Origin of the sequence: Bartonella sp. TS25HLJMH (genome assembly GCF_042193505.1) — a bacterium.
Classification (GTDB): domain Bacteria; phylum Pseudomonadota; class Alphaproteobacteria; order Rhizobiales; family Rhizobiaceae; genus Bartonella; species Bartonella grahamii.
Map to the genome: position 1 here is coordinate 230,686 of NZ_JBHILV010000001.1, position 57,671 is coordinate 288,356.

Genomic DNA, 57,671 nt, shown 5'->3' on the forward strand with positions numbered 1-57,671 from the left:
TTTCTCCTGAAATATTAGCAAAAACGCTTGGAAAACAGTCCGATCTTTGGCCTATGTCCATTTCAGGAGACAATCCACTCTGTCTCCTTAGATTAAATAACGAGGGAAATATCTCTGTACTGCGTGAGCTCCTTAAAGCACACGAATATTGGCGTATGCGCGGACTCATCGTTGATTTGGTAATTCTCAATGAACAAGTATTTTCCTATATACAAAATACACAACGGGCTCTTGAATGGGTCTGTGAATCTTATCGACACCACGCACAAGAGGCAGATGAACGCCAACATATTTTCATGCTTCAGCGTGACAAAATAAATGAACAAAGTTTTAAAATGCTTCTTGCATCAGCGCGCATCGTTCTTGATGCCCAAAATGGCTCTTTATCTGAACAGCTTAAACGATTTGATGAGAGTGATTTTGATCTTACAGTTCATAAAAATTATCATGAATTGCATGATCAATTAGATTACCAAAAATATAACGAAGGAAGGCAAGTTACAACACAAACTGAACAAAATTTTTTTGCTTCCATTGGTCTTATTAGCCAACGAAAACCATCCTCTTTTCCCATAAATGGAGAAGATCTAAAATATTGGAATGGTTACGGTGGTTTTAACCAGTATAACCATTATGTAATACGTCTTCATGGACGTACAACCACACCGCACCCGTGGATTAACGTCATCGCTAATCACAAATTTGGTTTTCATGTCTCTGCTGAAGGTGCAATTTTTACTTGGGGTAACAATAGCCGCGATTATAAATTAACTCCTTGGGCAAATGATCCAACATCTAATCGGCCAGGAGAAGCACTTTATCTGGTTGATCGCCAGTCTTTAAAACGTTTTTCACCCGTTTCTGCTGTAGAATGTGATGAAAATATTATCTATGAGGCTTGTCATGGTTTTGGATTTTCAACTTTTAAATCGACACATTCAGAAATTGCATTAGAACTGACTCATACACTCGATCCGGAAAAACCAGTTCGCTTTTCACGTCTTACCCTCACGAATGAAGGGACAAAACCACGCAGTTTACGCCTTTATAATTATGTTGAATGGGTTTTGGGAAATACCCGTACAAAATATGCCCCCTTCATTATTTCCTCTTATGAGGACAAAAGGGGTGTACATTTTATTCAAAATCCTTATCACATTGAAAAATCTCAACAAGTCACATTCTTATCGGCATCTGAAATGCCAACCAGCACCACAACCAATCGTGCTGAATTTATTGGTGCAACGGGAACCGTAACGCATCCAACTGCGATCCGTAAAGCTGGTGCTCTTTCGAATACCATTGAAGCAGGATGTGATCCTTGTTCAGCATTTTCCTATGATATTGATCTTCAAGCAGGGCAAACAAAAGAAATCATCTTTTATCTTGGCAGTGCTGAAAATAGACAAGAAGCTGAAAAATTACTTAATCACGTACGTGCAAGTGATTTTGAAATTCTGCTCACAAAACAAAAACAGCAATGGAGCGATTTTGTTTCTCCTTTTCAAGTTAAAACACCGGATCCCTCTTTTGATATTATGGTCAATCATTGGCTCCCTTATCAGACCTATGCATGCCGCATCATGGCACGCGCAGGATTTTACCAAGCTAGTGGTGCATTTGGCTTCCGTGACCAGTTACAAGATAGCTTATCTTTATTATTGCTGGAACCACAACTGGCACGTGAACAATTGTTAAACGCCGCCGCGCACCAATTTCTTGAAGGGGATGTGCAACATTGGTGGTTACCCGATACAAATGCTGGTGTTCGTATGCGCATTTCTGATGATATCGTTTGGCTTGCATATGCAACAGCTCTTTATGTCAATACCACTGGCGATGATGCCTTTCTTGATACGCTCATTCCCTTTATTGAAGGCGATGTTCTCAAAAGTGGGCAACAGGATGCTTATTTTCAACCCACCCAATCCTCAAAGGTTGCAACAGTTTATGAACATTGTGTTTTAGCTTTAGAGCTTGCCATTAAACGTTGTGGACCCCATGGTATCCCTCTTATTTTAGGTGGGGATTGGAATGATGGCATGAATTTGGTAGGTGTGGAAGAAAAAGGTGAGAGCACTTGGTTAGGATGGTTTCTTGGTACTACATTAAAAGCATTTATTCCTTTGGCCAAAAAACGTGGTGATAACAGCCATATGCAAATATGGAGTACATACCTTGAACGCTTAACAAAATCCCTAGAGGAAAACGGTTGGGATGGTGCTTGGTATCGACGTGGTTATTTTGATGATGGAACACCTCTTGGTTCTAAAATCAATGATGAATGCCAAATTGATACCATTGCTCAATCTTGGGCTGTCATTTCTCAAATGGCGTCGCCTGAACATCAAAAGCAAGCAATGACATCAATGTTGGAACATCTCTATGATAAAAAAGGCGGACTTATTCGCCTTTTTTGGCCACCTTTTGACAAAAGCACACTTGAGCCTGGTTATATAAAAGGTTATCCTCCAGGAATCCGAGAAAATGGTGGTCAATACACGCATGGTGCCATTTGGAGTATTTTAGCATTGGCAAAAATGGGGCAAAACGATAAAGCTTATGCGTTATTTTCTATGATTAACCCGATTACCCATGGACAAGATCCTGAAACTTATCGTGTTGAACCTTATGTGATGGCCGCAGATATTTATTCTGTTGAACCACGATGTGGTCAAGGCGGTTGGACATGGTATACAGGCTCAGCCGGTTGGTTTTATCGCGCTGCAACACAAGCTATTCTTGGAATACAGCGTCAGGGAGACCTGTTGTTTTTACAGCCACATTTACCCTCTATTTGGCCAAAATATGAAGCAACAATGAAGTTTTATGATGCCGTTTATACCATTAAAGTAAAATGGGGACCTAAAAATATGCTCCATGTTAATGGCAAAAAATATACCGAAGTTCATGCGGGGATAAAGTTACACAAAACAGGTCAGCATGAAATTATACGTATTGTTAAATCTTAGAGATGAAAGATGAAAAAGAGAGCAGACTTTTTTATTCTTGCCCAAAACTGTAGAGTTGTTATATCGCACCGCCTATATTGTCCGTGTTGGTGCATAATATTTTAGATTTTATGAAACTGAAAGAAAAAGGTTATGAATCATCCGGATATTGCTAGACGTGTTTACAATCATACTTGGAAACTTGATCCCATTATTCGTTCACTTCTTGATACGGATTTTTATAAGCTTCTTATGGTACAGATGATTTGGGGGTTGTATCCTGATGTTAATGTTACTTTTTCCCTCATAAATCGCTCTAAAACAATACGTCTTGCCGATGATATTGACGAGAGTGAATTACGTGCTCAACTTGATCATGCTCTTAGTTTGCGCTTTACAAAAAAAGAAATGATCTGGCTTGCTGGTAATACATTTTATGGACGCAAACAAATTTTTGAACCGGATTTTCTTCAGTGGCTTGAGAATTTTCAACTCCCAGAATATGAACTAACCCGCAAAGATGGCCAATATATGCTTCATTTTTATGGTTCGTGGGCTCATAGCTCTATGTGGGAAATTCCAGCCCTTGCTATTATCAGTGAATTACGTTCACGTGCAGCTATCAAAAAACTAGATCGTTTTGCTCTTGATGTACTTTATGCGCGTGCTAAAGCAAAAATGTGGAGTAAAGTTGAACGTCTCAAAAAATTGCCTGATATTAAAATATCTGACTTTGGGACAAGGCGTCGCCATTCTTTTTTATGGCAGCGCTGGTGTGTGGAAGCATTAAAAGAAGGCATTGGTAATTCTTTTACTGGAACTTCTAATGTTCTTCTTGCCATGGATACGGATTTAGAAGCTCTTGGAACCAATGCACACGAATTGCCCATGGTTATTGCGGCTCTCAGCAACAACGATGATGAATTACGCAGAGCTCCATATCAAGTCTTGCAAGATTGGAACCGTTATTATGGTGGAAATCTTCTCATTGTTTTACCTGATACCTTTGGTACAGAAGCATTTTTACGCAATGCACCAGATTGGGTCGCTGATTGGACAGGTTTCAGACCCGATAGTGCACCCCCTATTGAAGGTGGCGAACGTATTATTCAATGGTGGAAAGAAAAAGGAAAAGATCCACGCGAAAAACTTTTAATTTTTTCTGATGCTCTTTATGTCAATACAATTGAAAAAACCTATCATCATTTCCATGGTAGAGTGCGCATGAGTTTTGGATGGGGCACGGATCTTACCAATGACTTTACAGGCTGTGCACCTCAGGAAATCGAAACTCTTGATGCTCTTTCCCTTGTTTGTAAGGTGACCTATGCCAATGGTCGACCAGCCGTAAAGCTTTCAGATAATCCTGAAAAAACGATCGGTGATTCAAAAGAAGTACAACGTTATCTCAATTTTTTTGGTAATAAAAAGCGAATTGCTAGACCTATAAAGACGTAGTTTCCGGTTCTTTAAATGAGTATACTGACTCATCATATTGTTTATAAGATTGATTTTTGTCCTGCCCTAAGGATGAGGGTTCTTAACCTTTGCTGGTCTGTAAATAGTTCGGTTGTTTTTTGAGCAGATTCTACTTGGGCTACCACGCATACGCTTCACTTACATAAGGATCGACAGATCAGACTTAAAAATATTCACTACGCATTAAAAAAATACTTAACTTGCTAGGGAAGTTTAGCCAAGGGGGCTTCCTTATATCATTGTCATAAATAACGGTGTTATACAGTACAATAAGATACTATCATTTTGCATGTTGAAAGAGCGTGTGCGAATATCATAAATTTTTCTCATTTCAACCCTGTTAAATCAAGCACACTCATCTCCTTGTATGTATGAAGGTTTTCAAGTTTTAAGGGTTATTGTTGTAGCTCGACAGTAGGTTTGTACTAAGTGGGAAGAGATCGGATTAAGTAGGAATACGTGGTAATTTGTTATTTTTATGTACAATTTTGACTATTAAATGCGCGTTTCCATAGTAAAAATGAGAAAAGACTTTGCCCTCCTTTGAGAACATCTTTAAAACTCTTTGAAAAAAAATAAATTGGTACAAAATCTAGTGTAAAAATATACAAAACCCAATGAAAAGCTACAGTTGTAACATTAGGAATTGCTAAGGTAACATTGGAGGATGACAAATAGCACGGTGACTATCGGTGTGCATTTTGTAAGGCAAGGATGATGATGTTTGCTTTGTATTATATCCTCATTAAGAGATATGAAAACAAACGAAACGTCTTTTTAGAAAGAAAAGGCTATCATATCAATGACTTTTCAATGACGTATATATAGAGATTCATACAAACATGTCTTATAAAAATAATGACTCTCTTCCATGAATGTGGTTTATCCAAGTGAGAACATTTTGAGTGTGCGTAAACAGTCTTCTTTGTTCATAAAAATCATTTCACAAATATATTATTAATTAATTGCTTTCAAAAAGCTTACTACGTCATATGCATTTTGGATATGGAGAGCTTATATTCAAAACTTAAAGGTCCTCATAGTTTTTACAAATAAGTCGAAGCTAAAAAGAATATCTCATAAAGCCTTTTCTATCATTATGAAGATGGACGTGTTACAATATAAATGGCAATCAGCAGTAATATAACCGCAACAAGTAAGGAAATCCATAAAGGAGGGTGTACCATTACGAAAAAGGATAAAAATCCTCCTGTCATACTCATTATTGCAAAAACTTTAATGAATGGAGAGATTGCTTTTTTTTCTTCCCATCGCTTAATAGGGGGACCAAAAATACGATGATTATTCAACCATTGATGAAAACGTGGAGAAGAACGCGTAAAACACCATGAGGCAACTAACAAAAAAGGCACAGTTGGCATAATAGGTAATACTACACCGATAATACCTAATATAACCATTGTCCACCCTGCTATATAATAGCAGATACGCAAAGGGTGAGATATCTTCAAATCTTTTTTCATTTTCTTGTATTTTTTTCCTCTACGCAAAATCCTCTAAAAAAACATTATATCTGTTTTTTTCTGTTTACATGTCTGAGTGCACAATTACGTTCTACCCCTTCATGCGTAAGCGTCTTTGTTGTTATAAGTTCCTTGAAAATACCGAATAGCTTACGCAATATGATAATCATTTTAAGTGATTTCAAGAAAAGAGAAGAGATTTTAGAAAATCAAAAAAATAAAAAGGCTGCAGAATAAATCAATGCAGCCTCTTAATTAAGAATGCAGCGTTGGGGGGAGAAAATGTACCGCATTCACTTGCTAGACATTAGGAGGAAAAATAACCTAGCACCCTGAACATTAATTAAAATAGAAATGAGAAACAATATATAAAAATGCATGGCTGATATGCATGAATTTTAACACTTTTAAGTTTCTTGAACTGTGTTTCGACCAAAGAAAATCATCATGAAAATAGCCATAAAAATCAACGTCAAGATCAACACAATTGTGGAAGCAGAATCAGAGCCGATAAATAAGCTGAGATAAATCCCTAAAAAACCAGAAAAAGCTGCAACAAGTATAGCGATCATTAACATAAAAGAAAACCGCTTTGTAACAAGATAGGCAATTGCTCCTGGTGCTATCAGTAAAGAAATAACGAGCACGATACCTACAGCTTTCAAAGCCGCAACAATTGTAAGAGAAATCATCGTTAGAAGGGTATAGTGGAGTAGAGATATTGGTAACCCCATTGCATGTCCTTGAACTGTATCAAAAATATACAACATAAAGTCGCGCCATTTTGCTGCTAAAATGAAAGTGACAACAACAGAAATGATCGCCGTTTGTGTTATATCAAGCCAGTTAACACCCAAAAGATTACCAAATAGAATATGATTCAAATCTAAGCTACTATAAATAGACGTGGCTAAAACAAGCCCCAAACCAAACATTGAAGAAAAGACCACTCCCATCACCGTGTCCTGTTTGATACGGCTATTGCTCCCTAAAAAACCCGTTAATAGTGCACACACCATCCCTGCAACAAAAGCACCGCAAGTAATCAGAGTCATTGTAATGTTCTCTGGACGCATATGCTGAAACCAAGCAAATGGCAAAGAAGTTAAAAATGCGATTACCCATGGTGTTGTCATATAACCAACAACAACACCTGGAAAAACTGCATGAGAAATGGCATCGCCTAACAGCGCCCATCCTTTCAAAATAAGAAAACAGGAAAGCATCGCCATGGGAATAGAAAGAATCATGACAATAAGCATACCCTTAAGCATAAAAGAAAACTGAAACGGAAGCAGTAATTGATCAATCATGATAATATTACACCCTTTTTTGCCGCATTTATGCGTAAGCGCGCAGCAATATACCCATGTTTAGGAGCAAAAATAAAAGCCAAAACAAATAAAGATGCTTGAAAAAGCACAACAACCCCCCCCGTTTGTGCATTTAAAAAATAACTCACATAAACACCCAAGACACTTGTAAATGTTCCAATTACAACTGCAATAACCAAGATATTCACGAAACGATCACTTAAAAGATAGGCTGTTGCCCCAGGTGTCACAACAAGACAAATGACTAAGAATGCTCCAACGGTTTGCATAGCAGCAACAGTACAAGCGGCAAGTAATGTGAAAAAGAGAATCTTTAAAAACTTTACATTTAATCCAATGGCATGCGCATGCGTTTCATCAAATAACGAAACAAGAAGATCTTTCCATTTCAAAAGCAATATAAGCAACGAAAAAAAGCCGATAAAAGCCAATTGTAGAATATCTGATGAACTAACGGCTAAAATATTTCCCAAAACAATCGTATCAATATTAACAGCCATTGGTTTTAATGATTTGAGAAACAACCCAAAGGCAAAAAAGGAAGAAAAAATGAGCCCAATAATGGTATCTTCTTTAAGTTTTGTTCGGTGGTTAAAAAAGAGCATTGCTGCTGCTGCAAGACCACCAGAAAAAAAAGCGCCGAGTGAAAAAGGTAATCCTAAAAGATAAGCTCCTGCTACACCAGGAACAATCGAATGGGAAAGAGCATCACCAATCAATGACCAACCTTTTAACATCAAAAAAGCTGAAAGAAAGGCACAAACACACCCAACTAACCCAGAAACCCACATTGCATTCACCATATATTGATAGCTCAGTGGCTCAAGCAACCAAGAAATCATGCAACGTGCTCCACTCTTTCAATATCTTCACAAACTGCAGACTGCTTTCTTCCTATGAAAACATCATTTTTTTTTGTGCTTTGAAGATCAAAAATATGGTGGTGCAAAGACCCTCCAAAAGTTTTCTCCAGATTTTCCTTTGTAAAGATTTTTTCTGTTAACCCAGAAGCTAAAACGGTTCCTTTTATTAAAACTGTATGATCACAAAATTCGCGAACAGAACCCAAATTGTGCGTTGAAACCAAGATCACTGCTCCTTCTTTACGAAGATCTTGTAACAAAGCAATGATTTTATCTTCTGTTGTAACGTCAACCCCTGTAAACGGCTCATCTAATAAAATAGCTTTTGCTTTCTGTGCAAGAGCGCGCGCTAGGAAAACACGCTTTTTCTGTCCACCAGAAAGTTCTCCAATCTGGCGCTTGGCAAAAGCCAACATATCAACGCGTTCTAAGGCAATACGAACGGCTTCATAATCTTGTGTACGGGCATAGCGAAAGAAATTCATATGACCGTACCGTCCCATCATTACAACATCTTCGACTAAGACAGGAAAATTCCAATCAACATCTTCACTTTGAGGAACATAAGCAATAAGGTTTTTTTTCAAAGCTATATCAACGGGCAAATCAAACATGCGAATTTTTCCCTTTGAGGGGCGTACAAACCCCATAATCGCTTTAAATAACGTTGACTTACCGGATCCATTAACACCAACTAATGCCGTAACAGACCCCTTTGGACTTTCAAAGTTCACTTCGCGTAAAGCTGTATGTCCATTACGATAAGTTACCGTTACTCCTTGGGCAAATATTCCAGATTTCGTCATTGGCTTTTTACTCCCTCTAATAAAGCATTGCTAATACGCCCACTCGTGACACGTAATAAATCAATATAAGTGGGTACCTCACCATTTTTCTCACTTAAAGAATCAACATAAAGAACACCACCGTATTTAGCCCCTGTTTCTCTGGCAACCTGCTTAGCAGGCGCAGGGGAAATAGTGCTTTCAGAAAAAACTGCATGAATATTGTATTTGCGAACCATATCAATAACATGCTTGACCTGCTTTGGTGTTCCTTGCTGGTCAGCATTGATGGGCCATAAATAAAGTTCTTTTAGATTAAAATCACGCGCCAAATAGCTAAATGCTCCCTCACTGGTCACAAGCCAACGCTTATCTTGCGGTACGGCTTCTAATTCAGCCTTAATTGGATCAATCGTTGCACGAATTTTTTGTTTATAAATTTCAGCATTCTCTTTATAAATAGCAGCATGTTCAGGATCATATTTTACAAAAGCATCGCGAATATTATCAACGTAAATCAAAGCAGAGGTTGGTGACATCCACGCATGAGGATTGGGTTTACCGCTAAAGGGGCCCTCACCAATTTTAATGGGTACAATACCTTTTGAAACAACAACACTTGGAACATCCTTGATATTTTGAAAAAACTTTTCAAACCAAAGCTCTAACTCTAATCCATTCCACAATACAAGGTTAGCTCCCTGAGCACGCATAAGATCGCGTGGGGTGGGTTGATATTCATGAATTTCCGCACCTGGTTTTGTAATGGATTCAACCTCAGCAGCATCACCTGCTACATTGCGTGCCATATCAGCAATGATGGTGAATGTCGTAACAGCTTTAAATTTACCAGCACACAAAGCAAAATTGGGTGTAAAAAAAATAACACTTCCAAAAACTATGGTGAAAAACGTTCTTACGTTCATTGATTCTCTCTTTCCTTTATATGCCTTCTTTTATTGCAAATAATTTGCATTATCATTTAGCAATAGCAGTTATCTTTTACATTTGCAATGAAGGATTAAGAGAAAAAATAACTTTTCAAGATGTTTAAAAACAGCTTTTTTCATATTGAAAAAATTGATGATTTAAGCAGCTTATTTTAGTAAGGAGATCTGCTTTCAAGAAGCCCTATAGCTCTTGAATGCCAAAGAAAAAGGGAGCACTCAAAAATGCTCCCACTTCATGTAAAATATCTCATAAAAAATGAGAATACTCAGTAGCGCAAATATGCACCTGTCATTTTGGTAACATTATCCACGATCTTTAAGGCAAGCTTTTCTAAATCTTCATCTGTTAGAGTCCGTTCTATGGGCTGAATAGTTACTTCAATCGCAACAGATTTTTTATCTTCGCCAAAGCTTAAATCTTCAAAAATATCAAAAACCTGCACTGAATTAATAAGTTTTTTATCGGCTCCACTTGCTGCACGAATAATAAGAGAAGAGGCAACAGTTTTATCCGCTATAAAGGCAAAATCACGCCGCACCATTTGAAAAGGTGAGAGTTTCAAAGGAGGACGGTTTTTGGTCGTTTTTCTCTTTGATTCTGGAATTCTGTCTAGAAAAATTTCAAAGCCGCATAAAGGGCCACTGACATCTAACTTTTCTAATGTAGCAGGATGAAAAACACCAAAAAAACCAAGAATAATCTTTGATCCAAGTTTTATGACACCTGAACGACCAGGATGATACCAATCTGGCGCTCCAACTTCAATCTGCACTTTCCCAACATCCATATCGCATGCTTCTAAAATAGCTAAAGCATCTGCTTTGGCATCAAAAACATCAACGACGGTTGCATTTCCATTCCAAAAACGACCAGCTCCTTTAAATTGCTCTGTTCCGCGACGAATCCCACTAACAACACGGTGTTGTTGATCAGGGGTATCGCCTTCATAAATATTGGAAACTTCAAACAAAGCAAGATCGGAAAAACCACGATCAGCATTTCTCTGTGCCGCCATAATCAAGCCAGGTAAAAGGGAAGGACGCATCATTGACATATCAGCAGCAATAGGATTAACCAATTTAAGCTCTTCTTGACCTCCTCCAAAAGCGAGAGCTTGATTTTCAGAAATAAAAGACCATGTTACCGCTTCTTTCATACCACGTTGCACTAAAGCCAAACGTGTAGCACGTGAACGAATTTGTGCGCATGTTAAAATTTGATCTTTTCCTTCTGCGAAGTTTTCCAAAGGAATAGGTTTAATTTTATCTAGCCCATAAATCCTCATGACTTCTTCCACCAAATCGGCTTTCCCCATAATATCAGGGCGCCATGATGGTACTTTTACTGTAACGACATCTCCTTTTCCTTCAATGAAAAATCCAAGTTTTGTTAAAATAGAGATGACTTTTTCAGGATCTATTTCCAAATTTGTTAAACGTTTAATTTCAGAAAAAGGAAAAGCGATCTGTTTGATTTCTTGTTGCTGATAGCCGACGATTCTCTTCTTAGATACTTCACCACCACAAAGACGTAAGACCAATTCTGTTGCAATCTCAAGTCCTGTTTCTATAAAAGCCGGATCAACACCTCGTTCAAATCGATAACGTGCATCACTGATAAGACCTAATGCTCTTCCTGTTTGTGCAATACTTTGTGCATCCCAAAGCGCTGATTCAATAATAACGCGATGTGTTGTTTCATCACAACTCGTTCTTTCACCGCCCATGATACCGGCAATCGAAACAATCCCCTCTTCATCTGCAATGACACAATTCTTAGCGCCCAAATGATAGATTTTTCCGTTCAGTGCTTGAAGCTGTTCTCCCTCACGAGCACAACGTACACACAAATTACCTTTAATTTTATCTGCATCAAAAACATGAAGTGGACGACCAAGGTCAAAACTTATGTAATTGGTCATATCAACAAGCGCATTAATCGGTCTCAAACCAATTGCATTCAAACGCTGTTGCATCCACTGAGGTGATGCACCATTTTGAACATTGCGCACTTCACGCCAAGCAAAACCTAAACATAATGATGAATCTTGCGAAAAATCTAATGAAACATCGAGAGGTGTTTCAAAGGAAGGCTCAAATTTTGACAAAGATAATTCTTTTAATTTTCCCATTCCAGCGGCAGCAAGATCACGGGCAATACCACGAACACCTGTACAATCAGAGCGATTGGGGGTCAAGCCAATATCAATGATCGGATCATCTAAACCAGCATAAGTTGCAAATGAATCTCCAATAGGTGCATCTTCTGGAAGTTCGATAATCCCGTCATGTTCATTTGATAATTCAAGCTCCGCTTGCGAACACATCATCCCAAAACTTTCAACACCGCGGATTTTTCCTACAGATAATGTCACATCGAGTCCTGAAATATAAGTGCCTGGTAATGCAAGAACACCAACAAGACCTGCACGCGCATTTGGTGCCCCACAGACAACTTGAACAGGTGTAGAAGTCCCTGTATCGACGGACAGAATCTGGAGTTTATCTGCATCAGGATGCTTTATTGCTGTTAAAACTTTTGCAATCACAAAACCTTTTAAAAAAGACCGATCATCAACGTAATCAACCTCAAGACCTATAGCTGTTAGCTTCTCACAAATTTCATCCAAAGATGCACCTGTCTCTAAGTGATCTTTTAACCACGACAACGTAAATTTCATTTTAAAACCTCACATGAAAGCGATGACTAAGATCACACATTTCTATTAGGAAAAAAAGCAGGCATATCAAAGCAACGAAAGCCATAATGGTCTAACCAACGCAGATCAGCATCAAAAAAAGCTCGTAAATCAGGCATACCGTATTTCAACATGGCAATACGATCAATGCCCATTCCCCATGCGAAACCTTGATATTCATCGGGATCTAAACCAACATTTTTCAACACATGAGGATGCACCATTCCACATCCTAAAATTTCCAACCAATCCTGTCCTTCTCCGAACTTTACTTCTGAACCAGAACGATCACATTGAATATCCACTTCCATAGATGGTTCGGTAAAAGGGAAAAAAGAGGGACGAAAACGCATTTTTACAGAGTGAACTTCAAAAAATTCTTTACAAAAGGTTTCATGTAGCCACATCATATGGGCAATGGTGGAGGTTTTATCAATGACAAGACCTTCTACCTGATGGAACATGGGCGAATGCGTCGCATCCGAATCCATGCGGTAAGTTTTTCCAGGAATAATGATCCGTATCGGTGCTTTTTGTTTTTCTAGTGTGCGAATTTGTACGGGTGATGTATGGGTCCGCAATAATTTTCGTTCTCCCATTTTATCGACATCAAAAAAGAAGGTATCATGCATTTCGCGTGCTGGATGCCCTTCAGGAAAATTCAATGCCGTAAAATTATAATAATCTGTTTCAATATCAGGTCCCTCTGCAAGAGAAAAACCCAACTTCGTATAAATGGCAATAATTTCCTCAATCACCTGTGAAATAGGATGAATGCGTCCCCGTTCTATAGGTGAAGAGCGAACAGGCAAGGTAACATCAACCGTTTCACGAGAAAGACGGGCATCTATTGCCTGTCTTTTCAGAAGATCACGTTTTTGCGCCCATAATTCTAAAATACGATTTTTTAATCCATTAAGAACTGGTCCAACTTTATGGCGCTCGCTAGCATCCATCTTCCCTAATGCTTTTAATTTTTCAGAGATGCTACCTTTTTTACCCAATGCTGCAATACGCACTGCTTCAAGTGCCTGTTCATCACCCGCTGCCTCTAAGGCTAAACAAATTTCTTGTTCCAGACGCTCAATATCGTTCATATTTTTGCCTATTTCTTTAATAAAAAAAAACCCGCACTCGCAACAGCCAGCACGGGACCTCGAATAAATAAATGCTTTAAGAGAACACGACTGGCTTACTTGACAGCGCCTTCAAAAGCATTAGGCGTCGTATCTTTTAAATATTCCAAAGCCTTTTTTGCCGAAGCTACTAAAGCAGAAAATGCTTCTGCTTCGTGGATTGCTATATCTGAAAGAACCTTACGATCAACCTCAATACCGGCTTTTGATAAGCCATCAATAAAACGTCCATAAGTTAAACCTTCTGCGCGAACAGCCGCATTAATTCTCTGAATCCACAAAGCACGGAAAGTACGTTTCCTATTTTTGCGATCACGATAAGCGTATTGCTTTGAACGATCAACTGCTGCTTTAGCTGCACGAATGGTATTTTTACGACGACCGTAAAAACCTTCAGCCTGTTTAAGAACTTTTTTGTGCTTAGCGTGTGCTGTCACACCTCTTTTCACACGTGCCATATTATAATCTCCTCAAAATCAAAAGCGTAAGGTTTAAACACCATTCGGCAAATAATGCTGAACGACTTTTTTAGCATCTTGTTCACACAAAACCATTGTTCCACGTGCATCGCGAATAAATTTATTCGAACGCTTAATCATACCGTGGCGCTTACCGGCAGCTGCTACTTTAATTTTTCCTGACGCAGTGATTTTAAACCGCTTTTTAGCGGATGATTTGGTCTTCATCTTGGGCATTTTGCTACTCCGTACATTAATTTATTCAATAAAATATTTTATTCACTCAAGCGGACCAACGCTTGAACAAGCATTTAAACAGCCACGGCATGCCCTGCCGGGCAGTTCTAATAGTGTTTCCATAAGCCACTACACACAAAATAGCAAGACCGTATTACAAAAAAATCGGAGCTCCATTGCCTTGAAGCTCAACTAAAGGTGCCGGAATAGCATTTGTTTTGATAGCTGCTTTACATAGATCAGCAATAATGCATTGCCTACATTGTGCTTTACGTGCTTGGCAAACATAGCGTCCGTGTAAAATCAGCCAATGATGCGCATGACGAAGATAATGGATTGGTATAATCTTTAATAATTTTTTCTCAACAATCTCTGGTGTTTTGCCAGGCGCTAAACCAAGACGATTGCTTAAGCGAAAAATATGTGTATCTACTGCCAATGTAGGCTGACCAAAAGCAACATTCAAAACAACATTAGCTGTTTTGCGCCCCACTCCAGGAAGGGACATAAGTGCTTCACGCGTATCAGGTACTTGACCACCATAACAATCAATTAAACAGTTACAAAGTGCATAAACATTGCGTGCTTTTGCTCGCCAAAGACCAATTGAACGGATATGATGTGCTATTTCTTCTTCTCCTAATGCAACCATTTTTTCCGGTTGATCAGCAAGGTGAAATAATTCTTTTGTCGCTTTATTAACGCTTACATCTGTCGCTTGAGCCGAAAGCACAACGGCAACCAAAAGCGTAAAAATATTTGTATAGATAAGATCACTCTTAGGCGCTGGACGTTGCACAGAAAAACGGCGAAATATTTCTGCAATTTCATTTTCATTATATGATATACTAGATAAATTTCGCACTTTTGACAATTTTATGGTACTTTGAGGCATTGAACTCTCTTAAATCTTTTCTCTTGAAGTTATCATTCACGCTCGCCATATGAGAGGAATGCAGCGAGCACTTTTATAGAGTTTGGTCAAGTAAAGCCATTTTAAAGAGGATACTCATGAATGACACATGTGACACCTTTCTCCAATCCCTTTCTTTTAGGGTTTGAAACCGTAGAAAAAATATTGCAACGTATCGGTAAAGTTGATGAGGCTTACCCAGCCTATAACATTGAACGTTTGCATAAAAATGATGATGCAAATCATATCCGGATAACTTTAGCTGTTGCTGGATTTAAGATTAACCATCTTAATATTTTGCTCGATGATAATCAATTGGTTATTCATGGTAAACAAACAGACAACCAAAATCATCAATATTTATATCGCGGTATAGCTGCGCGACAATTCCAGCGAACCTTTGTTCTCGCGGAAGGGATGCATGTTACAAATGCAGAGTTGAAAAATGGTCTTTTATCAATTAATCTGTATCAACCAAAGTTAAAAAAAGAAATAAAACAGATTCCAATTAAAATCAGTAGTGGTGAGTCATAAAAGTTAAGGCGTAAAGGAACAGTGAAATGGGAGAACATAAACAAAACTTGTCGTTTCAGAACACATCCTACTCTGATGCGGGACAGATTGCCTATTTAAAAAAAGTTTGTACAGATGATCTGGCTAAAAATTTTCCAGATCTTCCACCAATGACCCCAGGAATTACGATATGGGCTCTTTTTGGTGAAACAGGTTATCCTATCATTTTATCCGATGAGCGTTCTATCGCCCTTGCTGGAGCCAATGAGCATGAACTACAAATTGTAACTTTGCACTAGATTACCTTACGAGAAAACGCTGTACTCTTTATACATTCTATCTGTTTTTTCGTAAAGGGTTTAATGTGAGTTATAATGAGATAAGTATTGGTTTATATTCATAATTAATTTTTTACAACTGGAATGAGAGTCCCGAATATCATAAGGTTCTCTCATTTTAGATCCTCTTGTATTAAAACAATTAAATTCACTTGCTTGTATGTCACACGCAGGGAGAGCCGTGTGGATAAAAACGCTTGAAGAAAGTAATAAAAATATCTCTTGTTAATTGTCTTAATTACCAAGGATGTTCGCAATATTGGGGATGAGAAAAATGTATGATGATGTCAGTTTGCTTCTTCATAAGTGTGAAGATGTTCTCTATAGATTTATATTATTCACGGGGATTTTTATACCATTCATAGGCGCTATCGTGAAATAGGTTCGAGTGTGCATTGAAAGATGTTTCTTTAAAATGAGTACATAAAGGCTATACAAGTATATTTTGTTTGAGGTGTTCTGTTCTTCCCGAGGGGAGTAACTCCATTGAAGAGTGTAAAAACAAAAGCATGAGATAATGCGTCATCATTATTTAAAATATATTGCTATGAATGCTTTTGAAAGGTGTAAAGCTGAATTGTAAGGAGATGATAGATTTTTACCATGATGCCTTTATATTCTTTCCAAATTAGGCTGTCTTCTTGTTCCAGAAATTACGCAAACAGATAGATGCAATATACTTACCAAATCTGGCATACAAAAATCTGGAACAGTTCGTGTTACACTAAAGCGTTTTGATATTTGTCTCAAACGTGGAATTGCACAGGGATTAGATGTTGATTAACAGGTAATAAGAAAAACAAAGGCTTTACGAAAAAGTTTATGCAGAGCTTTTAATTTTGTGCTTCAACTGCCTCAGTACAAGGTATTTTTCTCTTTTGAATATTAAAGCTCTTGTTTTTATAATGAAGTTACAGCACAACAAGCAAAATGAAATTATTTGAGGGGAAAAATAATGCCTTCTTACCGTTCAAGAATATCAACCCACGGGCGTAATATGGCAGGAGCTCGTGGACTTTGGCGTGCAACAGGGATGAAAGATACTGATTTTGGTAAACCCATTATTGCGATTGCGAATTCTTTTACACAATTTGTACCAGGGCATGTCCATTTAAAAGATCTTGGGCAATTAGTCGCACAACAGATAGCAGTTGCCGGTGGTGTTGCGAAGGAATTTAATACCATTGCTGTAGATGATGGAATTGCGATGGGGCACGATGGAATGCTCTATTCTTTGCCCTCACGTGAAATCATTGCTGATTCTGTAGAGTACATGATTAATGCACATTGTGCGGATGCACTTGTCTGTATTTCTAATTGTGACAAAATTACGCCTGGTATGTTAATGGCTGCTTTACGGTTGAATATTCCGACAATCTTTGTTTCAGGCGGTCCTATGGAAGCAGGTAAGATTAAATGGAAGGATCAAGATCTAAGGGTTGATTTGGTCGATGCCATGGTTGCAGCAGCTTCAGAACAGAATTCAGAAGAAGAAGTTGCTGAAATGGAGCGTGCTGCCTGTCCTACATGTGGTTCTTGTTCCGGAATGTTTACGGCTAACTCCATGAATTGCTTAACGGAAGCATTGGGGCTTTCGCTTCCCGGAAATGGATCAATGTTAGCAACACATGCAGATCGACGGATGCTTTTTGAAGAAGCTGGAAAACAGATTGTTGCATTGGTTAAACGTTATTATGAAAAAGATGATGAAACAGTTTTGCCGCGCTCTATTGCTTCACGCAAGGCTTTTGAAAATGCAATGACCGTTGATATTGCCATGGGGGGATCAACCAATACAGTACTGCATCTTTTAGCCGCGGCGCAAGAAGGTGAGGTGGATTTTACCATGACGGATATTGATCATCTTTCACGTCGTGTTCCTGTTTTATGTAAGGTTGCTCCTGCTGTTGCAAATGTACATATGGAAGATGTTCATCGCGCTGGTGGTATTATGGGGCTTTTAGGCGAACTGGATGCGGCGGGACTCATTGATACGTCAACTTATACGGTTCACGCAAAAACGATGAAAGAAGCTCTTTACCGTTGGGATGTGAAACAAACTAATGAACCAACAGTTCGTACATTTTATCGTGCTGCTCCTGGTGGTATTCCAACACAGACAGCTTTTAGCCAATCTTGTCGCTATGAGACCCTTGATCTTGATCGTGAAAAAGGTGTGATTCGCGATAGGGAACATGCATATTCACAAGATGGAGGATTGGCAGTTCTTTATGGAAATCTTGCAAAAGATGGCTGCATTGTAAAAACAGCAGGCGTTGATCAATCAATTTTAACTTTTAAAGGTCCGGCAAGAATTTTTGAAAGCCAAGATTCAGCTGTTTCAGCTATATTAACTGATAAGATTAAAATAGGTGAAATTGTTTTAATCCGTTATGAAGGTCCACGTGGTGGACCAGGAATGCAAGAAATGCTTTATCCAACAAGTTATCTAAAATCTAAAGGATTGGGCAAGGTTTGTGCACTTGTTACGGATGGACGTTTTTCAGGAGGAAGTTCAGGGCTCTCGATAGGGCATATTTCACCAGAAGCTGCTGAAGGAGGAGAAATTGCGTTGGTGGAGGAGGGGGATATCATAGAAATTGATATTCCAAATCGTAGAATTCATATGTTGGTGGATGACGTTGAGATGAAGCAGCGCCGTGCTAAGATGGAAGCAAAAGGAAAAGGTGCTTGGCAACCGATTGAGAAGCGTCAACGTAAAGTTTCAAAGGCTCTCAAAGCTTATGCAGCGATGACCACATCTGCTGCAAAGGGTGCAGTACGTAATATTTGATGAGTTTATGAACTTATCAGAATATTTCGAGTCATGATAAGTATGATTAAAAAGCTATCAATATAACTAAAAGCTGCTGCGGATTTTTTATTTTAGCAGCTATGTAAGACAGATAAAGATAGATATGGTATGATTACGTTTCATATCATATTTCAATTTTATACGAAATTACGATTTCCTGTTCTTATATTTATGAAAGTATTGTACTGGTGGCATTATCTTGTTGTACCGTAAAAACACTGTCACTTAGGGCTGTGATATATGACATCCTCCTTAATATATTAAGTGTTTTTTAGTGTGGGGTGAATATTCTTAGACTTGTTTATCAAGCTTTTAGTTTAAGTGAATCACATGACTAGGAAGTCAAGGTAAATCCCTTAGAATCTGGACTGTTTGCAGACTTGATTCGAATGAAAATCTTTATCCTTTGAGGTGCGGGAAGGAGTTTAAGGATATTTAGGAAAATAAAATGCTGCTGTGATATATCTGATTATATAGTTCATATGAAAACAGTAAAAGAGCTCTTTATAACTTAAAATGTGAAGAAAATGCGAGAACCCATTATCTGTGAATTTATTATGCAAAATGGGGTGGCATCCCAACACCGACAGCTTTAAACTAAAACTGTTGCTATGATAACAATAATATTGATTGTGAAAAAGCATAATTCATTAAATATTGCGTATTTGCAAGGTGGAGGAGATTTCATGATAATCTTTACAAAAAACGACTATCTTGTAAAATAGTCCGTATTGACCAATTTTTTGTATACGGGTCAATATTGACCTAAGGAAATATGAAATATAATGCATAGGATTTTGCCTCTATATGCATTACACTTATCAAAATATATCGTGTAGAAAAGAGATGGGAATACTGTAAACAACAGTTTGTGCTGTTGCGTATCAAAAAGGGATACTTTATCTCCTATTAAGAAGACTTTTTAATAAAAAATAACATCCGTTTTCTATAAAGAGTTACTCTTTTCAAGCTGTTTGAGGTGGTAAATTGCTTCTAAAGCTTGTTTAGGAGAGAGTTCATCGGGATGGATATTTTTTAAAGCTTCGTGAAGTACACAATGTTTATTTCTTGCTTCATTGACGGGAGATGTTGCTTTAAGAGAAAAGAGTGGTAAATCATCAATGAGTTTATGTCCTTTTCCAGCCATTTCACCTTGTTCTAATTGATGGAGTACATCTGTTGCTCGTGTAATAACGGCTGGGGGAAGTCCAGCAAGCTTTGCGACTTGTACACCATAGGAACGGTCAGCAGCTCCTGGTGTGACCTCATGAAGAAAAACTACATTACCATCCCAATTTTTGACTTTCATGGTTACATTATGCAATCTGTCAAGTTTTTCGGTAAGTGCAGTCATTTCATGAAAATGGGTAGCGAGAATAGCACGACAATGGTTAAATTCATGGAGATACTCAACGGCAGCCCAAGCAATAGAAAGTCCATCAAAAGTTGATGTCCCACGCCCTATTTCATCAAGAATAACAAGGGAATGGTGGCTAGCATGATTGAGAATCGTTGCTGTTTCAACCATTTCCATCATAAAGGTTGAGCGCCCCCGTGCAAGATCATCGGAAGCCCCGACACGACTAAACAGGCGGTCAACGACACCAATATGTGCTGAAGTCGCTGGAACGAAGGATCCCATTTGCGCCATAATAGCAATAAGAGCATTTTGCCGCAAAAAAGTTGATTTTCCTCCCATATTAGGCCCTGTCAACAGCCAGATTGCTGCATATTGCTGATTTTCTTGCACAGAGAGATCACAATTATTGGCAATAAAAGGTTCTGCTGCTTGTTTGCGGAGTGCTTGCTCGACGACAGGATGGCGTCCTGCTGTGATATGAAAGGTAAGTGAAAGATCAATTTTAGGTCGGCAATAGCCTTGTTCTTCAGCAAGATATGCTAAAGCGACAGAGACATCTAAAATAGCAAGTGCTTCAGAGGCTTTACGAATAAAATCAACTTGTTCGGTAATTTCCTGAACGAGAATATCAAAAATCTCTAGTTCAAGTGTCAATGCGTGATTGGCAGCATGGGCAATACGGCTTTCAAGGTCCGCAAGCTCTGTTGTCGTAAAACGCATAGCGTTTGCCATTGTTTGCCGATGAATAAAACGTGCTTTAGCTTGTGGATTATTTGTAAGAGCAGATGCTTGTGTACTGGTTACTTCAATGAAATAACCTAGAATATTATTATGCTTTATTTTAAGCGTCTTAATATCTGTTTCTTGGGCATATTGCGCTTGAAGTTCAGCAATGACACGGCGTGATTCATCACGTAAAGCACGCATTTCATCGAGCTCTTTATGATAATTTGAACGAATAAAACCACCATCACGTTTAAGGAGTGGGAGATCATTAGCTAATGCTTGTTCTAAATGAAAGTATAACGTTGTGGGTAAGTTTGAGAAAACCTGTTGTACATCACTTATTTCTTGAGGCAGAAGCTCATTATTAAGAAGTTGATGCAATTCACGAATGATTTCAAAGCCGCGCTGGATTGTCGCCATATCACGGGGACCTCCTCGTCCAAGAGCCAAACGTGAAGCGGCGCGGGGCATATCTGGTCCTCCTTTTAAAGTAAGCTTTATCGCTTCTGCAAGAGAAGGATTACGTAGAAAAAAATCGATAGAATCCAAACGTGTATCAATAGCTGAAGGAGTGGTGAGGGGAGCAATGAGGCGATCGATGAGAAGGCGTGATCCTCCTCCTGTTACAGTGCGATCAATAGCTTTTAATAAACTTCCATCCCGTTGACCTGATGTCGTACGAATAAGTTCAAGGCTTAATCTGGTTGCGGCATCAATAAAAAGAGTCGCACTTTCATTTTGGCGCTCAGGCTGCATGAGGGGAGGACGATGCGTGATTTGTGTTTTTTCGATATAACGAATAGCAGCTACAATTGCAGAGAGTTCGGAACGTGAATAATCGGCAACGCCTTCAAGAGTTGAGAGTTTAAAATAATTGCAAATATCGCGTTCAGCAGTTAGTACCTCAAAGAGGCAAGCAGGTTGAGGTGAAATGATACGATCAAGAACATTAAAAAGCGATTTGTGAGATTTATCATAAAAGAATGAATCAGCAACAATGATTTCTTGTGGATCCACACGCATAATATCTGCTAAAAGTTTTTCTTGCCGGCTTTCTGTTACACGAAATATGCCTGTTGAGATATCAATCCAAGAAAGAGCAAATTCCTCTCCATCGCTAGTTTTTATACGGGAAAGTGTCATCAAATAATTTGCGCGTGTTGGATCAAGGAGTTTTTCTTCAGTTATCGTTCCAGGTGTTACAAGGCGAACAACATCACGCCGAACAACAGATTTTGAGCCACGTTTTTTTGCTTCAGCAGGATCTTCTATTTGTTCACAAACAGCAACTCGGTAACCACAAGCAATCAGTTTTTGTAAATAATCATCAGCGGCATGAACGGGAACACCGCACATAGGAATATCTTGTCCTAAATGTTTTCCGCGTGCTGTGAGTGTGATTCCTAAAGCCTGAGCAGCTTCAATTGCATCATTAAAAAATAATTCATAAAAATCCCCCATTCGGTAAAAGAGAAGGGAATCATGATGGACGGCTTTGATTTCTATGTACTGCTCCATCATAGGTGTCAGACGTTCTTGAGAGGAAGCAGATGAGGAGGCAGGCTGTGGAATTAAATTATTTTTATGGTTATTTTTTTTATCCATTTGTACGAGGCCTGTTCCTTTTAAGTGAAGTTTTTACTCTTTTTTGTTTACTTCAATAGCTATTTATCTCTAAATTGCAATGCATCATCATATTTGCTAAGGCAAGAATAGCGATTTCTAATATATGAATCAAATTTAATGACTATACGCATTATCAAGCAAAATTTACACTGTTTTTGGAGAAAATAAAGTGAGATGAAAGAGAGCGAGCAGGATCAGAAAATGTCTCAAACTGTTTACAGTGTGAGCGAACGAGAAGCTCTAGATTTTCATAGTCGTGATCGACCAGGAAAGCTTGAGATTGTTGCAACAAAGTCTATGGCCACACAGCATGACTTAGCACTTGCTTATTCACCAGGTGTTGCAGTTCCAGTTAAGGCAATTGCTCAAAATCCAGCGCTAGCTTATGATTATACAGCAAAAGGAAATCTTGTTGCTGTTATTTCAAATGGTACAGCTATTTTAGGGTTAGGCAATTTAGGAGCCCTTGCCTCTAAGCCGGTCATGGAAGGCAAAGCAGTGCTGTTTAAGCGTTTTGCGGATATTGATTCCATTGATTTAGAAATTGATATAAACGATACAGAAAGTTTTATCAATTTGGTGCGTCATTTAGAACCTTCTTTTGGTGGAATTAATCTTGAAGATATTAAGGCGCCAGAGTGCTTTATGATTGAAAGCCACCTACGCGAGGTGATGAATATACCTGTTTTTCACGACGATCAACATGGTACAGCAATTATTGTTGCTGCTGGTGTTCTCAACGCTTTGACTTTAACAGGGCGCGATATGCAAAATACGCGGTTAGTCTGTAATGGTGCTGGTTCTGCAGGAATTGCTTGTATTGAACTGATTAAAGCGATGGGATTTCGTTCCGAAAATATCATATTATGTGATACAAAGGGTGTGGTCTATGAAGGCCGCAAAGAGGGAATGAATCAGTGGAAATCTGCGCATGCTATTCAAACAGATAAACGTACGCTTATGGAAGCAATGGAAGGTGCAGATATATTTTTTGGGGTTTCTGCTAAAGGTGCTCTTACTCCTGAAATGGTAAGATCTATGGCACCACAGCCGATCATTTTTGCTATGGCTAATCCTGATCCAGAAATTACGCCGGAAGAGGTTATGCAAGTGCGTCATGATGCCATTGTCGCAACAGGGCGTTCCGATTATCCAAATCAGATTAATAATGTTCTCTGCTTTCCTTATATATTTCGTGGTGCACTGGATGTGCGTGCAAGAGTTATTAATGAAGAAATGAAGATTGCTGCGGCAAAGGCTCTTGCCAATTTAGCGCATGAAGAAGTGCCTGACAGCGTTGCAGAAGCTTATCGTGGAAAGCGATTAAAATTTGGTCCTAATTATATCATCCCTGTTCCTTTTGATCCGCGTTTATTGACGGTTGTTTCAATAGCGGTAGCAAAAGCAGCAATGGAAAGCGGTGTTGCGCAAAAGAACATAGATGATTTAGAGGCCTATGAGCGCGATTTGAATGCGAGACGTGATCCTACTTCCTCGATGATGCGTGGGGTTTATAACCATGTTCGTCAAGCACCAAAACAAATTGTCTTTGCAGAAGGTGAAGAAGAGCAAGTTATGCGGGCAGCCGTTTCCTATGTTCATCAAAAATTAGGACAAGCGATTTTGGTTGGTCGTGAAGAGCAAGTAAGAGAAACAGCTATTATCGCTGGAATTGATCTGGAGCGTGAAGGTATTTCTATTATGAATGCTAAGCTTTCCTGTCGTACAGATGCTTATGCGAATTATCTTTATAAAAAGATGCAGCGTCAAGGCTGGCTGTTACGTGATTGTCATCGTCGTATCAATAATGATCGCAATTATTTTGCTGCGTGTATGGTGGCACTAGGAGATGCTGATGCAATGGTTACAGGGGTGACACGCAATTATGAAACAGCGCTGATCGATATACGTCGTGCAATTGATGAAAAACCAAAAGAACGATTGATTGGTATCTCAATGGCCATTTGCCGAGGACGAACTGTGTTTATTGCGGATACAGCTGTTTATGAAAATCCTAATGCTAAAGAACTTGCGGATATAGCGGAACAAACCGCTTCGTTTGTACGTGGATTCGGATATCAACCACGGGTAGCATTTTTAGCATTTTCTACGTTTGGTTATATGAAAGGGCAAATCACACAGCAAATTCAGGATGCGATTAATATTTTGCATGAACGCAAGGTTGATTTTGAGTTTGATGGAGAATTGAGCGCCGATGTGGCGCTCAATTCCAAATTGATGCAGCAATATCCATTTATGGGATTAACAGAGCCCTCTAACATTTTGGTTATGCCTGGATATCACGCGTCTTCCATTGCAAGCAAAATGTTACAAGAACTTGGTGAAGCAACCATCATTGGTCCTATTTTAATTGGATTGGAAAAATCTGTCCAAATTGTACCGTTTAGCGGAAACGATACAGATGTTGTCAATATTGCAATGCTTGCGGCTTATCATGCCGCAAAAGTTGTCTAAAGGAAAAAAGCCCCTAATATACCAATAATATATCAAGGGGCTTTATGATAGCAAAAGAATAAATTTTTTAAGATGGTTGTATTTGATTGTCTTTTTGTTCTTCAGCGAGACGCTTTTGGAAGAGGGCTGCAAAATCAATAGGATCAATCCATAAAGGTGGAAAACCACCATTTTGAGTAGCATCAGATATAATTTGGCGAGCAAATGGGAATAAAAGACGAGGACATTCAATAAAGACCAATGGCATAACATGTTCTTGTGGAATGTTTTTAAGGTGGAAAACACCACCGTAAATCAGTTCTACATGAAATAAGATTTCAGTTTCATCATTGGCTTTAACGGAGAGAGACAAAACGACATCATAATTGTCATCGCCAATTGGGTTAGCATTGACGTTAATATTGATATCAATTTGTGGTGATTTTTCACGTGTACGCAATGAACGAGGAGCACCTGGGTTTTCGAATGATAAATCTTTTAAATATTGAGTTAATACAGCAAAAACCGGCTCTCCACCACTGTTATTCATTTCATCTTCGGCCATACGACGAACCTCTCTCATTATAATATGTATATTTATTTTAGATCTAAAGACCAAATTGGTTATCACGCCTTGCAAAAGGTTGCAAGAAATGCGCTCTTTATCTTGAATATTTTTTTAGTTTGGTACAGATTTTTTAGGCATTTCAATGGTTATTATCATTTTTGCGCCTTGGAGATTCTGTCGTATCATAAATTGTGTAATCTTCTGCATTAAGATCAATTATTTTTTCAGCATCATTTTTTCTTTTAGTATTGGAATTCATTTTGTTTTGTAATGATATAAAGAAATGCCAAACAACAGAGCGAATTGGTTTAATAAGAAGTAATATTCCCAAGAGATCACTTACAAAGCCAGGAAGAATAAGTAAAATTGCACTAAACATGATGAAAACATCATTAATAATATTATTCTCTAATGTACGCCCTTGGATAAGTTCAGTTTGTATGTTTTTTAAAAGGCTAAACCCTTGAACTCGCAATAAAACAACCCCAACTATGGTTGTGAGAATAACCAAACTCAAAGTTGCTAAAATACCAATTTCTTGACCAACAAAGATAAAAACAGCGATCTCGATTAAAAGAATGCAAAGAAAGATAACAACAAAAAAACGAGGATTTATAGAATAAAGTTTTATCACATGCAAATTTCCTTCTGGATGAGGTGGGGAGGAATTCTTAAGAGCACTCCATTTAATATAAAATCTATAAAAATATTTGAATGGTAGGATTCCTTATTTTACATATTTATTGATAAATGGTATTGACTGCAATGTTTATTAAAGATTTAAGCTTTGGAGATTGACAGCGCCCATGGAATTTGACGTTATACTTGTCATAGCTCTTGTTGTTATGGTTGTTATTTTTGTGCAACTCCGTAATGTATTAGGGAAACGAATTGGGTTTGAAAAGCCCCCCTTTGATCCTTATTCACGTCGTTCTAAAAAACAGGTTGAAGCAGAAACGGCTGATAATATTGTTTCGTTCCCTTATCAGAAAAATTCACAAAAAGACGACTTTAGTGAAATTGATAAAATTGCACCGGAGGGGAGTATTTTGAATAAAAATTTGCGGGAATTTCATAGAATGGATCCTCATTTTTCTCCTCAATTTTTTATAAAAGGTGCACAAATTGCTTATGAGATGATTGTAACGGCTTTTGCCAAAGGTGATCGCAATCAACTTAAAAGTTTGCTTTGTCAGGATGTTTTTGAGAGCTTTTGTACGGCTATTGAGCAACGAGAAAAAAATAAAGAAAGAATAGAATTCACTTTTATTGGAATTAATAAGATCGAATTTGTTGCGGCGGCAATACAAGAAAAGGATGAACTTTTAACGATACGTATTGTCAGTGAGATGATTTCTGTTACTTATAATGAACAGGGCGAGCGTATAGACGGTGATCCTGATGCTATTGTAGAAATCAGGGATATTTGGACTTTTGTTCGCAATAGTTTATCATCAGATCCCAACTGGAAGCTTTTTGCTACAGAAAATGAAAATTAAAATACTTTTTGTTTTTCTTCCATAAGCATTCAATGATTTATGAGAAATTAAAATGTCCTCAAGTAAACGGAGACAAAAAAGAGATTTGTTGGCTTCACAGGATCACCTTTTATGGGAGATGGTTTGTCGTACGATAACACCGCTTCACGGTAAGATGCTCTCTTCTGCTTCAGCAACTATTGCAAATATTAATGATAAAAAACAGCCTGTAACTCAAATTTCCTCATTGTCTCAGGAAAATCAACAACCCTCGACAATTATTAAAAGAGAAAAGAGGGCAGTTACACAAGTACAAAAGATTCATTTCTTTGATCATGTTGCACATCGTAAAATTTCCCAAGGTCGTTATCCTCTTGAGGCGCGTCTTGATCTCCACGGTTATATGCAGGAAGAAGCTTATTTTTTCTTAAAAAAATTTCTACAATCCTCTCAGCAGAGAGGATTGCGTTATGTCCTTGTGATTACAGGAAAAGGACGATCCGTTGGGAGCGATGGAGCTTTGTATAGATTTGTTCCGTATTGGTTATCAACACCAGCTTTTCGATATTATGTCCATGCATTTGAGCAAGCAGCTCGTCAGCATGGCGGAGAAGGTGCACTTTATGTTTGGTTGCGCCGTTTTGTGTCGGGAAAAGGAAAGTGGTGTTAGTGATGTTATTGTGGTCGTTCTAGGTTTAATATTTATTTATACTTAATAATTTATTGTTTTCGTATATTTCGTAAGAGCCTTGAATACAATATCCCCTTATTTATAAATTTTACATTCTACGTATTGCTTCACGCTTTTGTTTATCGCGTTCTTTAATGGGGCACATCCCTCACGCAAAACAGAATGACATTGGATGCATATATTTACAGGCTTGTTTTAAAAAAACATCTCTCAACGCTCCCAAGCCTATTTTGCAACGGCATACATGAAGGGTATAACGATAAATCCATTAAGACTCCTATCTTTATGCTTAATAAAAGAGCAAGCTGGCATCATCACACACTTTGCTAGCTCCCAATGTTGCAACAACTCTTGAAGCCCTTGGCACTTGAAAGCATTTGTAGAAGGCATGCTTTTCTTTAAGTGTTTTTACTCTCCCCAGTTCTCATCTCATTCGTGACGCCCAAACGAAAGATTTTGATTGATTCAATATAAGAGGGCTTGAAATGAAAGAGATATTGATGGATCTCATTTAGGTTGCAACGCGATAAATTGTTTTTATAAACCACAGCATTACTCTATTAAATACACGAAGAATAAAAACATGAGAAATTGTCTTATTCAAAAGATATTGCTATGGATAGTGTTAAAAGTAGTACAACTAAATTAAAGAGAATCTTGGAAATAAACAGGAATATAACTTTACAACACATAATTGTGCAATAGCACAAAAGATACAATTTCGTTGAATAGTTTCATGAAGAAATTTTTTCACTCATTAAAAGCTCTATTAAATTTCTTTCTCATAATAATTCGATAATTAAAATTTCATAACGAAGCGCAGAAGGTGTAGAATATGAGATTCAATCGAGGATATTACACTCTTATACGACGTCTTTCAGATATTGGTTGAAATGCTAACTTAGCATGGAAGGCACAATAGGGGCTATTTTCATCAGAATCTGCACCACAAAAATGAAAATCTGCTGATAATGGATCGCCAACCGGCCATCTACATGTATTTTCACTCAATTGTAAAAGATTAAGTTGACGTGATATAGGCACAACTACATTGGATTTTGTGGACATATCAACTTCTTTTATATCTTCCGCTACAAATTCTGTCTTTAAAGCTGTTTCTTCAATACTTACAGATGATGTGTTCATTGGCGATACCGTGGATGTGTTGCGACGCACACGTGGAGATGATGGGCTGCTTCCCACGGGGGTTTTTTGCGTACGCGCACTTCCTTGTGCTGTTTTACCGCGTCCTGGCAACTTTAATCGGTGTACTTTGCCGATGACTGCGTTTCTGCTGACCCCACCTAATTGAGCAGCAATTTGACTTGCACTTAACCCTTCACTCCAAAGCTTTTTAAGAAGCTCAACGCGTTCACATGTCCAACCCATACCAGCACTCCATTCCGATTACGTCACTAAGATGCTCTCCCCCTTTGCATCTTCAAATGTTTTAATAATATTCTCACTACGCTGAATGAAAGAATTTTACACTCTAAGCGAGCATAAGAAAATCATCCAACCTGTGGACTTACAAACTAAAACACATCATCTTGCTTATTATATTATAAATTACAATATGCACTCACTCTATGACAAGAGTCTTTACCTCTTGAAGAGTTTATTTAGAATGTTTTCCCCAACTTGCAAATCAATCATAGGTTAAACTTTCACTTTTGTTTAAGGCTTTTTCCCAAAATGCTTATTTGTAGAACCTTCATTGACTTTTTTTCAATTGGTGTAATGATCTATTCCATAGGTGTAATCATTAATCGTAATGAAATGTTGAAAGCACCGTAACAAAATGTACCATGTTGTTTTATTTGTAGTGTTGCTTTGTATATATATATTGAAAAGGTTAAAATATAAAGGAAATTATGATGGATGCCGTCTCTATACAACCACTTTATGAATGCTTCGCACGACGAGATTTGCATTTTAAACAGGGGCATGGTGTATGGCTTATTTCCGATAAGGGAGAACATTATCTTGATTTCACATCTGGCATTGCTGTTAATGCATTAGGGTATTCACATCCAAAATTGGTTGATACGCTTAAAATGCAAGCTGAAAAACTTTGGCATGTTTCTAATATTTTTCAATCCCCTGAACAAGCAGCTCTTGCTACGCGGCTTTGTGCAAATAGTTTTGCGGATAAGGTTTTTTTCTGCAATTCAGGCACTGAAGCATTGGAGTGCGCATTCAAAACGGCACGTCATTATTACTATGCTGCGGGTCATTCAGAACGCATTGAAATAATTACTTTTGAAGGGGCATTTCATGGACGTACACTTGCAGCACTTGCTGCGACTGGGCATGAAAAATATCTTGAAGGCTTTGGACCTAAAGCTGGTGGATTTATTCAAGTACCTTTTTGTGATGAAATCGCTTTGCGTAACGCTATTAATAAAAATACCGCCGCTATTCTTATTGAACCTATTCAAGGAGAAGGAGGAATACGAACAGTTTCTCATGAATATTTAAGATTTTTGCGCAAAATATGCGATGATAATGGTCTGTTATTGATTTTGGATGAAGTCCAAACGGGTATAGGACGAACAGGGAAGCTTTTTGCTTATGAATGGAGTGATGTCTCGCCTGATATTCTTACTCTCGCAAAAGGATTAGGAGGAGGATTTCCATTAGGTGCTTGCCTTGCAACGGATAAAGTTGCAAAAAGCATGACACTTGGGACCCATGGTTCAACCTTTGGAGGAAATCTTCTTGGAATGGCTGTAGGAAATAGTGTTCTTGATATTTTGTTAGAGCCAAATTTTCTCAACCATGTTCAGCGTATGGGAAATAAACTAAGAAGTGGACTTTTGCACATTCTCAATATCTATCCTGATATTATCTGCGCAGTTCAGGGGATGGGCCTAATGGTGGGTATTCAGTGTGTTGTGTCTTCTAATCTTGTCGTTAATGCTTTAGAAAATGAATATCTCTTAAGTGTTGCTGCCAACAACAATGTTGTGCGCTTATTGCCTCCTCTTATCATTAGGGAAGAAGAAATAGATGAAAGTTTGCATCGTATTGAAAAAGCAATAGCGTATCTTTCGCAAGTAAACAAAGAAAGACAAATATTACACACATGACAAATGCTCTTCGTCATTTCACGGACTTATCTATTTTAACGCCATCAATAGCACGCGCACTGATCGATTATGCAAAAATCCTTAAAGCATCTTTTAAAGCAGGGAAAGGTTCAAAACCTTTTATAGGTAAAACACTTGCGATGATTTTTGAAAAACCATCCACACGAACCCGTATTTCATTCGATATCAGTATGCGCCAGCTTGGGGGAGATACAATCATGCTCACGGGGTCAGAGATGCAGCTTGGTCATAGTGAAACTATAGCTGACACGGCTCGTGTTTTATCCCGTTTTGTGGATATCGTGATATTACGAACAACAAAACATCAACGTATGCTCGAATTGGCACAATATGCACAAATTCCTGTCATTAATGCCCTTACAGATGATACACATCCTTGCCAAACTTTAGCAGATATATTAACCTATGAAGAGCATCGGGGGCCAATTGCTGGCAAAATATTCGCGTGGATGGGGGATGGTAATAATGTGCTCCATTCCTTAATTGAGGCCGCAGCTCTTTTTGATTTTCATTTGCGTATTGCTACTCCAAAGGGCAGTGAACCACAAGAAAAATTTATACATTGGGCACGTGAACGAGGAGCGCACCTTACACTAACCCATAGTCCCCAAAAAGCAGCTCAAGATGCTGATTGTATTATGACCGATACATGGGTCTCCATGGGACAAGAATTTCGTGCTCGCAGTCATTCCATTTTTCAGCCTTATCAAGTCAATGAAGCTCTCATGAAATTAGCAAAATCTGATGCTCTTTTTATGCATTGTCTTCCTGCTCATCGTGGTGAAGAAGTGGTTGATTCTGTGATTGATGGACCGCACTCCGTTGTTTTCGATGAGGCTGAAAATCGTCTTCATGCTCAAAAAGCAATTCTTTCTTGGTGTTTACAAGATGCGTTTTTCTCTCCACAATAGCCCCTCTACAACAAATTATATAAAAAAGGCAAAGCTATGAGTAAACAAGCTAAAGATGAAGCCTCTCTCAACAACAACTTCTTGCATGAAGATGATACTGTTATTCCCTTTCAAGTCGAAGAACTTGATATCCGTGGACGTGCCGTACAACTTGGGGAATCTTTAAATTCTATTCTCACAAGACATCAATATCCTGAACCGGTTTCTTATCTTCTAGCAGAAGCTTTACTTTTAACTGTTCTGCTTGGAACTTCTCTAAAGCTTACAGGAAAATTTATTTTACAAACTCATTCCGATGGACCGGTTAATATGTTGGTATGCGATTTTTCGCCTCCTTCCAGTTTACGTGGATACGCTCGTTTTGATAAAGAACAGCTTAAACAAGCCATAGACAATAATCAAATCTCTTCAGAAACACTTTTAGGAAAAGGCACTTTAGCCTTCACAATTGATCAAGGTCCCCATATGCAACCCTATCAAGGGATAGTTGCATTAGATGGATCAAATTTACAAGAAACTTCTCGTATTTACTTTGATCAATCAGAACAAATTCCTACCGATATCCGTTTGGCTGTTGCTATATTAATTAATCGTGACCAACAAGGAAAAACGCAGAAAAGCTGGCGAGCTGGAGGTATTTTGATCCAACTTTTACCCCAAGAATCGTCTCATCATAAAATAGATGCCTCTCATCAAAAGCGAGAAAAAACGAAAACCCATAGCCAATTGGATAACCAATGGCAGGAAGCTAAAATACTCATGGCAACGATTGAAAGTTCAGAATTAACAGATCCCCAAGTTGGTAGTAAACAGCTCTTGTTCCGTCTTTTTCATGAACAAGGCGTTAGAGTTTTTAATCCTTTTTCTCTTGTCGATCAATGTTCTTGTTCACATGAAAAAATTAAAGGAATCCTAGAAGGATTTTCTATTGATGAACGCAATAAAATGGTTAAAAATAAATATATTTCAGTCACATGTGAATTTTGCTCAAAAACGTATTGTTTTACACCGCAAGAATTTTTAGAAGAAAAAACCTAATCAAATATTTTTCATAAAAAAATGATGATTACAACAAAAACCTATTTTATTTGCGTCATAAAAGTTTACCCATAAGCTCATATGAACTTCTAGAATATTTCTTGTCTTAGAGTTTTTTAATGTATACGAGTGATCTTTCTGTTGAAATCAGTGATCACGTCACAGAGTGCTTAAAAAGAGCTCTCTGTAAAATATATTTTCTTACTCGAATTTATCTTATTAAGAGTCAAAAAAGCTTATTAGTTATAATCATAAGATAAATTATCGAGAGAATAAGAATGTATAGACTCAATATGGACTTTATGGATTCTATTACGAACAGATAGTGTAATGGGAATAAATATACTAATGACGCTGAGAAGGAATGGATTTGTTATATTTTTGAGGTTTGCTCTACAGATATTTCTTTGCATATGTTTTTGAATCAACAATGGTAATGCTCTTGCCAAATTTTCCTAAGAAGAATGAGGGTCCGTATAAATAAAATAGCATACATAGCATGATAAAACGTTATGTTTTTACAAACCTGCATTATTATATTTTTCAACTTAAAATATCGCTAATTATTTTCATGTTTAGACAATTCATAAAAGGTATTTTTAGTCTTTATCTTAAATGTTTTTTTGATTCAACATATAGAAATTTTAAAAAATTTCATAGTACACGAGATTCTCATTTAATAGATAAAAATAGTAAATTATTATTTATAAATCAATATGTTGATATTTTATTTTTCTTCTGGCATGATCGCTTGTTCAATTTTTGGTAGAATTTTTTTTTGATAAATTTGCCATGTTAAGGGACCAACATGTTTGGCAATAATGATGCTCTCTTTATTCAAGAGAAAGGTTTCTGGGGGGCCATATATTCCCCAATCAATGGCTGTATATCCTGAAATATCAAAGCCAATAAATTTAAAAGGATTACCAAAACTGTTTAAAAAGCGCAGGGCGTTTGTTTTGTTATCTTTATAATTAATACCAATCAGATCAAAACGTTTATCTTGTGCAATTTTCATAAGAATAGGATGCTCTTCGCGACAAGGCAAACACCAAGAGCCCCAAAAATTGACCAATGTGACACGTCCTTTAAACTGTTTTGAATTGAGATAACTTTCTTTATCAAGAAGAGGAAGATGAATATTAGGAGCAGATTTTTCAGCTAATGCGTTTGGGAGAAGAGAAGAATCTTGAAGGTATTTTTTATCCATAAAGTTGAAAAAAAGCACCATGAGAAGAAGAAAAAGCACAAATGGTCCAAAAAAAACAAGCAGAACAGGCAAAGATATATTTTTTTTAAGTTTTGGAGGGATGTTTTTCATTATACTTTTCTTTTTGTGACAGCTCTTTTTTGTTTAGCTGCTGAAGAATTTTTTTTTGGTATAGGGCTTTGCAAAGAATATATCCAATAAGACATAAGAGGGATATTGCAGAAAGCACATAGCTTAAAACAACAATTTGCTCGTGTTTAAGGGTGCTAAGGAAAAAATCAATTTTCTGAGATAGATTTCCTAAAAGTTCGCCCTGGATGCCATTTAGGTCGAGCATGATGAAGAGTCCTCTTGTTGTGCACGGCGGGATTTTTTAATCTGAAGTATTCGGATATAATGACTATTGATTTCATTTCGCATAGCCATCAAATAGAGCGCAATAAACATAAATATGAAGCAAAATAGCATTGTTATAAGGGGCCATAACATAGCATTGTCGATTGTTGATCCTCCAGCACGTAGCAATGATGCTGGTTGATGCAATGTATTCCACCAATTAACGGAAAATTTAATAACAGGGATATTAACAAATCCAACAAGTGTAAGAATTGCAGTAGCGCGAGCGCCTTTTACTTGGTTGTCAAAAGCACGTCCAAGCAGGATAATGGAAAGATAGATAAAAAGCAGAATTAAAACTGATGTTAACCGTGCATCCCAGACCCACCATGTTCCCCATGTAGGTCGCCCCCAAAGTGCTCCTGTCATGAGAGCCAATGCGGTAAAAATCGCTCCAATAGGTGCTCCACATTTAAGTGCTACATCAGCAAGATGATATTTCAAAATCAGATTTCCTAATGCCGCTGCACTTATCGTTACATAACAGAATGTAGACAACCACGCAAAGGGTACATGAAGGTACATAATCTTAACAGTAATGCCTTGTTGATAGTCACTAGGGGAATGCATCACCAGAATAAGCCCTAAAATAAGGAAACACAATGTTATGCCAGTCAACCAAGGTAAGACGATACTACTTATTTTCATGAAAAGGATGAAACTTGCAGGGAGTGACCTGATTTTATATGGACGAGATAGTTCATTCATGAAATTCATAATAGGCAGAGTTTTTCTATGCGGCAATCATCTTTTATTATTCTGATAAAAGTTTAAGCGTTATCGCAGCAACAAAAGAGCCAAAGAGACTCAAAAGAAGTGAAAAAGCGCTGAGAAGAGCCAAGGACGTGAGAAAAGAAATATTTGGATTTATTGGGGCTGTAGCAGCCGAAACACCAAAAATCATAATTGGAATGATCCACGGCAAGATAATGATAAAAATAAGCAGAGTACTGTGCAACAATGAGGTTGCGAGTGCAGCGCCTATGGCGCCAATAAAAATAATGGCTGGTGTTCCGCATAAAAGGGTAAGTATTGTTGTAAAAGTTATTGTTACATCTAAATGGAGCATGAGGGCTAAAATAGGTGTAGCAAAAATAAGAGGAAACATTGTTCCTACCCAATGGGCAAGACATTTGGTAAAGATAATTAGTGTAAAACTTTGTCTTTTTCCTGAAAGGATAAATTGGTCGAGATTACCATCATCGCGATCGATTTGGAAAAGTTTGTTCAGATTGAGAAGTCCTGCAAGAAGGGCTCCAAACCACAATATACCAGGCCCTATTTGTGCAAGAATTTTGGGATCAGGTCCAATGGCAAAGGGGGTTATGACAACAACAGCGATAAAAAACAATAGTCCTGTTAGTGAAGAGGCTTGTGGTGCTAATAATAGTTTAAGGTCACGCCAGAACAGTGCTTTCATTTTATTCTCTCCTAGAGAGGTAAAAATTTTTCCAGAGCGATTTTATGGTTTTCTGGAATACCTAGGGAATTATGAGTTGCAGCGATAATCATACCGCCTTGATTGAGATGACGCTGGAAAATACGAGCAAGGAGTTTTTGAGCATGGTTATCAAGCCCAGATATTGGTTCATCTAAAATCCAAAGAGGACGATAGGAGAGCAAAAGGCGAGCAATAGCTACGCGTCTTTGTTGTCCAGTTGACAGAGCTTTAAAGGGTAAATGTTCAAGGTTAGAAAGACCAACATCGGCAAGAACCTCATGCACAAAGCGTAAATGTTGACCGTAAAAATCTGCCCAAAATTGCAAATTGTCAATGACAGATAAGAGAGGTTTCATAGCATTTTGAGGACCAAGATAATGACACGCAGTCGCAACAGGGTATATTTGATCATGGTCTTTAAATATTATATGACCTTCAGTAGCTTCAAGAAGACCGACAATGATTCGGAGTAATGTAGACTTTCCGATACCATTAGGACCGGTGATTGTCATCAGTTGCTGTGAAAATAAACAAAAAGAAAGACCTTTAAACAGAATTTCCTCGTTTCTGTAAGCGGCTAAATCTTTGCCTGATAACACCATGTGATTACCTATTTTGTTTTTATTTTCATATTCTTTATTGCATTATAGAATAAAAAACACATTTTTTGTGCAATTGTACCTAGAATAGTTCTAGAAATAGTTCTATAAAGGATACCTTACATCAATATCTGGTGTAAAATGGTTTCTGGCGCTGATTTCCGCATTTGCCTAAGAGGGTGGAGGGGGAAATGGATAGCGGAGATGATTGCGTCTGCGCTCAAGCTGCGACCTTGACTCGTAGTTTGTGTTGTTCATTCCTGGAAATTGGGTGGTTATAGTATGAGGGTGGACAGTCATGACTCAAATTGATAGCTTTAATTGTCGCAGAGTATTAAATATTGGTGGTAAAGAATATACTTATTATAGCTTGATCGAAGCGGAGAAGAATGGACTTGAAGGTGTTTCTCGTTTACCGTTTTCGATGAAAGTTATTCTCGAAAATTTATTGCGATTTGAAGATGGTCGCACAGTTAAAAAAGAGGATATCCTCAATGTTGCTAAGTGGTTAAACGACAAAGGGAGCGCTGGGGCAGAAATTGCTTACCGTCCTGCACGTGTTCTTATGCAAGATTTTACAGGTGTTCCAGCAGTTGTTGATCTTTCTGCAATGCGTGATGCTATGGTCAAACTTGGCGGTAACGCTGAAAAAATCAATCCTCTCATTCCCGTTGATCTCATCATTGATCACTCAGTTATTGTTGATGCTTTTGGCAATTCCATGGCTTTTAAGGAAAACGTTGAGCATGAATATGAACGCAATGGTGAACGCTATCGTTTCCTTAAATGGGGGCAGCAAGCCTTTCAAAATTTTCGCGTTGTTCCTCCAGGAACAGGGATTTGTCATCAGGTTAACCTAGAATATTTAGCACAATGTGTATGGATGAAGAATGAAGAGGGGTGTGAGACGATTTATCCTGACACCTGTGTGGGAACTGATTCGCATACGACTATGGTTAATGGTTTAGGGGTTTTAGGTTGGGGTGTTGGTGGTATTGAAGCAGAAGCAGCAATGTTAGGCCAACCTGTTTCTATGTTATTACCTGAAGTGATTGGTTTTCGTCTAACAGGTAAACTTAAAGAAGGTGTAACAGCCACCGATCTCGTATTGACGGTGACTCAAATGCTACGCCGGAAGGGTGTTGTCGGTAAATTTGTTGAGTTTTTTGGTCCTGGTTTGGAGCAGATGACGCTTGCTGATCGGGCAACGATTGGAAATATGGCACCTGAATATGGAGCAACGTGTGGTTTTTTCCCAATTGATAAGGAGACAGTGCGTTATCTCAATATGACAGGGCGTGATGAAAATCGGATTGCCTTAGTAGAAGCTTACACCAAAGCACAAGGGATGTGGCATGACGAAATGGTGGCTCATCCCATTTTTAGTGATACAATTGAATTAGATATGGGAACGGTTGTCCCTTCTATGGCTGGTCCTAAACGTCCTGAAGGACGTATTGCATTGGAAAGCGTTGGACAGGGTTTTGAGAAGGCATTGGTCGAAGACTATAAGAAGACTTCTGAACAGGATAGGCGTTATCAGGTCGAGGGTGAAGAATATACGCTTGGTCACGGTGATGTGGTGATCGCTGCGATTACGTCGTGTACGAATACATCGAATCCAAGTGTTCTTATTGCAGCGGGTCTTTTGGCACGAAATGCTGTGGCAAAAGGTCTCAAGAGCAAACCATGGGTAAAAACTTCTCTTGCACCTGGTTCACAAGTCGTTGAAGCTTACCTTCAAAATTCGGGTCTGCAAAAAGATTTAGATGCATTAGGATTTAACTTAGTAGGATTTGGGTGCACAACATGTATTGGGAATTCTGGTCCTTTGCATCCAGCTATTTCCAAAACGATTAATGACAATGGTATAATTGCATCTGCAGTTCTTTCAGGAAATCGTAATTTTGAAGGGCGTGTTTCCCCTGATGTGCAAGCGAATTATTTAGCTTCACCACCGTTAGTTGTTGCACATGCGCTCATCGGGACGGTGTGTAAAGATTTAACCAAGGAACCTCTTGGTGAAGATTCAAATGGCCAACCCATTTATTTGAGAGATATTTGGCCAACTTCTCAAGAAATACAGGAATTCATTGAAAAAAATGTCACGCGTAAGGTTTTTGCCGAAAAGTATGCAGATGTTTTTAAGGGAGATGAAAATTGGCAAAAAGTTCAGATTCCTACGGGTTCTACCTATTCTTGGGATGAGCAATCCACCTATGTACGCAATCCACCTTATTTCGATGATATGCAGAAAACACCTGATATCTTACCAGACATTAAAGATGCACGGATTTTAGGTTTATTTGGTGATAAAATCACGACGGATCATATTTCTCCTGCTGGTTCTATTAAAGCAGCTTCTCCTGCCGGAAAATATTTAATGGATCATGGTGTTAAAGTGGCTGATTTTAATCAGTATGGAACGCGTCGTGGGAATCATGAAGTTATGGTGCGTGGGACCTTTGCCAATATTCGCATTCGTAATTTCATGTTGGGGGAAAATGGTCGAGAAGGAGGTTATACGGTTCATTATCCGTCAGCGGTAGAACAAGCCATTTACGATGCAGCAATGGCGTATAAACAAGAAGGTACTCCACTCGTTGTTTTTGCTGGTATTGAATATGGCAATGGATCATCGCGCGATTGGGCAGCCAAAGGTACCAATCTTCTTGGTATAAAGGCAGTGATTGTACAGTCTTTTGAAAGGATTCATCGCTCTAATCTTGTTGGGATGGGCATTGTTCCCTTTATCTTTGAGGAGGGTATAAGTTGGAAATCTTTAGGCTTAAAGGGAGATGAAAAGGTGACAATTGAAGGAATTCATAACTTGAAACCTCGTCAAAAGACAGTAGCGAAAATTACTTTTTCTGATGGTACGACAAAAACCGTTCCGTTATTATGCCGTATTGATACTGAAGATGAGCTAGATTATTTGCATCATGGGGGAATTTTGCAATATGTCTTGCGTAAGTTAGCCGTTTAAATTCTTTTATTTGTTAAGGAATATCTATTATTAAGCTATAAAGTTGCGGATCAAAGAGTTTGGCTTCGTTTTTTTATGACTATCTTTGAAAATCTAATTGACGTTAGCTTTGGGATTGCGCTATAAGCCACACAGTTATAGGCAGCTTTATAGTTTTGCTTGGGTTAAATTTATTTATATTGGTAGAGTTATTCTTTAAACTCATTTTACCAAGGTGTTGAAAGAGAGATTATATTTATGGCGAATACACCTTCTGCTCGAAAAGCGGTGCGCAAGGTTGCTGCGCGCACGCAGGTTAATAGGGCCCGCCGTTCGCGCGTTCGTACCTTTATACGTAAGTTTGATGATGCTTTAGCGGGTGGTGATAAGGCATCTGCAGAGATTGCATTTAAGAATTTTGAGCCTGAAATTATGCGTGCGGTTTCTAAAGGGGTTTTTCATAAAAATGCTGCTGCGAGGAAAGTGTCGCGTTTAGCTAAACGTTTGAAGGCTCTCAGCGTTTAAGCTTTTTCTCCTTTATTAAGAATCAAGCCAGTATCCATGAGGATGCTGGCTTTTTGTTTATTATTTCAAATAAGTTTCTATCGAAAATAAGAATCGATAATGATTCTCCTCTTGAAAAAGGAGAGAAAGTTTATAGGGGGAGCATAGTTATCCACAAGCTTTGTGGATTTTTACAGAGTCTTTTTTGTCAAGCATTTTATTTTTTTTTTTAAATCTGAAGAGATTCTTTAATTGTTGGTAAATTTAGAGAAAAAAAATGAATTGAATCAATATTTTTTTCATTCCTCATTGATACAAGCATTTTTTTCGGGTTTTTTGATTTTATTTTGACCTCTTGCATTTTACCTCTGCTGTTTTGTATGGTTCTTATGAAGACTAAAAAGCATGAAGGGGTCACACCAGCGCATTATTCTGTATTTTGTTGAGTACAAGATGTTTTGACTTAGGCTTTTCGAAGCTTTTGTGCTGGAGAGGTTTTCTGACGATTTTTTAGTTTTCTTAATGGATATGTTTACCATTTTAGAAGGGTGGGTCATATCATGAGTGCAAGTAAATCTTATTGGTCATCTTTGTTAGTGGGGTTGTGATGAGGCTATCCTAGGGGAGGGTGAGTAATCTTATTTGGGGTAGGGCGTTTTGCCTTCGCTAGATTTATTTTAGTTGTTTGGCAGGACAAAATTTTATTTTTATCAGGATGGAAGATGGTGGATAAATTGAACTCTAAAGCTAGTTCCTTTAAAAGGGTTTCGGTGAATATCCTGTCGGCAGAGAACATAATAAAGAATAGGATGACGGAGAGTGATGAGGAAGTTTGTAGAAATGCTTCTATAGGGCATTCTATTGTTTCAGAGGAGGAAAGTGCGGCGGCTTTTACACGTGTTATGGCGCAATTAAAGGTGCAGGTTGGTGTTGAGGCTTATACCAGTTGGTTTGGACGTGTGAAGCTTGCTGAATATAGCCATACTGTTGTAAAGCTTTCTGTTCCTACTGCTTTTTTACGTTCATGGATTAATAATCACTATGGTTCTCTTTTGACTCATTTATGGAAACAAGAAAATTCAGCAATTCTTCGTGTTGAAGTTATTGTTCGTGGTATGGAACGCGTTTCAAGAGATGTCGTTTGTAAAAGAAGTGTTCCTTCTGTGGTGCTAGAGGAGCAGGCGGCTTCATCTTTTGTTGAAAGTTGTGCAGAGCATTCAGTTAAGAGTTCTCAAACGGGAGTTTTTGGATCTCCGCTTGATTCTCGCTATACTTTTGAAAGTTTTGTTGAGGGGGCTTCTAATCGTGTTGCTTTAGCAGCTGCGCGTTCAATTGCGGAGGGGCATAAAAGTGCTTTGCGTTTTAATCCTCTTTTTATTCACGCATCTGTTGGTTTAGGAAAAACACATTTGCTTCAAGCGATTGCTGCTTCTGCATTGAAGCGTTTAACGTCTGCGCGCGTTATTTATTTAACTGCTGAATATTTTATGTGGCGTTTTGCAACAGCTATTCGTGATAATGACGCTCTTTCTTTTAAAGAACAGCTTCGTGATATCGACCTTTTGATTATTGATGATATGCAGTTTTTGCAGGGTAAGTCGATACAACATGAGTTTTGCCATTTGCTTAATATGTTGCTTGATAGTGCAAAACAAGTTGTTGTCGCTGCAGATCGTCCGCCAGCAGAATTAGAATCGCTTGATCTTCGCGTTCGTTCTCGTCTTCAGGGAGGGGTAGCCCTTGAAATTGAAGCACCAGATTATGAAATGCGTTTGCAAATGTTGCGCCAGCGGTTGAAGGTGGCACAACAAGATGATGGCATGGTATCAATTTCTGATGATATCTTGGAATATATTGCGAAAACGGTTTTAGGGTCGGGGCGTGATATTGAAGGTGCATTTAATCAGCTCTTGTTTCGTCAATCTTTTGAGTCTGATTTATCTTTAGAGCGGATTGATGAGTTATTAGGTCACTTGACACGTCCTGGTGAACCTAAGCGCATTCGGATTGAAGAAATTCAGCGTACGGTAGCACGTCATTATAATGTTTCTAAACAGGACTTGTTATCTAATCGTCGAACACGTACGGTTGTGAAGCCACGACAAGTTGCAATGTATTTAGCAAAAGTATTAACTCCTCGCTCGTTACCAGAAATTGGGCGTCGTTTTGGTGGACGTGATCATACAACAGTTTTACACGCTGTGCGTAAAATTGAAGATTTGGTTTGTGGTGATCAGACCTTGGCTAAGGAACTTGAACTGCTTAAGCGGTTGATTGGAGAACAGGCTGTATAGTGTTTATCGTTTCTTTCTTTGGAGAAACTTTAAAGAATTTAATGAAAAGATTTATTTTTTCTTATGCAGGAGTGACTTGCCATTTTAAGAGAGGTTTAATAAAGTCTAGCAGGCGATTCTTTGAAGAGGATCTATTTTAATGCTAAGGAATTCTTATAGTTTTTAGTAAATCATACGGGGCTTTTATGCGTATTACAGTTGATCGCAGTCAATTTCTCAAGTCTCTTGGTCGGGTTCACCGTGTGGTAGAGCGCCGTAATACTATTCCTATTTTATCGAATGTGCTGATTGATGCAGAAAATGGTCGTGTGCAGTTAAAAGCAACAGACCTTGATTTAGAGGTTACGGAATCTTTTGCAGTTAATGTTAAACAAGCTGGAGCAACAACTGTTCCAGCACATTTGCTCTATGATATCATTCGAAAACTTCCTGATAGCAATGAAGTTGTATTATCCGTCGATGAGAATCAGACAGGCACAATGTCCGTTGTTTCGGGTTGTGCACATTTTCAGCTTCAATGTCTTCCGAAGGCAGATTTTCCAGAGTCGCTTCCTGGGCAGTTTGGTTATCGTTTTTCTCTATCGGCATCAAGCTTAAAACATTTACTTGATTGTACGCAGTTTGCTATTTCTACTGAAGAAACCCGTTACTATCTTAATGGTATTTATTTACATGTTATTAATGATGGTGTTTTGAAATTGCGTTTGGTTGCAACTGATGGTCATCGTTTGGCACAAGTTGAGATGGAAGCTCCTTCAGGAGTTGAGGGAATGCCTGGTGTTATAGTCCCCCGTAAAGCTGTAGGAGAATTGCAAAAACTTCTTTCAGAAGAAAATGATAGCGATGTATGTATAGAGCTTTCAGAGACAAAGATTCGTTTTTCTGTAGGTTCTGTGATTTTTACATCAAAATTAATTGATGGAACATTTCCGGATTATCAACGTGTTATCCCTCTTGGAAATGATAAAGAATTAATTGTTAATAGGCAGGACTTTTCTTCTGCAGTTGATCGTGTTTCAACGATTTCAAGTGATCGGGGGCGTGCAGTTAAATTAACGATTGAGCATGGACAGTTAAGGCTTGTTGTTAATAGCCCAGATTCGGGCAGTGCAGAAGATCAATTATCAGTAACTTATGCATCTGAACCGCTTGAGATAGGATTTAATTCACGTTATCTTTTGGATATTGCTGGGCAGCTTTCAAGTGACGAGATGGTTTTTATGTTGGCTGAGGCTGGAGCACCAGCTCTGATTCGTGATAATGATGATGCGGATGTGCTCTATGTACTGATGCCTATTCGCGTTTAGGGGCAATTGTTTTGCAATGCATGGCCAGTCATGTGCACAAAGTGGCAGTGAGGCAGCTGAAGCTTTTACGTTATCGCAATTATCCTTTTTTCAATATTCATTTTTCTGGTCAGCATGTGGTTTTTACCGGCCATAACGGTGTTGGTAAGACGAATCTTTTAGAGGCGTTATCTTTTCTTTCTCCTGGTCGTGGTTTGCGGCGTGCTGCTTATTCTGACGTTAGCTTTGTAGATGGTGGCGGTGGAGGATTTGTTGTATTTGCGCGTCTTGAATGCGCTCTTTATGGTGAAGTAAAGATTGGTACAGCTTTGGAGGTTAGCGATAACAGTCGAAAAGTCCATATTAATGGTGTAAATGAGTCGGGTGATTGCCTAACAGATTATTGTCATATTAGTGTCCTAACACCGTCCATGGATGGTCTTTTTACAGGTCCTTCGCTTGAGCGCCGTAGTTTTTTGGATCGTATGGTTTTGGCGATTGATCCCTTGCATAGGCGCCGCATAGCCGATTATGATAGAGCTATGCGCGCACGTAATCGTTTGTTTTTAGATGGAAATGAAGATTGTGCTTGGTTTGATGCTTTAGAAAAGCAGATGGCAGAACTGGCGACAGCTATTTCTGCGGCGCGTGTTGATGTTATTCGTCTTTTAAATGATATGTTTACACAAATGCCATCACAGATACCTTTTCCACGAGCTTTTTTGCAAATTGATGGTTTTTTGGAAACAGCTCTTAGTGAAATATCAGCAATTGAAGTTGAAGAGCAATTTTGTGATCGATTGCGGCGTAATCGCGCAATGGACCGTGCTGCTGGGCGGACGTTAGAAGGACCACATCGCGCAGATTTGCAGGTTTTTTATGCTGATAAAAATATAGCAGCAACATCGTGTTCAACAGGTGAACAAAAAGCGCTGCTGACAGGTTTAGTTTTGTGTCATGCACGTCTAACAGGTATGATGTCGGAAAAAGCTCCCATTCTTCTTCTTGATGAAATGGCTGCTCATCTTGATTCGCATCGACGCGCTGCTTTATTTGATATTCTTGATGATTTAGCTGTACAAACATTTATGACAGGAACAGATCGTCTTTTATTTGATGACTTAAAAGGACGCGCAGAATTCTTTGAGATTAAGGATGGGGCTTTATTGTCGTAAAAACATGCTAAATATTTTTTTAATAAGTGATAGGTCTAAAAGAAAAGGCATGCTATGTCTGAGATGATAACGATTTTAAATGGTCCTAATTTAAATTTTCTAGGTCAACGTGAGCCAGAAATTTATGGAACTGAGACTCTGGAAGATATTGAAAAAAGATGCAGAGAATGGGCAAAAAAAAATGATATCATAATAAATTTTTATCAAAGTAATTGTGAAGGGCAGTTGGTAGCATGGATACAAGAAGCAATAGAGGAAAGTTCTGGATTGATTATTAACCCAGCGGCTTACAGTCATACATCTGTTGCACTTCTTGATGCCCTAAAAATGTTTTCAGGGCCAAAAGTAGAAGTTCATTTATCTCATATTTACCAGCGTGAAGCTTTTCGTCACCACTCTTATACATCTGCAGGTGTAGACGCTATCATAACTGGGTGTGGAGGTGATGGATATTGGTTTGCACTTGAATATATTGCAAAACAATTAAGCAAAACAATTAAATTGTGATAGGTAAAGAATAAGCGTTTGATAAGAGTAATATAGGCATTGAATTCACTTGATAATTATTTTCAAATCTGTACAATACGAGGTATATATATTTATGACAATTTTTGGTGCATATGACGGGGGTAAATAGAGATGAAAAGCTTTGTTCGACAATTAGAAATGCTTGTGATTTTAGGGGGAGCACTGCTTTTATCTGGTTGTAAAATTGATGTTATACAGCCATCAGGTTATGTTGCACGTCAACAGCTCATTTTGATAGTTGTTTGTGTAGTGGTGATGCTTTGTGTTGTCATCCCAGTTATGGTGAGTGTGGTATTTTTAGCTATAAAATATCGTGCATCGAATATGAAAGCGGACTATTCTCCTGATTGGGCGCATTCAAATAAAATTGAAGCGTTGATGTGGGGTATTCCAATTGTAATTGTAATGGTTTTAGGTTCATTAACAGCTTATTATACTTATAAGCTGGAACCTACAAATCCTCTCCCAGTGGAAGTTGTAGGTGAAGGAAAGCCATTACAGATTGATGCCGTTTCTCTTGATTGGAAATGGCTTTTTATTTATCCTGAATATGGTGTTGCATCGATTAATGAGATTTATGCGCCTGAAGGACGTCAAGTTTTATTGCAATTGACGTCAGAGAATTCTGTCAATGCTTTTTGGGTCCCCAAACTGGGTACAGTTCTTTACGCTATGCCGCAGATGAATGCTAAGTTGCATTTGGTCGCTGAAGAGCAAGGAGTATTCAAAGGAACCTCAGCAAATTACAGTGGTGATGGTTTTTCGAGTATGCGGTTTAAGTGGCATTCTGTGTCTTTGCAGGACTTTGAGGATTGGATTGTAAAAGCTCGGGCTAATGGTCGAGTACTTGATCGTGCATCTTATCGTCAACTTTCTATTGCGCCTCGTATGGGTGATATTGCTGCGAAGAAAAAAGATGCTGAAGTTCGTTATTTTGCACCTGTTGAGAAGCGCCTTTACTATCGTATTGTTAATCGATGTGTCGATGAAAATACGGTATGTAATGAGGATTTAATGAAACGTGCTGCTGCTCAGACGCTATGGGGTGCACTATGTTCAGTATTTGATCCTGATGTTATTTAAAGGGTCAGTAAAGAAAGAGCCCTTTTAACATAAGGTTTCTTTTAAACTTGAATTTCATTTGAAATGGGTTGAGAAATGTTTGGAAGACTTACAGATCCTACGGCAGGTGCTTTTCATGCACTTGCACATGAGCCGATCGTTTTATACACGTGTATTGCGATTGTTGTGGTTGGTTTAATTGCTGTTGTTGCTCTAACAGCACTTGGGTGGTGGGGGATTCTATGGCGAAATTGGATTACAACTGTTGACCATAAACGCATAGGCATTATGTATATAGTTCTTGGAATTATTATGCTTGTTCGCGGTTTTGCGGACGCACTCATGATGCGAACACATCAAGCTTTAGCTCTTGGGAGTGAAAGTGCAGGTTATTTGCCCCCTGACCATTTTGATCAAATTTTTTCGGCGCATGGCACTATTATGATTTTTTTCATGGCCACGCCTATTTTATTTGGTCTTTTTAATTATCTTATACCGCTTCAAATTGGTGCGCGTGATGTTGCTTTTCCCTTTGCAAATAATCTAGGTTTTTGGATTACGGCTGCAGGGGCAATATTGATTAACATATCCCTAGGTGTTGGGAATTTTGGTCGTGGTGGCTGGTTGATGTATCCACCTTTTACAGAATTGCAAACGAGTCCAGATACAGGGGTAGACTATTATTTATGGTCACTTCAACTTTCTGGTATAGCGACAACAATGGGGGCGGTCAATTTTGTTGCGACTTTGATTAAGATGCGTGCTCCTGGGATGACGATGATGAGAATGCCTGTTTTTTGTTGGAGCGCTTTTGTTAGCAATGTCCTTATTTTAGTTATTTACCCTGTCTTAACTGTAGCATTTGCACTCTTGGCATGCGATCGTTATTTGGGCATGAATTTCTTTTCTAATGTTGGTGGCGGAAATCCGATGGTATGGATTAACTATGTTTGGGTTTTTGGTCATCCTGAGGTTTATGTTTTGGTTGTTCCTGCTTTTGGAATTGTTTCTGAGGTTGTATCAACTTTTTCTTCAAAACGCCTCTTTGGTTATACTTCGATGATATGGGCCATGTTGGTTATTTTGATTCTTTCGCTTCTTGTTTGGGGACATCATTTCTTCACAATGGGTGGCGGTGAAGCTGTGAATACTTTCTTTGGTATTGCGACAATGATTATTGCCGTTCCAACAGGTGTAAAAGTCTTTAATTGGCTGCTAACTATGTATAAGGGGCGGATTCGCTTTGAGCCTCCAATGCTTTGGTGCATGGGAATGATTTTTACATTTGTTGGTGGTGGATTAACTGGTGTTTTGTTATCTATTGTACCAGCTGATTGGCAGTTTCATAATTCGTTGTTTTTGGTAGCGCATTTCCATCATACAATTATTGGTGGTGTCGTTTTTGCGTACTTGGCGGGGATTGCATTTTGGTTTCCAAAAGTTTTTGGTTATAAACCGAATCGGGCATTGGGTATTGCATCTTTCTGGTGTTGGTTCATTGGTTTTTACCTTGCCTTTTTCCCAGTCTATGCACTTGGTTTAATGGGTGGGACGCGTCGTCTCCAGCATTATATGGAACCTAGTTGGCAACCGATGTTTATGATTGCTGCATTGGGTGCTTTTATTATTTTGCTTGGTATCCTTTGTTTTGTGCTGCAAGTTGTTTTGGCGATTTGGTACGGTATCAAACATAAGGGACGTTTACCTGTAACATTAAATGATTCTTGGGGTGATGCACGGACCCTTGAATGGTCTATCTCTTCACCGCCACCTTCTTACAATTTTGCAATAGTTCCGAAAATACAGTCTGATGATGCTTATTGGAATATGAAGAAAAGTGGTTATCAACGTCCTACCAGTGGATTTACAAAAATTCATATGCCGTCCAATACATCGGCTGGAATTATTGCGGGATTCTTCTCATTAGTTGTTGGTTTTGCGCTTGTCTGGCATATTTGGTGGCTTGTTGCGGTCGGTTTGATTGGTTTTATTGCGACGCTTGTGTGTCATTCATTAACAGGTGACCATCATGGTTATTATATTCCGGCTGAAGAAGTACAAAAAACTGAAGATGCCTTTACAGCTGTTCTTAAAGAACAAGGAGTGACAGTATGAGTGCAGTAACAATGAATAAAGTGAGTGCTGTGGATGAACATCACCACGATAATAGTTCGGTAATGACGTTTGGTTTTTGGGTCTATATTCTCTCAGATTTGATCCTGTTTTCGACACTTTTTTCAAGTTTTGCTGTTTTTTCTGCTTCTTATGGTGGTGGTAAGGCGGGCAATGAGTTTATTGATTTAAAATTTGTTTTGGTTGAGACTGCTTTCTTGTTGTTTTCATCCGTCACTTATGGTTTTACAATGGTACAAGCACATAAAAATAACATCAGTGGTGTGCGTTTATGGATGGCTATTACCTTTGTATTTGGCTGTTGCTTCATTGGTATGGAACTTTACGAATTTCATGAACTTTTGGGTGAGGTCTTTTATTACGATCCAAATGCTTATGCTGGTATTGATCCTGCAACGGGTTTACAGCTTTTTGGACGGGAGATTCTCTCTGCTTATTGGTCAGCATTTTTTGCTTTGGTTGGCACCCATGGACTTCACGTAAGTGTTGGTCTTCTTTGGATGGTTGTGATGTTTTTTCATCTTCGTCGTAATGGCTTGGATCAGAACAATAAAACACGTTTAGCATGCCTTTCCATTTTTTGGCATTTACTTGATATTGTATGGGTTGGTGTTTTCACCATGGTTTATCTATTAGGAGCGTTGTGATGAGCATGCAAAATGAAACACATGGTCCCAGTACTGGTTCCTATTTGGTCGGTTTTATTCTGGCTGTATTTTTCACCCTAGGTTCTTTTGTTCCTGTGATGTATGGAATGATGGAAAGTTGGGCAGTTAGTACAAAGGTTGCATATCTTATTGGGATGGCGATCATTCAGATTATAGTACAAATTGTTTTCTTTTTGCACTTGAATTCTGGTCCAGATGCCAAGTGGAATTTAAGCGCATTGTGGTTTGCTGCTATTTGCGTTTTTGTTATTATTGGGGGAACTTGGTGGGCTATTTCTCATTTGAATTATAATATGATGGGTGGTTCTGGACGTGTTATTGAACCGGAAATATCAAGTAGAGATGATTCTTCAGTATCTGAGCAGTTATCAAACAAAGATATATCCGTAAGAAAACAGCCAGAAAAGATACAGGGCTCAGAAATGCCTGTGGAGCAGGGGCTAAGTACGCAGTCTCCTGTGGAGTAGTTGTTAGAAGTATCTGTGGAGCTGATGCAGCATGTATCAGCTCTTACAAGAAATTCGTAGGATATTAAAGAGAGGGGTGGGTACAAGATATCAGTGGAATGAGTCTCATGATTTTAAATGTACTTTTATTTTAAAAGAGAAATTCCATAGAGTATTTAGTCAAGCCTTAATTTTTGAGATAAATAGCTCTTTGTAGGATATACAAAAAGTGATGTTTATACAATTTACTACAAAGAAAGAGAATGTGAGAAACAAGTTTTTATGTTGTGTGAGATAAAAGCTACGATGCGGTAACGTTTTTATGATTTACAGGATTTATATTAAAAATAGCATTAGAAGTTATTTGTAATAATAATATGCCACTGAAATCAAAATTTAGAGAATAATCAGAAAACTTAATGAAAACCGTTGCAATGACAGTTATTGGTGCTGGTTCTTTTGGTACTGCATTAGCGATTGCTCTTGCTCGTAATGGTCATAATGTTTTACTTTGGGGATATAAATCCCAACATATCAAAGAATTACAGGAACAACGTTGTAATCAAGTATATTTACCCGATATTCAATTTCCTGAAAATTTATTACTTGAAGCTTCGCTTGAAACTGCAATAGCAGCAAGTCGCAATATATTAATCGCTGTTCCAAGCCATGTATTTCATCAAGTTTTGTATAATATTCAGCCTTATTTAGATCAGCATTCACGTGTTATTTGGGCAACAAAAGGTTTAGAACATGGTACCGGACGTTTCTTACAAGAGGTTGCTCGTGAGATTTTAGGTGAAAAAATTCCTTTAGCAGTTTTTTCTGGACCAACGTTTGCTCAAGAACTAGCTATTGGTTGGCCTACTGCAATGACGATAGCAGCTTCTGATGTTGAGTTTGGTGAAGAATTGCAGCAACTTTTTCATTGTGACAAAAGTTTTAGAGTTTATAAAAGTTCAGATATGATTGGTGTTCAATTAGGGGGAGCAGTCAAAAATGTTATTGCTATTGGTGCAGGAATATCAGATGGCATGGGGTTTGGTGCAAATGCACGAATAGCTCTCATCACACGAGGACTAGCTGAAATCAGTCGTTTAGGGGGGGCTATGGGTGCTGAGCTTTCCACATTTATGGGAATGACAGGCTTAGGTGATCTGGTTTTGACATGTACTGATAATCAGTCGCGTAATCGCCGTTTTGGAATACTTCTTGGTAAAGGAGTAGATATAAAAGAAGCGGAAAAACAAATTGGTCAGGTTGTGGAAGGGTACTTAAATACCAAGGAAGTACATACGTTGGCGCAACGTATTGGGATAGAAATGCCCATTGTAGAACAAATTTATCAAATTCTCTATTGTGGTAAAAACATAACTGAAGCGGCGAACGCATTACTAAGCCGTACTCTTAAGGATGAAATACAATGATATCCTGTTTTTTTAAATAATTCCAATCGTAAAAAATAGAAACATGCTATGATAGGCATATAAAATAGATTGTATTGATGGTTGTATAAGACAGTCATATTCTAGGAAATTATAGATTCATATCATTCGATTCTTTATGAAACGTGGATGAAATATAAAAGTTTTGGCTTTTGTCTAAGAACTATCTCTTTGAAAATAAATTATCGTTTCCCCTTACACATGTTTATGTAATATAATGAATTTATGCAATGTAATGAACAAGATATTTTGATTTTCTCTTAAATTCATCTCACAATGATATTTGCAAACAGAATAATACAAGACTCATTAGGTGGAAGCATCTTATTTATGTAACATATAAGCTAAAAATATCATTGCTATTATCCAATTTTCAATATTATTTTCTGCGTGTAACAGCGTTTATATCTCGATAGGGGCAGGGATATCGTGTGTCTCTGTTTGTGTAATTCTTTAAAACAAGAAGACAATCTAATTTGGGAAGAAGATGAAATTTTAAAGATGAAAACCAGTTTCCATTTCTACCATCATTTTTAAATTCAGTTTTATGCTATCTAAAGCATATTTTTTAAATAATGGAGATTACCTCACACCTTGATGTGTCAGGTAAAATAGAACGCCCAAAATAAAACACTATTGCTGTTGTATATTCACGCGCTTGTTTTAAAGAGACCTCTCTTAAAACGCCCAAGCCCAATTCGCGACGGTGACCGTGAATAGTGTAACGATAAAGCCATTGTGCACATCCCCATCTTTACCTTTACGAAGGAGGAAGCCGGGCATCATCACACATCCTACCAGCCCCCAATGTTGAGACAGCTCTTGGCACTTGAGGCTGTTCAGTAGAGATGTTTACGCCTTTTATTTTCTCACATGTCAATTCTGTTTTTTATATGCAAGAAATGACTTTTGAAAATCTAAAATTGAAAAAATGTTATCGTACTTGTTTGTGGCTGTCATTTAAACTGAAAAAATAATGTGATTATAAAGATAACAAATTGATTTATATGAATAATTCATTTTATTTTTGTATTGAATTAATTAAAAATATGTATTTTCTTGTCACAAGCGGGTTAGTATGTGGATAAAAATTATTAAAAATACTTCTAATGAATCATCTTAAGTATCAAGGGGTGTTTCAACATTAGAACATGGCAAGTAAAATGATGGTGTCGGTTTGTCATTTGTATAAACATTAAAATGGTGGAGCAAAAAGGATTTATGTACTTCACGGGGATTTTTATACGTTCTACAGATACCATTGTGAAATGGAATTGCGTGTATTGAGAGATATCTTTTAAAAAATGCATGAAGGAGCAACAGCCGTAGTGTTTTTGGGCGTTCTATTTTACCTGATATATCAGAGAAATGCTTTCATGAAAGAACGAGAAAAATAAAAGTGTGAGGTAAAGCGTAACCTCCCTTATTTAAAAAATATTGATGTGGATGCTTTTAAAACTGTAAAGCCTCATTAAAGAATAATAGTAAGGCTAATGATTGATTTCTTTACGTCTTTATATTCTTCCTAAATTAGATTGCCTTTGCGTTTCAAGAATAAATAAAACGGTAGGCAATATTTTTTTCAATCTGGTATACAAAAGCTGAAGCTAAGGATTTTAATAATCCTCTAATCTCTGTTTCAAACTGCGAGGGCTGGGGATTGATTTATAAGCAACAGCAAAAGCGTATGCTTTAGTAAGGTAAATAACGTCATAAAATACAAAATTTATCAACCATGGATTGAAGAAATATTCCGGATTTTTATAAAACACTTTGCAAAACAAGGTATCTGGTTTTGTATTACACTTATTCTTATAAAGACCTGCACATGTGCCTTACGTCATATTTTTCTAAGTGCGATGATTTTTATCCTTCCTGAGTATCATCATTTTTTTTCAGCTCTTCAAGTATTGGCATAGACATGATGTTATAGCCTGAATCAACATAATGGATTTCACCTGTAACACCTGATGATAAGTCAGAGAGTAGATAAAGAGCAGATTTTCCAATTTCATGAATATTTACGGTACGACGTAATGGGGCATTACGGCGTTGATGTGAAAATATTGCACGTGCAGCTGCAATACCATTACCTGCTAAAGTTCTAACAGGACCAGCGGAAATCGCATTGACACGGATATTTTGAGGACCAAAGTCCGCTGCTAAATAACGTACCATAGCTTCTAGAGCTGCTTTAGCAACACCCATGATGTTATAATTAGGCACAACTTGCTGTGAAGCACCGTAGGTAAGAGTTAAAAGTGTTCCTCCATTGGGCATAAGCCTACCCGCGCGCTGGGCAATTTCAGTAAAGGAATAAGCTGAAATAACCATCGTGCGTTGAAAGTTTTCACGTGTTGTAACATCAACATAACGCCCTTTTAGCTGAGTTTTGTCTGAAAAACCAATGGCATGGACAATAAAATCAATTGTTTTCCATTCTTTTTCAAGTTGCTCAAAGACGTAGTCAATATTTTCAATTTTTTCAACATCACACTCTAGCACTAATTTGCAGCCAAGTTTATCAGCTAGAGGCTGAACACGTTTTCCAAAAGCATTCCCTTGATAAGTCAATGCTAATTCAGCTCCTGCTTGTGCGAGCTGACAGGCAATGCCCCAAGCAATTGAATGGTCATTCGCAATCCCCATAATAAGGCCACGTTTGCCCTCCATCAAACCTTTCATATTATTCTCCGTAAGACCGTACTTTTTTCAATTACTAAGAACTTGTGTTTATTCATAGCGTTGGAAAACAAGTGTTGCATTGGTACCGCCAAAGCCAAAAGTATTTGACAATACGGTATTCAGTTGTTGATGATCACGTCGTTTACGAACGATTGGCATATCAGCAAAAGCTGGATCAAGTTCTTCAATATGGGCACTTTCACAAATAAAATTATGCTGCATCATTAACAGTGTGTAGATTGCTTCTTGAACACCAGCTGCACCCAAGGAATGACCAGTCAGAGATTTTGTGGCAGAAATTGGCGGGCATTGATCACCTGCTCCGAAGATACGGCGGATCGCTTCTATTTCAGGGGGATCACCAACAGGTGTTGCTGTTGCATGGGGATTGATATAATCAATCTTATTTTTGACGGTCGCAAGTGCCATGCGCATGCACCGTTCTGCTCCCTCACCCGATGGAGAGACCATATCGTATCCATCGGATGTAGCGCCATAACCAACAATTTCTCCATAGATTTTTGCACCACGTGCTTTAGCGACTTCTAGTTCTTCAAGAACCAAAACGCCAGCGCCACCAGCAATAACAAATCCATCACGATTAGCGTCATAAGCACGCGAAGCTTTTTCTGGTACATCATTATATTTGCTGGACATAGCACCCATAGCATCGAATAAAACAGATAATGTCCAATCCAGATCTTCGCAACCACCAGCAAAAATGCGATCTTGTTTTCCATATTGGATTGTTTCATAAGCATTGCCGATACAATGATTGGATGTAGCACATGCGGAAGAGATTGAATAGTTTACGCCCTTAATTTTAAAAAAAGTTGCAAGTGTTGCGGATGCCGTAGAACTCATCACTTTAGGCACAACAAAAGGACCGATGCGTTTTGGACCTTTTTGGCGTGTAATATCAGCAGCCTCAACGATTGACTGAGTTGAAGCACCTCCAGAACCCATAATAATACCCGTGTGTTCATTCGATACTTCATGCGGTTCTAGACCCGCATCAGCAATTGCCTGATCCATGGCGATGTGATTCCATGCTGTTCCACGCCCATGAAAACGTAGAGCACGCCGATCTACAAGTTCTTCTATATTAATATCGGGTTTGCCGTAAACTCTGCTACGAAAGCCTAATTCGGCATATTGAGGCGCGTAAGAAATTCCAGATTTTGCTTCACGTAAACTGGTTAAAACAGCTTCAGGTCCATTTCCAATCGCGGAGACAATTCCCATTCCGGTTACAACAACTCGACGCATTCATACCTCCTCGTTCCATACAGAATAGTGAAAAGTTCTTTCTGACGGAAATAACGTTCAATCTTCTTTGAATAAAGCAACGCGTAAATCATTCGCCTTATAAATAGTCTCTCCATCTGCTTTTAGCCACCCATCAGCTATTCCTAAGACTAAATTTCCACGTCGAATACGCTTAAAATCTATTTCATATTCAAGAATTTTGGTTTGTGGAGTTACCATCCCTGATAACTTTACTTCACCTGTTGATATCGCTCTCCCTTTTCCTGGTTCGCCTAGCCAACCAAGAAAAAAGCCTGTTAATTGCCACATACCATCCAGTCCGAGACATCCTGGCATGACAGGATCGCCTATAAAGTGACAATTAAAGAACCACAGGTCTGGTGTAATGTCAAATTCGGCGCGAACCATTCCTTTATCGTATTTACCATCAGTTTCGCTAATTTGAGTGATTCGATGAATCATCAACATTGGCGGTGCTGGCAATTGCGCATTACCTCTACCAAACATTTCGCCGCGAGCGCAGCTTAGAAGCTCTTCATAAGTGTAGCGAGACTTTTGTTCAGCCATTGTTACTCCATTTATTTGCATATATTTTTATTTCTGCGCTTTTCCCAACCTACTTTTAGAGCAAATTTCAAAGAGAGGGAAATGATTTTATATCATTTTTAATGACAAAAGCCCTTTTTTATGTATTCTACACAGGTAATTATTTAAAAATGGAATACAAGATTACACCATACTATTCCCATTTTTTTGTATTTTGATCTTATTTAGCAGGAATATATTTGGGTTTGTAATATGTCAGTAAGTGCAGACGATTTAGGTATGAATGAAGAACAACAGTTCACAAAAGAGTGTGGAAAAATTGTGCAATATTATTCCATTTCGATGTTAGAAAAACGTTTGCGTCAAAATGGTCTGCGTCCAACACGTCAGCGGTTGGAGCTTGCACATATGATTTTTTCTCAAGGAAATCGTCATATTACTGCTGAAGAGCTCTATGAGGAAGCGGGGAGGGCAGGTGTACCTGTATCTTTAGCAACGGTTTATAATACGCTTCATCAATTTACGGAAGCGGGATTGTTACGGATTATTGCCGTAGAAGGCTCAAAAACTTGGTTTGATACCAATACCTCTGATCACTACCATTTTTATATAGAAGGCGAAAATCGTATTCTTGATATTCCTTACAATTTGGAAGAAGCTCCCATTATTAGAAATTTGCCTAAGCCACCAGAAGGTATGGAAATTTCACATGTTGATTTGATCGTACGATTGAAACCAAAAAATCAATCTTGTGATAGGCAGTGAGGATATTCAATGAGGAATAAAAGTTAAACTTGATAAGTTTGAGTATTCACCAACCTTTTACTTTTTCATCAGGATAGATTCCCCATAACTGGGGTTGCTGAAGCCATCCGCGCGTATTATTAATGTTTAGTTCGCACCATTGTCCATCACATTGGCGAATATTACCAATGACATTAGGTTCTACTTCCGCCACAAGTTCTGCGTTGTCGGTGGGGTTTTTTCGTAGCATCAGCCTTTTTGTTTTATCTTTTTGCCATGGAATAGTTATAGCAGTTCGCTTTCCCGATAAAAGCGACTGATACACCCACCCCTCATCGCCTTCTGCATCACGAATTTTGCGCCATTGATCATATTCTTGAATGATTTCAATAGGTAAGCCCTTCTTTTTGTAGGTAAAAATGATAGAATAGTTGCTTCCTGGTCCGACGCGTACATTAACGCTGGTGGGTTTAATCGAAGCAAATCGCGGAAGTGGTAAACCGCTGGGCCCTAAATTTTGATTAAATGTTTGTGCGTGCAACAAATGAGGTGAACCCAATACAATGACTGTTGCTATTAAGATGCATGATGCGAGTATTGAAACGCGAAACCAACGAGAATTTTGCACACTGAACTCCTTTATTTCATCATATATTGGAAATTTAAAATCTGAAAGATAAGACGTGAAACTGATAAAAATTATGACATATCGCTCGTTAAAGAGATCTAAACAATGAAAAAATTGTTACGAGAATAGCAAAATAAGGAAAACAAAAGTTTGTATTTTTTAGTGCTTATATTGTTTATGAGGGGATAAATATAAATAAACACTAGATTTTTATGTAGCTGTACGCGTGATAAAACAGTAAAGTACACTGGAGACATAGCAGTTTTTGTACAGGAAATTAGGGCTAAAGTATTGCATCTCTTTTCTGAGTTTGTTTCTCGAAGTAAAAGTACATGTATGCATATTATGAACAAAAAGCTATTTAATAAAGAAGTTATCATGTGGCTTGAAAAGAAGTTTTGAATGGACAAAATAATACGATGAATAAAACATTTAAGCTTAAAAATATGAGTAAAATTATGGGGTAGATTAATATATGAAGGGCTGATTTTAACAGGACAGTTTTTCGTGATAATCCATTTTATGAAATTTGCTATACTATAATTTTATGCCATGATAATGCTTATTCGTATGGTAGATAAGCTAGATCCATCATACCATTTACCAGCTCTCAACGTTACGTAGTTCTTATTAATTATGGCGTTCATAAGAAGCATTTTTATTTTTTTCTAACTCAGTATAGAAGAAAGTTGAATGAAATAGAAGGGCTTATTCAATACACTTATGG

At 38.2% G+C, this 57,671-nt stretch carries 46 protein-coding genes (1 of these 46 running past the window's edge); 23 read left to right on the plus strand and 23 right to left on the minus strand.

The genetic code is table 11. The annotated features are described in order from the left end of the window. Together ACFINF_RS00890 and pncB are read left to right on the plus strand one after the other, a co-directional pair. A protein-coding gene (locus tag ACFINF_RS00890; RefSeq protein ID WP_375619254.1) for a GH36-type glycosyl hydrolase domain-containing protein crosses the window boundary here: on the plus strand, positions 1–2,972 show its 3' end. It extends 5,599 nt beyond the left edge of the window; 2,972 of the gene's 8,571 nt are visible here — the last part of the coding sequence; its start codon lies beyond the left edge, outside the window; the stop codon is at positions 2,970–2,972. 132 nt (positions 2,973–3,104) lie between these two features. Next, complete coding sequence (gene pncB / locus ACFINF_RS00895; protein WP_375619255.1) at positions 3,105–4,409, plus strand: nicotinate phosphoribosyltransferase; 1,305 nt, start codon at positions 3,105–3,107, stop codon at positions 4,407–4,409. Between the two features lie 1,118 nt (positions 4,410–5,527). On the opposite strand, the gene ACFINF_RS00900 is transcribed toward pncB, so the two are convergent. The 10 genes from ACFINF_RS00900 to nth form a co-directional block, all read right to left on the minus strand. Continuing rightward, the gene (locus tag ACFINF_RS00900) at positions 5,528–5,914 is read right to left on the minus strand and encodes a YbaN family protein (protein ID WP_012754508.1); all 387 of its coding nucleotides are present in this window, start codon (positions 5,912–5,914) and stop codon (positions 5,528–5,530) included. A 407-nt stretch (positions 5,915–6,321) separates the two neighbouring features. Continuing rightward, entirely contained in the window at positions 6,322–7,227 is a 906-nt protein-coding gene (locus tag ACFINF_RS00905; RefSeq protein ID WP_375619256.1) for a metal ABC transporter permease, read from the minus strand. Next, a complete protein-coding gene (locus tag ACFINF_RS00910) occupies positions 7,224–8,090 on the minus strand; it encodes a metal ABC transporter permease (protein ID WP_012754510.1) in 867 nt (288 codons plus the stop codon). Before ACFINF_RS00910 ends, ACFINF_RS00905 begins: the two co-directional genes overlap by 4 nt. Further along, on the minus strand, positions 8,087–8,917 hold the full coding sequence (locus ACFINF_RS00915) for a manganese/iron ABC transporter ATP-binding protein (protein WP_375619257.1): 831 nt from the start codon (positions 8,915–8,917) through the stop codon (positions 8,087–8,089). The genes ACFINF_RS00910 and ACFINF_RS00915 overlap by 4 nt, the downstream gene beginning before the upstream one ends. Then, positions 8,914–9,822, minus strand: coding sequence for a metal ABC transporter substrate-binding protein (locus tag ACFINF_RS00920; RefSeq protein WP_375619258.1), 909 nt, complete (start codon positions 9,820–9,822; stop codon positions 8,914–8,916). Before ACFINF_RS00920 ends, ACFINF_RS00915 begins: the two co-directional genes overlap by 4 nt. A 290-nt stretch (positions 9,823–10,112) precedes the next feature. Next, a complete protein-coding gene (pheT, locus tag ACFINF_RS00925) occupies positions 10,113–12,527 on the minus strand; it encodes a phenylalanine--tRNA ligase subunit beta (RefSeq protein ID WP_375619259.1) in 2,415 nt (804 codons plus the stop codon). Between the two features lie 32 nt (positions 12,528–12,559). Then, on the minus strand, positions 12,560–13,642 hold the full coding sequence (gene pheS / locus ACFINF_RS00930; RefSeq protein ID WP_375619260.1) for a phenylalanine--tRNA ligase subunit alpha: 1,083 nt from the start codon (positions 13,640–13,642) through the stop codon (positions 12,560–12,562). Between the two features lie 95 nt (positions 13,643–13,737). Beyond that, entirely contained in the window at positions 13,738–14,139 is a 402-nt protein-coding gene (gene rplT / locus ACFINF_RS00935; protein ID WP_012754515.1) for a 50S ribosomal protein L20, read from the minus strand. 33 nt (positions 14,140–14,172) lie between these two features. Beyond that, complete coding sequence (rpmI, locus tag ACFINF_RS00940; RefSeq protein WP_012754516.1) at positions 14,173–14,376, minus strand: 50S ribosomal protein L35; 204 nt, start codon at positions 14,374–14,376, stop codon at positions 14,173–14,175. Positions 14,377–14,530: 154 nt separating this feature from the next. Continuing rightward, a complete protein-coding gene (gene nth, locus ACFINF_RS00945; protein ID WP_375619261.1) occupies positions 14,531–15,271 on the minus strand; it encodes an endonuclease III in 741 nt (246 codons plus the stop codon). A 120-nt stretch (positions 15,272–15,391) separates the two neighbouring features. Here nth and ACFINF_RS00950 point away from each other — a divergent pair, with 120 nt between their 5' ends. The 3 genes from ACFINF_RS00950 (at position 15,392) to ilvD (ending at position 18,934) form a co-directional block, all read left to right on the plus strand. After that, on the plus strand, positions 15,392–15,823 hold the full coding sequence (locus ACFINF_RS00950) for an Hsp20 family protein (RefSeq protein ID WP_375619262.1): 432 nt from the start codon (positions 15,392–15,394) through the stop codon (positions 15,821–15,823). 26 nt (positions 15,824–15,849) lie between these two features. After that, positions 15,850–16,101: a DUF1150 domain-containing protein gene (locus ACFINF_RS00955; RefSeq protein WP_012754519.1), complete on the plus strand. Its 252-nt coding sequence runs from the start codon at positions 15,850–15,852 to the stop codon at positions 16,099–16,101. A 994-nt stretch (positions 16,102–17,095) separates the two neighbouring features. After that, positions 17,096–18,934 (plus strand): dihydroxy-acid dehydratase, encoded by a 1,839-nt coding sequence (ilvD, locus tag ACFINF_RS00960; RefSeq protein WP_375619263.1) that lies wholly within the window; start codon positions 17,096–17,098, stop codon positions 18,932–18,934. A 967-nt stretch (positions 18,935–19,901) separates the two neighbouring features. Here the strand turns inward: ilvD and mutS are convergent. Beyond that, entirely contained in the window at positions 19,902–22,646 is a 2,745-nt protein-coding gene (mutS, locus tag ACFINF_RS00965) for a DNA mismatch repair protein MutS (protein ID WP_375619264.1), read from the minus strand. Positions 22,647–22,841: 195 nt separating this feature from the next. On the opposite strand from mutS, the gene ACFINF_RS00970 reads away from it, so the two are divergent. Next, positions 22,842–25,142, plus strand: a complete 2,301-nt coding sequence (locus tag ACFINF_RS00970; protein WP_375619265.1) for an NADP-dependent malic enzyme — start codon at positions 22,842–22,844, stop codon at positions 25,140–25,142. A 67-nt stretch (positions 25,143–25,209) separates the two neighbouring features. Here the strand turns inward: ACFINF_RS00970 and secB are convergent, their stop codons facing one another. After that, positions 25,210–25,686, minus strand: a complete 477-nt coding sequence (secB, locus tag ACFINF_RS00975; protein ID WP_375619267.1) for a protein-export chaperone SecB — start codon at positions 25,684–25,686, stop codon at positions 25,210–25,212. Between the two features lie 142 nt (positions 25,687–25,828). Then, on the minus strand, positions 25,829–26,323 hold the full coding sequence (locus tag ACFINF_RS00980; protein ID WP_375619268.1) for an FxsA family protein: 495 nt from the start codon (positions 26,321–26,323) through the stop codon (positions 25,829–25,831). 172 nt (positions 26,324–26,495) lie between these two features. Here ACFINF_RS00980 and ACFINF_RS00985 point away from each other — a divergent pair, with 172 nt between their 5' ends. Both ACFINF_RS00985 and ACFINF_RS00990 read left to right on the plus strand, forming a co-directional pair. Next, positions 26,496–27,188 (plus strand): Tim44/TimA family putative adaptor protein, encoded by a 693-nt coding sequence (locus ACFINF_RS00985; RefSeq protein ID WP_375619269.1) that lies wholly within the window; start codon positions 26,496–26,498, stop codon positions 27,186–27,188. A gap of 52 nt (positions 27,189–27,240) precedes the next feature. Beyond that, entirely contained in the window at positions 27,241–27,837 is a 597-nt protein-coding gene (locus ACFINF_RS00990) for a Smr/MutS family protein (RefSeq protein WP_375619270.1), read from the plus strand. 876 nt (positions 27,838–28,713) lie between these two features. Here ACFINF_RS00990 and ACFINF_RS00995 read toward each other — a convergent pair. Then, on the minus strand, positions 28,714–29,247 hold the full coding sequence (locus ACFINF_RS00995; protein WP_273787476.1) for a GcrA family cell cycle regulator: 534 nt from the start codon (positions 29,245–29,247) through the stop codon (positions 28,714–28,716). 488 nt (positions 29,248–29,735) lie between these two features. Between ACFINF_RS00995 and ACFINF_RS01000 the strand changes: the two genes are divergently transcribed. From ACFINF_RS01000 to ACFINF_RS01010, 3 genes are read left to right on the plus strand one after another with little or no spacing between them, the layout of a single operon-like run. After that, a complete protein-coding gene (locus ACFINF_RS01000; RefSeq protein WP_375619307.1) occupies positions 29,736–30,950 on the plus strand; it encodes an aspartate aminotransferase family protein in 1,215 nt (404 codons plus the stop codon). Next, positions 30,947–31,882: an ornithine carbamoyltransferase gene (gene argF, locus ACFINF_RS01005; RefSeq protein WP_375619271.1), complete on the plus strand. Its 936-nt coding sequence runs from the start codon at positions 30,947–30,949 to the stop codon at positions 31,880–31,882. Before ACFINF_RS01000 ends, argF begins: the two co-directional genes overlap by 4 nt. A 36-nt stretch (positions 31,883–31,918) precedes the next feature. Beyond that, positions 31,919–32,920, plus strand: a complete 1,002-nt coding sequence (locus ACFINF_RS01010; RefSeq protein WP_375619272.1) for an Hsp33 family molecular chaperone — start codon at positions 31,919–31,921, stop codon at positions 32,918–32,920. Positions 32,921–33,647: 727 nt separating this feature from the next. Here ACFINF_RS01010 and ACFINF_RS01015 read toward each other — a convergent pair. From ACFINF_RS01015 to ccmA, 5 genes are read right to left on the minus strand one after another with little or no spacing between them, the layout of a single operon-like run. Continuing rightward, a complete protein-coding gene (locus tag ACFINF_RS01015) occupies positions 33,648–34,241 on the minus strand; it encodes a DsbE family thiol:disulfide interchange protein (RefSeq protein ID WP_375619273.1) in 594 nt (197 codons plus the stop codon). Then, the gene (locus ACFINF_RS01020) at positions 34,216–34,467 is read right to left on the minus strand and encodes a hypothetical protein (RefSeq protein ID WP_375619274.1); all 252 of its coding nucleotides are present in this window, start codon (positions 34,465–34,467) and stop codon (positions 34,216–34,218) included. Before ACFINF_RS01020 ends, ACFINF_RS01015 begins: the two co-directional genes overlap by 26 nt. Beyond that, a complete protein-coding gene (locus ACFINF_RS01025; protein ID WP_375619275.1) occupies positions 34,455–35,234 on the minus strand; it encodes a heme ABC transporter permease in 780 nt (259 codons plus the stop codon). The genes ACFINF_RS01020 and ACFINF_RS01025 overlap by 13 nt, the downstream gene beginning before the upstream one ends. Positions 35,235–35,280: 46 nt before the next feature. Beyond that, a complete protein-coding gene (ccmB, locus tag ACFINF_RS01030; protein ID WP_375619276.1) occupies positions 35,281–35,946 on the minus strand; it encodes a heme exporter protein CcmB in 666 nt (221 codons plus the stop codon). Between the two features lie 11 nt (positions 35,947–35,957). Continuing rightward, complete coding sequence (gene ccmA, locus ACFINF_RS01035) at positions 35,958–36,569, minus strand: heme ABC exporter ATP-binding protein CcmA (RefSeq protein ID WP_375619277.1); 612 nt, start codon at positions 36,567–36,569, stop codon at positions 35,958–35,960. Between the two features lie 295 nt (positions 36,570–36,864). On the opposite strand from ccmA, the gene acnA reads away from it, so the two are divergent. The 11 genes from acnA (at position 36,865) to gpsA (ending at position 51,054) form a co-directional block, all read left to right on the plus strand. Further along, a complete protein-coding gene (gene acnA, locus ACFINF_RS01040) occupies positions 36,865–39,552 on the plus strand; it encodes an aconitate hydratase AcnA (RefSeq protein ID WP_375619278.1) in 2,688 nt (895 codons plus the stop codon). Positions 39,553–39,789: 237 nt separating this feature from the next. Next, entirely contained in the window at positions 39,790–40,056 is a 267-nt protein-coding gene (gene rpsT / locus ACFINF_RS01045; protein WP_012754537.1) for a 30S ribosomal protein S20, read from the plus strand. 701 nt (positions 40,057–40,757) lie between these two features. Beyond that, entirely contained in the window at positions 40,758–42,329 is a 1,572-nt protein-coding gene (gene dnaA / locus ACFINF_RS01050) for a chromosomal replication initiator protein DnaA (RefSeq protein ID WP_375619279.1), read from the plus strand. Positions 42,330–42,514: 185 nt separating this feature from the next. Then, positions 42,515–43,636 carry a DNA polymerase III subunit beta gene (gene dnaN, locus ACFINF_RS01055; RefSeq protein WP_375619280.1) on the plus strand — a complete coding sequence of 374 codons (1,122 nt, stop codon included), beginning with the start codon at positions 42,515–42,517 and terminating at the stop codon, positions 43,634–43,636. 20 nt (positions 43,637–43,656) lie between these two features. Beyond that, positions 43,657–44,790 carry a DNA replication/repair protein RecF gene (recF, locus tag ACFINF_RS01060; RefSeq protein WP_375619281.1) on the plus strand — a complete coding sequence of 378 codons (1,134 nt, stop codon included), beginning with the start codon at positions 43,657–43,659 and terminating at the stop codon, positions 44,788–44,790. Between the two features lie 54 nt (positions 44,791–44,844). Beyond that, on the plus strand, positions 44,845–45,297 hold the full coding sequence (gene aroQ, locus ACFINF_RS01065; RefSeq protein WP_273787466.1) for a type II 3-dehydroquinate dehydratase: 453 nt from the start codon (positions 44,845–44,847) through the stop codon (positions 45,295–45,297). Between the two features lie 132 nt (positions 45,298–45,429). Continuing rightward, a complete protein-coding gene (gene cyoA / locus ACFINF_RS01070; protein ID WP_375619282.1) occupies positions 45,430–46,401 on the plus strand; it encodes a ubiquinol oxidase subunit II in 972 nt (323 codons plus the stop codon). 75 nt (positions 46,402–46,476) lie between these two features. After that, on the plus strand, positions 46,477–48,495 hold the full coding sequence (cyoB, locus tag ACFINF_RS01075; protein WP_375619283.1) for a cytochrome o ubiquinol oxidase subunit I: 2,019 nt from the start codon (positions 46,477–46,479) through the stop codon (positions 48,493–48,495). Next, the gene (locus tag ACFINF_RS01080) at positions 48,492–49,160 is read left to right on the plus strand and encodes a cytochrome (ubi)quinol oxidase subunit III (RefSeq protein ID WP_375619284.1); all 669 of its coding nucleotides are present in this window, start codon (positions 48,492–48,494) and stop codon (positions 49,158–49,160) included. Before cyoB ends, ACFINF_RS01080 begins: the two co-directional genes overlap by 4 nt. Further along, positions 49,160–49,648 carry a cytochrome o ubiquinol oxidase subunit IV gene (cyoD, locus tag ACFINF_RS01085; RefSeq protein ID WP_273787462.1) on the plus strand — a complete coding sequence of 163 codons (489 nt, stop codon included), beginning with the start codon at positions 49,160–49,162 and terminating at the stop codon, positions 49,646–49,648. The genes ACFINF_RS01080 and cyoD overlap by 1 nt, the downstream gene beginning before the upstream one ends. Before the next feature lie 398 nt (positions 49,649–50,046). After that, positions 50,047–51,054 carry an NAD(P)H-dependent glycerol-3-phosphate dehydrogenase gene (gene gpsA, locus ACFINF_RS01090; RefSeq protein ID WP_375619285.1) on the plus strand — a complete coding sequence of 336 codons (1,008 nt, stop codon included), beginning with the start codon at positions 50,047–50,049 and terminating at the stop codon, positions 51,052–51,054. 1,884 nt (positions 51,055–52,938) lie between these two features. On the opposite strand, the gene fabI is transcribed toward gpsA, so the two are convergent. From fabI to fabA, 3 genes are read right to left on the minus strand one after another with little or no spacing between them, the layout of a single operon-like run. After that, positions 52,939–53,757: an enoyl-ACP reductase FabI gene (gene fabI, locus ACFINF_RS01095; RefSeq protein WP_375619286.1), complete on the minus strand. Its 819-nt coding sequence runs from the start codon at positions 53,755–53,757 to the stop codon at positions 52,939–52,941. A gap of 48 nt (positions 53,758–53,805) precedes the next feature. Next, entirely contained in the window at positions 53,806–55,026 is a 1,221-nt protein-coding gene (fabB, locus tag ACFINF_RS01100) for a beta-ketoacyl-ACP synthase I (protein ID WP_375619287.1), read from the minus strand. 57 nt (positions 55,027–55,083) lie between these two features. Continuing rightward, the gene (fabA, locus tag ACFINF_RS01105; RefSeq protein ID WP_012754549.1) at positions 55,084–55,593 is read right to left on the minus strand and encodes a 3-hydroxyacyl-[acyl-carrier-protein] dehydratase FabA; all 510 of its coding nucleotides are present in this window, start codon (positions 55,591–55,593) and stop codon (positions 55,084–55,086) included. Between the two features lie 231 nt (positions 55,594–55,824). On the opposite strand from fabA, the gene irrA reads away from it, so the two are divergent. After that, the gene (irrA, locus tag ACFINF_RS01110; RefSeq protein ID WP_375619288.1) at positions 55,825–56,337 is read left to right on the plus strand and encodes an iron response transcriptional regulator IrrA; all 513 of its coding nucleotides are present in this window, start codon (positions 55,825–55,827) and stop codon (positions 56,335–56,337) included. Positions 56,338–56,383: 46 nt separating this feature from the next. Here the strand turns inward: irrA and ACFINF_RS01115 are convergent, their stop codons facing one another. Continuing rightward, entirely contained in the window at positions 56,384–56,944 is a 561-nt protein-coding gene (locus tag ACFINF_RS01115; RefSeq protein ID WP_026500127.1) for an SH3 domain-containing protein, read from the minus strand. Between the last annotated feature and the right edge of the window lie 727 nt (positions 56,945–57,671).

Bases quoted from the DNA above. Each gene is read 5' to 3' on its own strand.
- pncB (WP_375619255.1), top strand. From the start codon at position 3,105: ATGAATCATCCGGATATTGCTAGACGTGTTTACAATCATACTTGGAAA.
- ACFINF_RS00900 (WP_012754508.1), bottom strand. From the start codon at position 5,914: ATGAAAAAAGATTTGAAGATATCTCACCCTTTGCGTATCTGCTATTAT.
- ACFINF_RS00905 (WP_375619256.1), bottom strand. From the start codon at position 7,227: ATGATTGATCAATTACTGCTTCCGTTTCAGTTTTCTTTTATGCTTAAG.
- ACFINF_RS00910 (WP_012754510.1), bottom strand. From the start codon at position 8,090: ATGATTTCTTGGTTGCTTGAGCCACTGAGCTATCAATATATGGTGAAT.
- ACFINF_RS00915 (WP_375619257.1), bottom strand. From the start codon at position 8,917: ATGACGAAATCTGGAATATTTGCCCAAGGAGTAACGGTAACTTATCGT.
- ACFINF_RS00920 (WP_375619258.1), bottom strand. From the start codon at position 9,822: ATGAACGTAAGAACGTTTTTCACCATAGTTTTTGGAAGTGTTATTTTT.
- pheT (WP_375619259.1), bottom strand. From the start codon at position 12,527: ATGAAATTTACGTTGTCGTGGTTAAAAGATCACTTAGAGACAGGTGCA.
- pheS (WP_375619260.1), bottom strand. From the start codon at position 13,642: ATGAACGATATTGAGCGTCTGGAACAAGAAATTTGTTTAGCCTTAGAG.
- rplT (WP_012754515.1), bottom strand. From the start codon at position 14,139: ATGGCACGTGTGAAAAGAGGTGTGACAGCACACGCTAAGCACAAAAAA.
- rpmI (WP_012754516.1), bottom strand. From the start codon at position 14,376: ATGCCCAAGATGAAGACCAAATCATCCGCTAAAAAGCGGTTTAAAATC.
- nth (WP_375619261.1), bottom strand. From the start codon at position 15,271: ATGCCTCAAAGTACCATAAAATTGTCAAAAGTGCGAAATTTATCTAGT.
- ACFINF_RS00950 (WP_375619262.1), top strand. From the start codon at position 15,392: ATGACACATGTGACACCTTTCTCCAATCCCTTTCTTTTAGGGTTTGAA.
- ACFINF_RS00955 (WP_012754519.1), top strand. From the start codon at position 15,850: ATGGGAGAACATAAACAAAACTTGTCGTTTCAGAACACATCCTACTCT.
- ilvD (WP_375619263.1), top strand. From the start codon at position 17,096: ATGCCTTCTTACCGTTCAAGAATATCAACCCACGGGCGTAATATGGCA.
- mutS (WP_375619264.1), bottom strand. From the start codon at position 22,646: ATGGATAAAAAAAATAACCATAAAAATAATTTAATTCCACAGCCTGCC.
- ACFINF_RS00970 (WP_375619265.1), top strand. From the start codon at position 22,842: ATGAAAGAGAGCGAGCAGGATCAGAAAATGTCTCAAACTGTTTACAGT.
- secB (WP_375619267.1), bottom strand. From the start codon at position 25,686: ATGGCCGAAGATGAAATGAATAACAGTGGTGGAGAGCCGGTTTTTGCT.
- ACFINF_RS00985 (WP_375619269.1), top strand. From the start codon at position 26,496: ATGGAATTTGACGTTATACTTGTCATAGCTCTTGTTGTTATGGTTGTT.
- ACFINF_RS00990 (WP_375619270.1), top strand. From the start codon at position 27,241: ATGTCCTCAAGTAAACGGAGACAAAAAAGAGATTTGTTGGCTTCACAG.
- ACFINF_RS00995 (WP_273787476.1), bottom strand. From the start codon at position 29,247: ATGGGTTGGACATGTGAACGCGTTGAGCTTCTTAAAAAGCTTTGGAGT.
- ACFINF_RS01000 (WP_375619307.1), top strand. From the start codon at position 29,736: ATGGATGCCGTCTCTATACAACCACTTTATGAATGCTTCGCACGACGA.
- argF (WP_375619271.1), top strand. From the start codon at position 30,947: ATGACAAATGCTCTTCGTCATTTCACGGACTTATCTATTTTAACGCCA.
- ACFINF_RS01010 (WP_375619272.1), top strand. From the start codon at position 31,919: ATGAGTAAACAAGCTAAAGATGAAGCCTCTCTCAACAACAACTTCTTG.
- ACFINF_RS01015 (WP_375619273.1), bottom strand. From the start codon at position 34,241: ATGAAAAACATCCCTCCAAAACTTAAAAAAAATATATCTTTGCCTGTT.
- ACFINF_RS01020 (WP_375619274.1), bottom strand. From the start codon at position 34,467: ATGCTCGACCTAAATGGCATCCAGGGCGAACTTTTAGGAAATCTATCT.
- ACFINF_RS01025 (WP_375619275.1), bottom strand. From the start codon at position 35,234: ATGAATGAACTATCTCGTCCATATAAAATCAGGTCACTCCCTGCAAGT.
- ccmB (WP_375619276.1), bottom strand. From the start codon at position 35,946: ATGAAAGCACTGTTCTGGCGTGACCTTAAACTATTATTAGCACCACAA.
- ccmA (WP_375619277.1), bottom strand. From the start codon at position 36,569: ATGGTGTTATCAGGCAAAGATTTAGCCGCTTACAGAAACGAGGAAATT.
- acnA (WP_375619278.1), top strand. From the start codon at position 36,865: ATGACTCAAATTGATAGCTTTAATTGTCGCAGAGTATTAAATATTGGT.
- rpsT (WP_012754537.1), top strand. From the start codon at position 39,790: ATGGCGAATACACCTTCTGCTCGAAAAGCGGTGCGCAAGGTTGCTGCG.
- dnaA (WP_375619279.1), top strand. From the start codon at position 40,758: ATGGTGGATAAATTGAACTCTAAAGCTAGTTCCTTTAAAAGGGTTTCG.
- dnaN (WP_375619280.1), top strand. From the start codon at position 42,515: ATGCGTATTACAGTTGATCGCAGTCAATTTCTCAAGTCTCTTGGTCGG.
- recF (WP_375619281.1), top strand. From the start codon at position 43,657: ATGGCCAGTCATGTGCACAAAGTGGCAGTGAGGCAGCTGAAGCTTTTA.
- aroQ (WP_273787466.1), top strand. From the start codon at position 44,845: ATGTCTGAGATGATAACGATTTTAAATGGTCCTAATTTAAATTTTCTA.
- cyoA (WP_375619282.1), top strand. From the start codon at position 45,430: ATGAAAAGCTTTGTTCGACAATTAGAAATGCTTGTGATTTTAGGGGGA.
- cyoB (WP_375619283.1), top strand. From the start codon at position 46,477: ATGTTTGGAAGACTTACAGATCCTACGGCAGGTGCTTTTCATGCACTT.
- ACFINF_RS01080 (WP_375619284.1), top strand. From the start codon at position 48,492: ATGAGTGCAGTAACAATGAATAAAGTGAGTGCTGTGGATGAACATCAC.
- cyoD (WP_273787462.1), top strand. From the start codon at position 49,160: ATGAGCATGCAAAATGAAACACATGGTCCCAGTACTGGTTCCTATTTG.
- gpsA (WP_375619285.1), top strand. From the start codon at position 50,047: ATGAAAACCGTTGCAATGACAGTTATTGGTGCTGGTTCTTTTGGTACT.
- fabI (WP_375619286.1), bottom strand. From the start codon at position 53,757: ATGAAAGGTTTGATGGAGGGCAAACGTGGCCTTATTATGGGGATTGCG.
- fabB (WP_375619287.1), bottom strand. From the start codon at position 55,026: ATGCGTCGAGTTGTTGTAACCGGAATGGGAATTGTCTCCGCGATTGGA.
- fabA (WP_012754549.1), bottom strand. From the start codon at position 55,593: ATGGCTGAACAAAAGTCTCGCTACACTTATGAAGAGCTTCTAAGCTGC.
- irrA (WP_375619288.1), top strand. From the start codon at position 55,825: ATGTCAGTAAGTGCAGACGATTTAGGTATGAATGAAGAACAACAGTTC.